Source organism: Coleofasciculus sp. FACHB-542 (assembly GCF_014695825.1).
Taxonomy (GTDB): Bacteria; Cyanobacteriota; Cyanobacteriia; order Cyanobacteriales; family FACHB-T130; genus FACHB-T130.
The window spans coordinates 1-57,671 of the sequence record NZ_JACJPB010000012.1 but is presented as its reverse complement, the minus strand read 5'-3'; the positions used below and the strand labels follow the sequence as shown (position 1 = coordinate 57,671).

The window sequence follows — 57,671 nt, the reverse complement described above, 5'->3', positions numbered from 1 at the left end:
GATTTTTTATAGTTGCTGATGGCATGGGAGGACATGCAGGAGGCCAGGAGGCAAGCCAAATCGCCACTCAGGCTATCTACACCTATCTAGATGAGCATTGGCATTCCGACGAGACTTGCCCAGCGTTATTAGAAAAAGCCTTCTTGGATGCAAATCAGGCGATTTTACAAGATCAAGCGAATCATCCAGAACGCTCAGATATGGGCACGACAGGCGTTGTAGTGATGTTTCGCCAACAGCAGCCTTGGGTCGCTCATGTGGGGGACTCTCGCCTTTATCGAATGCGAGGGGCAACTCTAGAGCAAATCACTGAGGATCATACTTGGGTGGCACGGGCGATGAAAGCCGGGGAGCTGACTTCCGAACAAGCTAAAATGCACCCGTGGCGTCACGTATTGTCTCAGTGTCTGGGTCGTAAAGATTTGCGTTTGATTGAGATCCAACCGCTGGATGTGCAAGCAGGCGACAGGCTGCTGCTGTGTAGCGATGGACTCACAGAAGAACTCTCGGATCAGTTGATTGCAACTCACCTCAAGGTTACTTCCTTGGAAAAGGCAGCCGACGCCCTTGTCGAGTCCGCTAAAGATAAAGGGGGCAGAGACAATATTACAGTGGTGCTGGTAGCGATTGAGGGGGGCGACTGAGAAGGAATAGCGGTGAGGTGATTCCCCGCGATAAAAAAACCCACACTACCATCGCCTGCGGCTCCCTGCCCCTAGTCCCCGTTCATGGGGATTAGTTGTCTCATTCCGTTGACCGCTGATGGCTCGCAGAAAGGGAATAAGATCCTCCTGGGTTTTTCAGATTTTTCCTGAATTAAACGAAATCCCTCTAGGTTAGACAAAACGTTAAGGGAATCAGATTCACAACTGAGCGATCGCATTTTAGACTTTAGACTTTAAACAGTCCTAGTAGCAATTCTTTAGAGTCCCTTGAGACGTCTTCTTTTTCTCACGGAACGATTTCCCCCAGATATTGGCGGGTTAGCGAGTAGCGCCGGACGCATCGCCGCCGCCCTCTGCCAGTTGGGCATTGAAGTAGACGTTGTGGCGTGGAGTCGTTACTTGCAACCGGGAGAAGTCCAGAGTTCAGACGTAGCTAGCAAGGCAACTAGGCACGCCGAAAGTCAAAATTTCCAAACTATCAAACATCTCAAAGTCTATCGGGTGGGGCTATATCGCCACTGGGATATGACGATGCCCCATACGCTCAATGTCCTCGACTGGCTGCATCAGTGCCGTGGGTACGATGCTGTTTGGGGGCACTATGTCTTCCCCAGTGGGTTCTTAGCGACTTGGTTTGCAGCGACAAATGGCCTTCCCAGCACGGTAAGCGCCCGTGGGAATGATATCGATCGAGCCATGTTTCCACCGGGGGATTTTGCGCGACTGCAATGGACGCTGTTAAACACCGGGTTGATTACAGCGGTAAGTGCTGATATGGCGCGAAAGATTCAGCTACTCGCCCAGCGGGATAATGTAATGGTTTTGAAAAATGGCGTCAACGAGCGGGTATTTTCGCCCCCCATTATTGGCGCAACTCATGAATCATCCCTTCTGAGAGCATCTTTAGGCATTGCTCCTGATGAAGCGGTACTGGGATTTTCCGGAGAATTACGAGAAAAGAAAGGGCAGCAGTTTCTGCTGAATGCCTTAACAATAGTCCGCGCTCAGCGTCCTGCCTGTTTGTTAATTATCGGGGAAGTGCGGGCGTCTCAAGAAGCAGCACTACAACTGTATGCGACTCAGCATCCAGAAGACGCCAAGCGGGTGATTATTACCGGACATTTAGCGAGTCCTGCGGCGGTAGCGGGGCATCTGCGGCTGTGTGATGTCTATCTGCAACCTTCTGTATGGGAGGGGATGCCGAATGCGTTGCTAGAAGCGATCGCTTGTGGTTGTTGCTGTATTGCCAGCGATGCCGGTGGAATTCCAGAGGTGATTGAGCATGGGAAAAGTGGATTTTTGCTTCCTCGTTCCCAGTTACATCGACTGGGTGAGGCGGTGCTGGAGTGTTTAGATTTAGAGCCAAGTGCTAGGCGTCAGATTGGGATGGCAGGGCGCGATCGCATTCTCGCTGAATTTTCTCTAAAACATGAAAATCAGCGGCTTCAAACTGTTATCGATCGTTTAATTCCAAGTTCCTCATAAGCTGCCACCAAAGCATCACCCGCGTGTTTCCAAGTGTAAGCATTTTCGATCTGCTGACGGGCATTCCTCGCCAAATTTATTGCCAATTCCGGTTCTGTTTTTAACCGCAGTAAAGCATCTTTAATTGCCTTTGCAGAACCCGGTTTCACGAGCAGAAAATGCACCCCATCCTCACCCAATTCTCTCGCTACTGGTAAATCGCTAGCAATCACCGGCGTACCTGTCGCCATTCCTTCCAAAATCTTTAAAGGACAACAACCCTGAACCAGATTTCGGTCATTGGGCGTCAACGGAGCCAAAATTACATCAGATGCATGAATTTTTTGGACGAGTTCGGCTTGCGATACAGGGTCTAGAATCGTGAGAGACTCTGCTACCCCTAATTTTGAAGCTAGCTGTTTTAAGGCTAAAATCTGAAATTCACGAGCTTGTCCAATGACTGTTAATTGAGTAGGAAAATCCCGGTCAGCAAGTGCCAGCGCTTCAACCGCAAGATTAATCCCTTGCCAAGGGGAAAATGTCCCAAAATATAACACCTGAAATCGACGCTGAGTCTTTATTGCATCATTTTCAATCTGTAGGGGTGGCATTTCCTTGTCCTGATAGGGAAGATTTGGATACTCGGCATCCCTAAATTTTGAAGGACGATAAGTAAATATATCTAAATCAACTCCATTGGGAATGACGCGGATTTTTGAGCCGGGAACCCCTCTTGTTTGGAGATAGTCTCTGGTTACGGAACTAGGCGTTAAAATTAAATCTGATGCTTCTAAACAAATTTTTTCTTGCGCCTTTAATTTGTGCAATAATTCCCGATCTTCTGCCACTGCTGGATAGCGATATTTGAGTTCAATGGATGGCAATCCATTAACTTCAAAAATTAAATACTTACATGATTTTTCTTTGCTCAGGGCAATGGGAAATCCTTCATAAATAGAACGGATATGCACTGTCTCAAACCACTGATTCTGCCACCAATTGCCCAGCATCGCGCGAAAATAAAGCACTCGATTAATTAACGTATCTCCTAGCGCAGGCAACATGGATTGGATAACATGGGGTGATTCCCTCTGATTTACTGCGTAGGCTGTCGGCGAAACTGTCACTAGCTGAATGTCACCAAAAGCATCTGCCAAAGCTTGAGTAAAAGCGGCAATATGAATTGCCGCTCCCTTGGGCGCTGGTACGGTATCAAAAGAAATGTAAGCTATTCTAGAATCGTTCATCAACTAGACTATGGCTCAATTTTGCCCTAAAATTCTAACTTTTTGTAACAATAATTACCACTTTTGAGAAAGTATCTGTTATCAAAGCGTTTGGGTGCGATTTCATGTAAGCGATCGCTACCTTACGTAATCCCATATTCATTGATATTGAACTTTTATTACAAATGTTAATAAATTTAGAAACCTTACGCAAATCTCCGACTTATTCTGTGACGGCTGCTGTTTCTGATATTGTCAAAGACTTAAGGGAATTGGCAACCCTGGATAGAGCCTCAGAGGCAAAGCAAACAGAGTTTGGAAATTTGGTTACCAAATGTGTTGTTGGCGCAATTACTTCAATTGTTATAGCGTTCATTTTAATGATAGTTGTGGGAGAAATGGGAGATGGGTTTCAATTATTTGGAAATATTTTAACAGTTTTATTATTGTGTGTTGGAGTAGGATGTACAATCGTAGCGATTTATGCAGGAATAAGAGAGAGTAAATATAGCCGATTCAATTTCCCCAATCATCGCTATGCATTAACAGAAAAAATTTTGGAAATGCTGGAACGAGATATGGATAAGGAAGCTAAAGTCAGTGTTGATTTAGTTCTTAGCCCAGCTAATCAAGACTCCAAGCGAATTAAAACAGTTAAACATCCCTTAAAGTCAGGGTTTAAAATAGATTTTTTCCAAGATGATTGGCTAAAAATGGAAGGACAATTTTTAGATAAAACTCGTTTTGTCTTAACAACTTCTGAGCTAAATCAAACCGCTTACGGATGGAAGACTTCTAGAAGCGGCAAATCAAAATACAAAACAAAATCGAAAGCCAAGCGATTAGATATCAGTCTGAATTTAACCTATCCACAACGACGGTACGGGGCAATTAAAGTTTTAAACAATGAAGCCGTGCATGCATTAAAAATTCCAAAACTGACTAACGTAAAACGGATGAGAGTGACGGATAAGGGAATAAACTTAGTCGTGAAAATGCCACCTTCGATGCCTTGGAACGAAGAAACATTATATCAAACTATCACGATGATGTTTCTCAGCCTGTATCAAGTTCTAAATTTAGCTCGGATGTTATCTAAGGCAAAGTAAGTAAAAGTAAAAACATATTTAGTTTGTTTGCAAAAATCCGGAACATTAATTATGCAAACTGTTACTAAATAAAGAAAGGATTTTGGTGGAAACTTGAACAATGAATAACATGAACAGAACATTTTTCTCCGGCTTAGCTTTGGCAGCGGTAATACTGCTAGCTTCTTGTAGTAATTCTGTTAAGCAGGCACCAGAAGTATCTACAACATCTAACCCGCAAACATCTCCAATTGCTCAAAATAATTCGTCAGCGGTGACGACTAATACAGAGAAGATAAAATTTAAACAAGAGGGGGGTGCGGAAGATTTTGCCCTGAAACCAGAGGCGGATGGGGCTAAATTGCTTGATGGAAAGGACAAAGAATTAGCTCGATTTAATGTTGATGGTGGGGGGAAAGTAAAAATCAAGAATCCTGCCGATCAAGTTTTAGGCTACGTTGTAAAAAGAGAGGGTTACTGGAAGATTGAGAATGCAGATCAAACAAAAGAATTGTATGTTTTGCGAAGACAGAATGATGGAGATTACAAATTAGAAGATGCGACAGATAAAGAAATTTACAGAATTAAAGCGCGAGATTACGGTTTTGAGGTTGAGTCACCGGATAAACAGTCGCTTTACAAGGTGAAAGTAAAGAATGGTAAAACTTCTCTGATCAATGCAGCCGACAAACCAGTTTTTTCTACAAAATCTCAGGTAAGCGCAATTGCGATCGCTAGCTTCGGGTTCGACGTTTTAAGCAAAGAACAAAAAGCCGCTTTAGCTTACGCAGTTAATCGTTCGGGAGGGAAATAATCCTTGCAAATTCAACTGAGTTGGATAGATCCAGCCACCGGCGAAAGACGAGAACCCATGTTAGAAACGCCTGTCGCCTTGGGCCGAGAATTTGCCTCAATGCCCCAAGAAATTGATGGCAATCGGGTTGCTAGAATTGTGTTAGCCAACGAGCAAGTGGCTGAATATCATGCTCTAATTGATGTAGCGAATGGCGAGTTAATCGTAGTCGATCAAAATAGCAGTACTGGCACCTTAATTAACAGCGTCCGGTTGCCCAGTAGTACGCTAATAGATGGCGATCGCTTGCAAATTGGCCCCTACGAAATTCAACTCAATCCCAGCAGCAGTCAGGCTACCAGTTCATCGGGGATGGCTGCAAGTGAAGAATGCGATCGCATGGTGGGATTTCTCTTCAAACGTCGCTGCGGACGCACTACAAACATTGGCTGTCCTTATTGTAGTTACCCAGATAATAACCCCTATTACTACGATTATTCCTATTACTCTGGATATGGTAACTACAATCGCGGTTATTGGGGCAGCAACTACTATGACAACCGCGATCGCTATGATTATGACCCGGAAACTGGCAATGTCGATTTCACCGAAGCAGACAATATGAGTCTAGAAGGGGAAATGGATGCCGATTTTGAGATGGATATGGGGGCAAGTTAAATTTTTAACGCAGAGGGACGCCAAAGATAACGCAGAGGCACACCAAGAAAAAACGATTCCTTAACGTACCTTTGCGTTTACCTTTGTGTTCTTTGCGTTGAAAACTCCAAAATGTCAATTTGGTTAATTTATGCTTTGGGAGGCGGTTGGGGACATCTTACCCGTAGCTTATCTCTCGGACGAATGGCTACCCGTTACCATCACGTCAAAATTCTTACGAATACCCCTTATGCAACTTACTTGGGCGGTGAGGGTTGCGATGTGCAAATCATTGCACCTGACGTTGGTTTTGCGGCGACTTGCGAACAAGTACGGGATGTTTTATTAAACACCCGGTACGACTGTTTAATTGTCGATACTTTTCCTCGCGGGTTGGGTGGTGAATTGGCAGATATTTTGCCCCAGTTAAAGCACATTCCCCGAATTTTAGTTCACCGCGATATCACCCCAGCTTATATTCACCGTTTTGAGTTGCGTTCTTTTGTTAAAGAAAACTTTGATGCGGTTATTGTGCCGGGAGATGGAGAAGATTCGCCGCTAGCAGATTTACCAATTGTCTATTACACCAGTCCCTGGTTAATTCGCAATGCTGAGGAACTGCCAGATAGAAAAAAGGCGCGATCGCTACTGGGTCTGAATGCACTTGGTCTGGATTGCGATCGCCCAAGCGGATCTAATTTGCGGCTACGCCAACGCCCCTTCAAGAAGAAGGGGGGCAGAAGTTGCTTCGCTTTTATTCAACAAACCCCACCGGCGGGAGTTAGAAAAAAGATTATCCTTGTCTGTGCCGCCGGACAAGCTTCCGAATTATCTTTCTTTGGTAAGTTATCAACTCACCTAGATGCAGCGTTTCCAGAGGCAACGGTGCGTGTCTTAGCACCCGTCTGTCCAGAGGGATGTCCGCCGCAGTTCTGGGTGTCATACTCGCCAGGAATTGAATGCCTCCCAGCGGCTGATGTCGTTGTCGGCGGCGCTGGTTATAACACAGTTTATGAATGTGCTGCGGTGGGCGTCCCGTTAGTCGCTTTTGCCTTTAAGCGACTATATGACCGTCAAAAAGTTAGGGCTTTACGATGCGCCTACTGTATTGAAGAGATTGAGGACGCGATCGCGACTGTGGCAATGCTGCAAAATCAGGTATCCAATCGCCCTGCGGATTATCCTAATGGTGCTGTAGAGGCAGTACGGCTAATTGAGAAACAATTTACCTGAACGCACAGATTTCCATTATAAAAATATACTATCAAAAAATCATTTGTACAAGCTGCTTTAGGTAATTTAAAGCCTAAAAAAGCCTTAGCAAAAGATTGTTAAATTCAATTCTTAAGCAACCAGTTCTGCTTGTTAGACAACTGAGTATAAAGCTATTAAGTATCGCTGTATACATTTATTTGATAATTCTTAAGTTAGATGAAGTTTCTGGCAGTTGTAGCAAACTGGGTACTAAATAACCATAAACCATTAACAACCATGAAAACTAACGAAGCAACCAATCGTGGGGCTACCACTGAGCAAGGTGAAAGTAAACAGGAGCTTAATCAAAAAACCTCTAAGCAATTTCTTATCAGCACGACAATCGGAGTATTAACAATTCTCGTAGTTGCTGCAAGTTATTATTTCGGACTCATGGGATCTTAATGCTACTGAGGAAGGTGGATCAAATCACTTACACTCATTCCCATTCTGTAGGGGATGGCGCTGCCATCCCCTACAGAATGGGAGGTTAATTAAATCCCCGTTCCTTATTCAATGGAAGCGCTTGTTGCTTCTCGTTCCAAGCTCAGCTTGGGAACGAGCAATTTAGCCGCAGCTTTCCAACTCGCTAAATCGGCAAAAGAGCGATCGCGATAAACTCCATATCGCTCCTGCTTATTGCGAATCCGAGTCGGCAGTTCCGGCAAAATTCCGAAATTAGGCGGCATTGGTTGAAAATGCTTTGATGACGCCGAACTAATAAATTCAAACAACGCCCCCATCATCGTCGTTCCCGGTAGCGTTAGCGGATCTTTGCCCAAAGCTAGCCGCGCCGCATTCGTCCCAGCCAGCCAGCCACCCGCCGCCGCTGCCGTATAGCCCTCAGTCCCCACCAACTGTCCCGCCGCAAGCAACGTGGCGCGTTTGTGGAATTGCAAAGAAGGTGTTAACAGTTGGGGCGCATTAATAAACGTGTTGCGGTGCATCACGCCCAGCCGCACAAACTCAGCATTTTCCAACCCTGGAATCAGCTGAAACACTCTCTTTTGTTCGCCCCAGCGCAAATTCGTCTGAAATCCTACCAGATTCCACAACTGCCCCGCCTTATCTTCTTGACGCAACTGCACCACCGCATAAGGACGTTGCGACTGATTTTCTGGAGCGCGGAAATCGCCTTTACGGGCATCAAACAATCCCACCGGCTTCAACGGGCCATAACGCATCGTATCTTCCCCCCGCTGCGCCAGTTCTTCAATCGGCAGACAAGCTTCAAAAAACTTAGCCGTTTCCCGCTCAAAGTCTTTCAGTTCCGTTTGTTCAGCCTTACAAAGTTCCTGCCTAAAGTGGAGATATTGCTCCCGATTCATTGGGCAATTGAGATAAGCCGCGTCTCCCTTGTCGTAACGAGAAGCCAAGAAAGCTACATCCCGGTTAATCGATTCTCCCACCACAATCGGGCTGGCGGCATCGAAAAAGCTCATGTATTCCATGCCCGTGAACTGCTGCAAATCTTCAGCCAGATCGGGACTGGTTAGCGGGCCACTGGTGAGGACGACAATGCCTTCTGTGGGGATTTGGCGCAATTCACCGCGTCGTAACTCAATCAGGGGATGATTCGCGAGGATTTCTGTCAATTCGCGGCTAAATACGCCCCTATCCACCGCCAAGGCACCCCCAGCGGGAACCGCGTGTTCGTCGGCTTTACTAATAATCATTGAGCCGAGACGACGTAATTCTTCATGCAAAAGACCGGCTGCGCGATCGCTCGACATTGCCCCAAAGGAATTACTGCACACCAATTCTGCCAAGTGTTCGGAGTGATGGGCAGGGCTAAACCGCAGCGGTCGCATTTCGTGCAGCACTACTGACACACCCGCATTCGCAATTTGCCACGCCGCTTCCGTCCCCGCTAAACCACCACCTATCACCTGAATCGGCTGTTTTTCCATTGTTCTTATTCCTTTGCTAATGGCTAATTAGAGTGATGAGTTACAAGAAAATTCTTGAATTCACAACTCATAACTCAGACACGATTAATCGCGTCTCCCTTAAAACTTTTTACCAATTACCAATTACCTTTTACTCAATTATCTGAATCAAACCTTCAACAACTGCGCGAGATTTCCTGGCACTGGCAATAGAATGCTCACTAAAAGCGCCAAAACTAACAATCCCCAGAGATCGCGCTTGTTGTCAAGTTCGCTCACATCATTCAGCGCCGGTTCATCAGAAACTGGCATCAAGAATAAGAATATTGCCCAAATAAACAAATCTGGCTGAACAAGAGACAATCCCAGCATCAGCAGTCTGCTAATTTGACCAATCATCGCCCCATTTCGTTGTCCAAACATGGCATGGACAATGTGACCGCCATCCAGATGTCCTACCGGCATCAACTTAAACGCTGTCCAGATAAAACCGATATAAGCCGCCACTCCCACTGGGTGAAGCTTGATTGCCATGTTTGCTGTCAGTTCAGATCCCAGCGCCCATTTACTTAGCAAAGTTAATAACAGGGAAAACCGGGGATTCAAAGAAGTGAAGTTTAAGATACTCGACTGCTCCGACACAGCAACCACATCTGAGTGTGCCAATCCCCAAAACAACAGCGGTAAAGTTACTGCAAAACCAGCGAGGGAACTAGCAATGCCCAAATCGAATAACGCTTTGCGACTGGGTACGGGCGATCGCCGCCCAATGAACGCTCCAAATGTGCCCAAGAAAAAAGGAACGGGGATAAAGTAAGGCAGCGTGGTGCGAATTTTGTAATATTGGGCACTCAGGTAATGACCGAGTTCGTGGATGCCTAAGATAGCTACCAATGCCAAAGCATAGGGTAGTCCTTTTAACAGCAAAGCAGGATTAGATTGCAGTGCGGCGTTAGAAACTTCTGAAATTTCCACCCCAACTAAAGTAGTGGTAAACAAAGTTACAAGCAGCAGCCCTATGGCTAAAGCCGGTCGTTTTAAAGGTTCGGTTTGCTGCTGTGCCTGCGAGTGAGCTTGGGGATTGGGAACCAGTGCGAAGAACGGACTCCCATTCAAACCTTCTTGAAAGACAACAAAGAAGCGATCGCCAAATAATTTCTCAATATTCTCCCGAACTGTCTGGTACGCCACCTCCGGATTCGTTCGCAACTTGCCGCGACAAATTACCGCTTGGGGTCGGTAATCGATGTTCTGGAGGTAATAGATAGACCAGGGAAAGCAATTGCGAAGATTCGTTTCTTCCGTTTTATCAATCGGACGGACAGTACTTCCTGCGTCGCTAGCAGAAACAGGCTGTACCTCAGATGGATTGTGAGCTTGTTCTGCCACCATTTCTTGCGGTTTTGGCGGCGGGGTAAAATCTCGACGCCCCCACTGAATTAGCAGCCAGTACAATATCGGGCAAATGATAAACGGGGCAATCTCCAAAGCTGGCGGCATTCGCTTATCTTCACCGTAGACCAAAATCCAGGCACTCCAAATGAATGCCGGTGTCATCATCACCATCCACAAAAGCCAGATTGGGGTTCGGGTGATGCTGGCAACACTGCGCTTCACGATGAAGTAAGTAAACAGTCCTAGTAACAGTAGGAGCAACCAGAGTTCCATGATCTAAATCTGAATTGGTCTACAGGAGAATTAACTGGCTAGCAATTAGCCATTCCAGATTGGCAATTAACGTGCCAGCCAATTGCTTAAAAGAGCAAAGTGCAAGCAGATTCTCCAGAATACAGCGCCACCATCCCGACTTATAACCCCTCGAAGGAACAGCCGCATCCAGCACGTAAAACTTCAACTGGCTGTCCTTGACACCATCCTTAACACCATTTGTGCATCTCCACCCAATCGGGACACATCGGATGGAACACCCCATTCCATTGTAGAAAACCCAGGGGATATCCCGACCGATTGTTTTGAAGGTTTGCCGAAAACAAAGTCGAGAGTCGCTAGATGTCGCTAGATTTTATTTATTCTTTGCGACCGATTCTCTCTCACCCCTTCACTTTGGATTTTGGGCTAGAAGATAAACCACGAATACCGTTCCCGCATCTACCTCTGAATGGAAGCTAATCGTGCCGCCATGCATCTCCACCAACTGGCGAGTTAAAGCCAATCCCAACCCAGTCCCTTCGTGCTGCCGATGCAGAGAGCTATCAATTTGTTGAAACGCCTCAAACAAAAGATGCTGTTTCTCCATCGGAATCCCAATTCCCGTGTCTGCCACCTCAATCATCGCCTGGTTACTTTCACACTGCATCCGCAGCCATACCTCACCCCCTGGTGGTGTGAACTTTACCGCATTCGAGAGTAGATTCAGCAAGATTTGCCGCACGCGCCGTTCATCCCCCCAAAATTCATCGGCTGGAGGCAACTCAGCGAAATCCCCTGTTAGCTTCACCTGTTGGACTTGAGCCTTTTCTTGCAGCAGTTCCAAACTTTCAATCCCTACCTGACGCAGAGAAAACTGACTGAGGGTTAAAGACGCCTTACCGGATTCAATCTTAGATAAATCGAGAATATCGTTAATCAGCTGCAACAGGTGCTGTCCGCTATTGTGAATAATCTTGAGATATTCTTTCTGTTTTCCGCTCAGTTCGCCAAAATACGGTTGCATTAAAGCGGAGGACATCCCAATCACAGATGTGAGCGGTGTCCGCAATTCATGACTCATGGTTGCTAGAAACTCAGTTTTCGCCTGAGAAGCTGCATTCGCAGCAGTCAAGGCATCTTGCAACTGCTCGGTTCTCAGAGATAGCGCCTGCTTCGTCTCCACTAGCTCCGTAATTTCACGGAAAGTCCCCAAGCAAGCATAAACCTCACCATTAGAGTGCTTCAACGGCACTCTGGAAGTGTCGAAGTGGTGAATCCCATCTGGGAAAACTAGGGTTTCCTGTTCGTGTAGCGTTTCTCCCGATTCAAAAACCCGCAAATTTTGTTTGGCAAACGACTTAGCAATCAGAGGCGGGAAGCATTCTAGAATCGACCGATCCTGAACGGCATATCGGTTGTCAAACCCCATCCTTTGAGCAAAAGCATGATTGCAAAAGCGCAGACGCAGATTCTCGCGCTCGACCACAAAAATGTAGTCTGGGTGAGCATCAAAGAAACTTTCCAGCTCAGCGGTGCGTTCTCGTACCAAGGCTTCTAGGGTTTGGTTTTGCGCCTGAATTTGTTGGTAAAGGGTTGCTTGGTAGATAGCGATCGCTAGTTGGTCGGCAACGGTCGTGATAAATCTTAACTCCGACTCGTGCCAGTAACGGGGAAATTGATCCTGAGCGAAGGTTAAGCAGCCCCAAATCTTTTGCTGTCGGTGAATTGGCACCATCAACCAAGCGCCCGGATATTTTGCCGCCAAAGAGCGATTCATCGGGTCATCCACTAAGCGCGTATCGCTCACCTGGACAACCTGTAGATTTCGCAGCGTTCTGGAACAACAGTTTTTTTGATCGGGAACGATCAAGTTCATGGCTGTGAGGATATCAGCATGAGCGCGATACTCAGTCAGCGGCTTCCAACACTGCTGTTCCTCTAAATACTGAAAAATCAAACATCGATCTGCTACCAAAAGATGACCCAGTTCCAGCGTCACCGTTTCAAAGATATGGGACAGTTCTAAAGAAGCCCGGATTTGGGCAACCAGCCGATTTAATAGCGCCGCATGAGTAATTCGTTCCTCCGCTTGCTGGTAAAGCGTCGCCAGGTTGTGTCCTCGCTCTACCAATTGCAGCGCCAGATGCAGTAATTGCCGCTCTCCCGGTTGCCACTCCCGCTTCTCATCCCATTGCTCAAGCACTAGCAAACCAACCAGTCCAGACGCACCGTGTAGAGATGCCATCTCTCGCGGCTCGATTTTCTGCGGGTGTGTATGCAACCAGGTCAAAAAGATAGATTCGGCAGCCCTTGAGCCAATGTTTCGCTCAGTTGCCCAAGGATTGCCCTGATGATGTTTGAGAAGGCACTGTTCGATGTTTGCCCATTCAGGATCGTGAGTTTGCCGAGCCGAAAGGGGGATAGATGAATCGTGGGCGATCGCACTCCACAAGGTACGCTCATCTTTGGCGCTATAGAACGCAATTAAACACCGACTAACCCCAAAAGTCTCTTGAATCAACACCGCCGAACGCTGCAAAATTACCTGCGCTCCCTGGCTTGACCAGCTAATTCGTAGCAGTTCTTGGAGTAACTTTTCTGGCTGTTGCCAACTCGGCACTACAGCCTGGGGAATGGGGGGTTGGACAAGGTGCGCCTGGATTCCCGGCTCCCTCAACAAGGCGGTTTTAATCTGAATGTCGGTTGTAGGGTTGCCGATTAAACTCGCCCCAGCACTGCTACAAGCATTTGTATCTGCTTTTTCTGGAGTCTGAGTGCTAATTTGACTGGTTAAGATAGCACTCACCAGCGTTGATGTGAATTCGCTCTGCAAAGCTGGGAGATTGGGTTGAGGGCACCAATCGGCAATGGCTCGCTCGAAAAGAGGGGAGATTTCTGGGGTTAAGTGCAACCCGCGAGAAATTTCGGCGCAAATACTGCCCACAATCGCCGGATCGAAGCCAAAACACAGCTCGTAAGGATTGGCGTTTAGTTCAGAATTCTCAGTGGTTTTGTAGCTGTGCAACATCACATTGAAGCGATCGCCCAGTCCCAAAATTACCAACGAGGGCACCTTGCTTTGAGTCTCTGGAGTTGAGCTAAGGGTTCGAGTTAACTTCCGCAGCTTCAACGAACAAGGCAACCATCTGTGTTGATTCTCACATTTATTCTCGCAATGGGTTGCTGATGGCTTTCCCATTGCCAGATTCAAAAAACAGTTGGGCGGGGTCAGCAGCTCCGGCAAGCCCAAAGCACCTGCTTCTGGGGATGCATACCCGCACCGCGCTCCTTTTGATTGTCTCTCCGGGCACAGGTCGCTCGGAGTAAAGTCAGACTTACCCCCGGCGATGAGTACCACTCTGGAATCTGGTTGTGAAGCTAAAAACTTCAGCAATGAGTGGGCAACAGATAAAACTGTTGACCGACTGATAGAGTATCTAAGATCGTTTGCCAGGAAAACCATGAGCGCGATCGCTATATTTAGGGGTAAAAACTCTCACCAGTGGTAGGCGTGCCTTAAAAATTAAGCAATCGCATGGGCCCGTGCGATCGCAGTTAAAACCCACTCAGCCTCAGATTTTTCTAGAATCTATTTCCACTCAAGCCGAGCATTGCTTGATTCCCAATTTACACTGCTCTTTCATTGTGGAATCAAACTTACTGCACTCGCTTCGGTAAATGCACTATTAAGTTTTATCTAGATTTTCTTTTTTTGCGATTTTGGTATTACTCACAACAGAAATAAAAAAACTGAAGGCTGTTATTATCAGCCGTTAGGCGATATCCGTTAATGTTTATAGTCGTTGTGTTCGGTGCCAAGCACGGACCAAGCACTAAGCAAGAATTCTCTCAATCCATCTGCCCCTGAAGCACCTGTGCCTCTTCAGTTCCTCAGTCCTAACTCCTAACTCCTCAGCCCTCAGCCCTAACTCCTCAGCCCTCAGCCCTCAGTCCTAACTCCTCAGCCCTCAGTCCTCAGTCCTCACTCTTCAGTCCTGACTCCTGAATCAAGCCGCATCCGCAACGACCGCATTAGCGGTTAACACCTCCAACGCCGTTTTGTATTGCTGGTCTGCTTCCGTACCCACCTGGTCAAGCGTAATTGGCTCCAGAGGCACTTCCCGATCTGGCGTAATGCCAAGCTTGTTGATATCGTGATGGTTTGGCGTTTCGTACTTGGCAACCGTTACTGCCAATCCTGACCCATCTGAGAGGTCAAACAAAGATTGAATTAGGCCTTTGCCAAAAGTTCGAGCGCCTACCAATTGGGCACGACCATTGTCTTGAAGTGCCCCAGCCAGAATCTCGCTAGCACTGGCGCTTCCCTGATTCACTAAAACAACGAGAGGAGCGTGGGTAAGAGCTGGTGCAGACGCCTCAAAACTGCCCAGAATGCCTTGTCGGTTGACCGTATAGACAATCGTGCCTTCATCCAACCACATCCGCGCAATCTCAATGCCTGCCTGCAAAAGCCCTCCTGGATTATTTCTCAAATCGAGCAGATAAGCTTGTGCCCCTTGTTTCTCCAACTTGGTGACGGCATTCGCCAGCTCAGTTGGGGCATTGGCACTAAACTGACTCAGGCGAATGTAACCCACCGGGAGGCGAGAACTGCTGGAATCTAAGACTGCATAAACGGGGTTGAGGGCAATTCGCGATCGCACTAGCGTAATTTCTTCAGGCGTTTTTGTCTCCCGTTGCATCAGGAGCCTCACCTCTGTGCCCGCAGCGCCCCGCATCCTTGCGGCGGCTTCATCGAGGGTCAGTTGGGCACTCTGGATGCCATCAATTTCCAGGATGCGATCGCGCGATCGGATTCCCGCCTTCGCAGCAGGCGAACCGTCAATCGGTGCCACCACTTGCAACTCGCCCGTCTCGGCATCAAGAGCAATTTGCAGTCCCACCCCTTGAAGCTCTCCGGAAGTATTCACCTGTAAACTTCGGTACTGGTCGGGTTTTAAAAACCGCGTGAACGGATCTTCCAGAGTTTTGAGCATATTTTGAATTGCCGTGTAAGTCGCCTCACGATTAGACAGAGGCTGCTTGATCGCCTTCTGACGAGCCATCCACCAGTTTTGTTGATTGAAACTGTCATCCACGTAAGCATAGTTGACAATTCGCCATGCTTCCGATAAAAGCTGCTGTTCCTCCGTTAAAGCGATCGCTGGCGAAGTCCACCAACTTAACGTAAAGATAGTTTGTATGATTAGTACGAATACAACCCTTAACACTCGTTTGTGCATGACACAGAATCCCCCTTTCGGGCTATGTTACATTTTTTGTAGAGGCTACGCCTAGACTTCTCTCTATCGCGGTGTCTACCGATCCCCATTGCAGCTTCATGCCCCCGAAAAGAGCGGAAAACTGTCTCATGGGGTTGGCTCGTGTCAAAAACAGCAATAAATTTTTAGGAACTCTGGGTTCATGTTTTCTAAGCAGGTAACTGATTCAAAAGCCTACAACTGGTTTGAGGAGCGTCTGGAGATTCAGGCGCTTGCCGATGACGTCAGCAGCAAGTATGTGCCTCCCCACGTAAATATCTTCTACTGCCTGGGTGGAATTACACTGACTTGCTTTTTGATCCAGTTTGCCACTGGATTCGCCATGACGTTTTACTACAAGCCGACCGTCACCGAGGCTTTTTCCTCCATCCAGTACCTGATGACGGACGTCAACTTCGGTTGGCTGATTCGCTCCATCCACCGCTGGTCTGCCAGCATGATGGTGCTGATGATGATTTTGCACACCTTTCGGGTTTACCTCACCGGCGGTTTCAAAAAGCCCCGCGAGTTGACCTGGGTAACGGGTGTCACTCTGGCTGTGATCACCGTTTCTTTCGGCGTCACCGGCTATTCACTTCCTTGGGATCAGGTTGGTTACTGGGCCGTTAAGATTGTCTCTGGCGTCCCTGCTGCGATTCCCTTGGTCGGCGATCAAATCGTCGAGCTGATGCGCGGGAGTTCCAGCGTTGGACAAGCCACTCTGACACGCTTCTACAGCCTGCATACCTTTGTGCTGCCCTGGCTGATTGCCGTCTTCATGTTGCTACACTTCTTGATGATTCGCAAGCAAGGCATCTCTGGCCCATTGTAAAGAGTACTGAGTGCTGTAGAGACGGGATATCTCCGTCCCTACAGCAGGGCAGGAGATATCCAGCCCCTGTCCAACGCCCAATGGGGAGAGGAGAGAAAGTGGGAAAGTCATTTTTCTTCCCTGCATTATCTATCTCTCTATTACCCCCTGACCACTTTGCCTCTTGCTTAGCTCAAAGCTTTCAAAACGCATAGGAGAACACATAGAACAATGGGAACCCAAAAAAAGCCGGATCTAACCGATCCGCAGTTACGTGAAAAACTTGCCAAAGGCATGGGTCATAACTACTATGGCGAACCCGCTTGGCCCAACGACCTACTCTACATTTTCCCTGTAGTAATTATGGGGACGATTGCACTGTGTACGGGTCTGGCTGTGCTTGACCCAGCGATGATTGGCGAACCGGCAAACCCCTTTGCCACTCCTCTGGAAATTCTCCCAGAATGGTACTTCTGGCCTGTTTTCCAAATTCTGCGGATTCTACCCAATAAACTGCTGGGTATCGCCTGCATGGCAGGGATTCCTTTGGGCTTGATTCTCGTTCCCTTCATTGAGAACGTCAACAAATTCCAAAATCCCTTCCGTCGCCCAGTCGCCACGGCGGTTTTCCTGTTTGGAACCTTCTTTACCCTCTGGTTGGGTATTGGTGCCACCTTCCCCATTGACAAATCTCTGACATTGGGTCTGTTTTAAGACAATCATTTGTTATCCTTGACGCCTGTGGGTTTCAAAAGCAGTGCTTTTGTGCTGCTTTTGAAGCATCTACGGGCGTTAAGTATTATCTGGTCGCTTCCGAGAAAGCAAAGTATAAAAGAACAGAGGATGTAGCTGCCTGAACCCAACTCCAGCCCCAATGCAACATTAAGTGGTTAAACTCGACTCATGGCAAAGACAGCGCTAATTACAGGAATCACTGGGCAAGACGGCTACTATCTCAGCCGTTTACTTTTGGAACGGGGTTATCGGGTGGCTGGGTTGGTACCGCTGCACCGCCAATCCAGTCTGGCTAAACTGGGTTCCCTCGCCAGCCAGATTGAGGTTTGTGCGGTTGACATGAGGGATAGCGCGACTCTGTTGGAAGTAGTGGAACAACTACAGCCTCAAGAAATTTATAATTTAGCCGCTCCCAGTTTCGTCCCAGATTCGTGGCAAGACCCGCTGGGAACGCTGGACTTGGTAACGGGTACGGCGACCAGGCTGTTAGATGCAGTGCGTCTGGCTGGATTGAACACGCGGTTTTATCAAGCCAGCAGTTCCGAGATGTTTGGGCAGGTGGATCGGTCGCCTCAAGATGAGAATACACCTTTTCGCCCGATGAACCCTTACGCAGCGGCAAAGTTGCACGCTCATTGGACGATGGTACATCACCGACAGCGCTACGGTTGGTTTGCCTGTAGCGGTATTTTATACAACCACGAGTCATCGAGACGACCTCCAAATTTTGTCACGCGGAAGGTGTCTTTAGCGGCAGCATCGATTAAATTGGGGTTAAGCGATCGCCTGGAAATGGGCAACCTGGACGCCAAACGCGACTGGGGTTATGCTGGCGATCATGTGGAAGCAATGTGGCGGATGTTGCAGGCAGATGAACCAGAAGACTACGTGATTGGGACGGGTCAGTTACACAGCGTTCGGGAATTGGTGGCGACTGCTTTTGAGTGTGTGGGGCTAGATTGGACTCGTTATGTCGTTGTCGATCCCAAGTTTCTGCGATCGGATGAACATTTCCATCTGGTGGCAAATCCAGAAAAAGCCAAGCGCCAACTCAACTGGGAACCGCAAGTTAGCTTCGAGGGTCTTTTGGAAAAAATGGTGTTGAAGGACTTGGAACGTTTACAAAGTGCTGAGGTGCCGTCCATCGCCCAGATGGAACAAAACTCCTAAAATTCAGGGATTATTGAAGTGGGAGAAAAGATAGATTATTTAGAGCCGACTGTTAAACCAGTCGCAAACCATATATTTATTTTTCTGGAAGTTTTTGGATGCGAAGGGGGCATCCAATCCTACGTTAAGGATATTTTGCAGTCTTATACCTCATTGGGAAATCAAGCCAAAGGCGAGGTATTTTTGCTACGGGATGGCGTTGGCTGCCCAAATCCCTTTGAGGGAAAAAACCTCAAATTTCATTATCTCAAAAACCAAAATCCCCAAAAGGGACGCTTAAGGCTAGCAACTTCACTGCTAGCTTGTCTGTTACAACGCCGTCCCCACCATGTTTTTTGTGGTCATATTAATCTGTCACCGTTGGTAAGGCTGCTGTGTCAGCCGCTGGGGATTCCCTATACGGTGCTGACTTACGGAAAAGAATTTTGGGAACCCTTAGCCAATCAAGAACGAAGGGCACTCAAGCAGGCGGAGGGAATTTGGACAATTAGTCGCTATAGCCGCGATCGCGCCTGCGCGGTGAATGACCTAGACCCCAAGAAAGTGCAAATGCTACCCTGTGCGGTGGATGGGAATTACTTTACTCCAGGCCCGAAGCCACCCGCATTGATCGAACGGTATAATCTTGGCGGTGCCAAAGTTTTGATGACTGTAGCGCGGCTGTGGTCGGGCGATATCTACAAAGGCGTAGACGTTACCATTCGAGCCATCCCTGCGATCGCTCAAGTATTCCCAGAAGTCAAATATTTGGTGATCGGTCGCGGCGACGATCAACCCCGACTAGCACAGCTTGCCCAAGATTTAGGAGTTGCCGACCGGGTTATCTTTGCTGGGTTCGTTCCCACCGAAGACCTGGTAGACCATTACCGCGTCGCTGATGCTTACATCATGCCTTCCCAAGAAGGCTTTGGCATTGTCTATTTAGAGGCAATGGCTTGTGGCATCCCCGTCCTATCCGGTAACGATGATGGCTCTGCTGACCCCCTTCAGGATGGACGTTTAGGCTGGCGCGTCCCCCATCGCAATCCAGAAGCCGTGGCAAATGCCTGTATTGAAATCCTCAAAGGGGACGACCAGCGCTGCGACCCTCAGTGGTTGCGAGAACAAAGCCTCGCTTTGTTTGGAAAAGATGCCCTTGCCCAGCAATTAAAACAGCTGCTTGTTTGAATTGAATGCGATTAGGCACGTTTGAAAATCAATACTGAACGGCCTCTGTTCTCAGAGAGAATCGATTCTGATTTAGGATGGAAGTAGTCCATACTACCTTGCTTTTGTTGGAGACTGCCGTGAACCAGAACAGCCCCAATTCCTTTCAATTCAAGCTTTCTGGCGTCGGCTCTTGGCTTACCCTGGTGCTAATCATTTGGTTGCTAGGGTCGATTGGGCTTGGCTGGTTGGTGAAATCTTTTCTGATTCTGATAGGTTTAATCCTCGTTGCACCAGTCCTTGCTTTCCTAGGCTTTCGCTGGTGGTTGCAACGCAACCTCATTGCCGACCAATGTCCCGTCTGTAGCTATGAATTTACAGCTTTGAATCGAACCGAGTGCCAGTGCCCCAATTGTGGCGAGTCGCTCAAAATCGAACAGGGACACTTTAACCGTTTGACGCCTCCCGGAACGATTGACGTTGAAGCCGTTGAGGTATCCGCCCGCTCTCTGGAAGACTAGAAAAAAATCAAGTGATTCGTCACTCGTTTTTGATTAATTACGACTGACGAATGACCGATTATTTATTCTGTCCAGTAATCGATAGAGTATAAGGATGGGTGCCACCCGCGCGATCGCCGACATAAACGTTATAATCCCCCCGAAGCCAAACTCCTGAAATCTCCGGCTTATCTCCAGAAACACTATCTGCCAACACGCAGAATCGTCCTCCTGGGCCATCAACCAGAAGCGTAGGCTCGCCACTGCTTTGGATACTCAACCGCAAGTAATCGATCCGATCTGCCGTTACCCGAACAACTTGATTCGGGGTTTGGGAGATATAACCGCAATTACTACTTGTTTGACCGCCAGAAGCCCCGTTGAGGACGACCGGATCGTTCGACAACTTCGACGACAGTTCTAACACTGGGGCATCACTACGAGCCGCCCCAGCGCCTGTTAAGATTAACGCCAAGGTTGTGGGAATAACTATCCATTTGCGAAGCATCTTCATTTCGTCATCCCCTTGCCTTTTTAAGGAAGTCTTACTATAAGTGTCCTACAGAAGTAAATAAAGGTGTTTCGAGTGTGTTCCTTTTCTTAAAGTGTCACGTATCTGAGAGGGCGCTAAAATTTCTTCTTTTTTAAGTCATGGTGTTGCTAAAACAAACTTTTGTTTAAATCACCAAGACAATACATGCTTGACTGTCAGTTTTTCATTTGTAACCGTCATTTTCGTCACTCACTATAAAAACAAAAGATGAATCCTCAAGAAAATCAAGACTGGGAGCGTAAACTCCAAGAACTAGATGCTCAAATCAATCAGAGCAACCCTCCCGCGCCAATGATAGAAACCGAACCGGGGAAACCTCTCCAGGTTCAACCTAAAGAATCTCAATCAATTCAGTCTCTGTTCAACAAAATTGCTAACTGGTTTCAAGGGCTTCCTGGTGCTGGTAAAGTTGCTGTTGTCGCCGTCGCGGCTTTGGTTGGTTTTGGGCTAATCAGAAGCGTTTTGTATCTAGTTGCATCCCTGATTAGTCTCGGCATCTTGGCAGGGTTAGTGTATTTGGCGTACAAACTGTTTATTGCCCCCAAGTCCCCCGATTAGCAAGTCTTAATTTTTTGGGTAGCAATGAGGACTATGGACTCCGGACGAGTATATTCGTCTAAGGACGTAGGGCAGGTTGATTAAATTGAGCGGATTACCAGCAAAATAAGGGTTGCCTGCCCGGACAAAATTTGCTGGAAGCGAACAGCTAACTGCTATTTGTGGAATGCTCGAATGGCTACCCAAAGCGTGAAAAAAAGCTCGAATCGCAAAAGCCCGTCTTGGCGGATACAGATGCACCGACTACCACTGGGTACCCGACGGGGTGCTGCCACGATTGTGGAAGTCTCGCTAGTGGTTGCGAGTGCTTTAGTTCCCTATAGCATCGGTCTTGCCGCCAAGTTTTGTACGAATGCTGGCGCGTGTGTCTCTCAGGAAACCGTTCCTCTCAACCCAGTGCTAGCAACCACCGAGGATGCGATCGCTCAAACGTTGGCAATTCCCCGACGCGCAAGCAACCAACGAGTTGCTCCACTTACCAATTTGTTTTGGTGCGGGGCGCTGGTGGCTCCTGTCCTGATCGTAGGCTGGCAACTGTATAAAGTGGGCAAAACCGGACAAACCTCGCCCAAGGGCTGGCTAGGCGTCCAAGTAGTACAAGAATCAGGCGACCCGCCGGGATTGATTCGCGCGATTTGGAGAGAGGGAGTCGGCAGGTGGGGATTGCCGCTTTCGATGGCTTATCTGATATGGCGCTACAGCGGTGCTTTTCCAGATTTGGGGATTTTGCTGGGATTGTCTGCTTTGATGTGGCTGGGGGAAAATGCGATCGCGCTGTTCAATCCCGAACGTCGCACCTTGCACGATAGAATCGCTGGAACCTTTGTCATCGATGGAGCCAGGGCTTTTGTACCCGATCGGTCGCGGAATGCTCCTCAGTTAAACCAATTGCCGGGAACCGAACAGCCAGCGAAGCGAGCAAGGGAAACCATCACAAGCATTGCCCTGACTTCTCAATCTTCCAAACCCTCTTCCAAGCGATCGCTGCATCTTTGGGATTGGATGCGCCAAAACCCCAGTCTGACGCTGATAATTGTCGGCTTTTCTTGCATGAGTGCTGTCTTGGGAACCTTCGTCGGCACTCAAATGTACATTCAAAGTCAGGCAAATTGGCGCTCGTCCAAGCAACAGAATAACAAAGTGTTTTTGGCGCTGGTCGAGCGGTTAAGTCAATCTTCCCCTAACCAATTAGAAGAACGACGGAGTGCTATTCTGGCGCTGGCAAGGTTGGACGACTCGCGGGCGATTCCCTTCTTAGTAGATTTGCTGGGTCAAGAAAGGGTACCTGCTTTGATGGAGACAATTGGGCAAACCTTAGTCAGTACGGGTCCGGAAGCTTTACCCTACTTGCAGCGCTTAAATCTTTCCCTGCAAAAGGACGAAGCGCTGCTGCAAGGAAGTGGATTCGTAGAGCGACAGTTGATTGCAAGGCGGCTCGTGGGCACTCAACGCGCGATCGCTAAAATTCTCAGCATCTACCCCACTCAAGTCCACAAGGTCGATCTCAGTCGCACCGACCTCGCACAGGTACGCCAAGAGCCTGCTCCATTTACTCTGGTTCTAGACAAAGCTGACCTTTCTGGGATTCTCTTCAAAGGAGCCTCCCTCACAGGTGCCAGTTTACGGAATAGCCGCTTCTTGGGTGCCGGTGAGGATGGGCGTCTGGGCACCTTTGACGATTGGATTACCGACTTCAATGGAGCCGATCTTAAAGAAGCGAACCTCAGTGGCGCTCTTTTGAGCCGTGTCCCCCTGAATCGCACCAACCTAATCCGTGCCACCTTGAATCGGGCTAATTTGTCCCAGGCTCAACTCGTGGGTGCAAATCTCAGTAGTGCCAAGCTAATTGGTGCAGATTTGCGTCAAGCCGTCTTAGAAAATGCCAGCCTGACGGGTGCAGATTTAGCCAATGCCAACTTTACCCAGTCCAATCTCTCTAGCGCCCGTCTCGGACAAGTTAGCGCTGTCGGGGCTAAGTTTCCCTTTGCGCTGCTGACGAACTCCAACTGGCAAGGAGCAGACCTTTCGGAAGCAGATTTTTGGAACGCCAATCTCCAAAAAGCCGATCTCAGCGCCACCAGGCTGGTTGGTGCTAATCTCGCTCAGGCTCAGCTGCAAAATGCCAATTTACAAAACACAAATCTGAGTGCGGCAGACCTGCGTGGGGCGAATCTCGCAGGAGCTAATTTGAAGGGGGCAACCTTTGCCGCCCCAAAACCCGTGCAGTCGGATCAATTCATTCAAGAGGCACCCAATGCCGCATCCTTGGCTCGTGTTAAGGGCGTCGATTTTTCTCAAGCCAAGAATTTAGATGCCAAGCAAATTGACTTAATTTGCGACCAAGGAGGGCGTCATCCTCGCTGTCAGTAAATCAGGCAGAAGGGCACCTAGAAACCGCAAGATCCAGCGAGCAGGAAAGTGCTCTAGGGTAGATTGGGCATATGAACCAATTCCAGTTTGATCCCATCGGGATCGGCAAAGAAGACAGCGTAGTAGCCCGGTGCATACTGGTTGTATTCGGCTGGCGGATCGAGGACTGTAGCGCCTAGTTCAAGAATCAGGTTGTATAAGTTATCTACCTGTTCGCGGCTGTCGGCGTTAAAGGCAAGATGGTGTAGTCCTGGCGAGTATCGATCGTGTAGTTTGTTCGGGGAATCTGGATTCGCGGCATAAATCAAAATTGCCCCGACATCCTTTGACCACCACATAATAAACTCATCATTTTTCTCCACCTGCTGGTAGCCCATGAATTCCAAAATTGCGTTATAAAACGGTTCCGATTTTGAGCGATCGCTAACCGTCAAGCTTAGGTGATTCAAGGTACCAAGGGTCATACAAGTCTACCCTGTTTCGGAAGAACAAATGTATTATAAACTCCCGTTTTGCAAGTTGGTTCAGAGCAGGAAATCCAATTTTTAGCCAGGAGCCGAAATTTTGTATGCTGTTACACATCAAAAATATATAAGTTTTGATCCCTATCTACCGAAGGGCAGGCAAAAAAAGAATTCTTTTTTTACTGTTTAATTAGCTTTATGCGATCGCATTTAAAATAACCACGAGTCCCTTAAGCCAGTTCATGGTGTCCAATGAAGCTAAGCTTCTGCATGATTGTTAAAAACGAAGAATCGTCTTTACCACAATGCTTGAATAGTGTCAAAGATGTGGTAGATGAAATGGTGGTGCTGGATACCGGCTCCACTGACAAAACCGTTGAAATTGCCAGAGAATTTGGGGCGAAGGTTTATCACTTTGAATGGTGCAATGACTTTTCAGCAGCGCGGAATGAGTCGTTGAAGTACGTTCAGGGAGATTGGGTGCTGGTGCTGGATGCGGATGAAGTGCTGACACCGGAAATTGTGCCGCAGATGAAGCAAGCGATGGAAAGCGATCTCAACCTCGTTATCAACCTAATTCGGCAAGAAGTCGGAGCATCCCAATCGCCCTATTCCCTGGTTTCTCGTCTATTTCGCAATCACCCAGACGTGCGCTTTTCTCGTCCTTACCATTCCCTAGTGGATGATAGCGTTGCCCAACTGTTGCAGAGAGAACCCCAGTGGCAGATCGTTTCTCTGTCGGATGTCGCAATTTTGCACTATGGCTATCAACCGGGAGCGATCGCATCTTTAAACAAATTCGATAGGGCACAGGCGGCGATGGAAGGCTATCTGGCAAGCCATCCCAACGATCCCTATGATTGTTGTAAATTGGGGGCGCTTTATATAGAAACCGGGAAAATTAGTAAGGGAATCGGAATCCTAAAGCGCGGCTTAAAATCGACACAGATCGATGCTTCTATTTTATACGAGCTGCACTACCATCTGGGCAATGCCTATACTCGTGTGAACGATCTTGCACAAGCAGCAACACACTATCAAGTCGCCATTCAACAACCAATTCTGCCCAAACTTAAACTAGGGGCTTATAACAATTTAGGCAACTTGTTGATAGCATCTGGGGATTTTACTAATGCTCAAAAAGCTTATGAAACGACCTTACAAATTGACCCTAGTTTTGCGGTCGGAAAGTACAATCTAGGCATGGCATTAAAAGCAATCGGGCGTTTGCCGGATGCGATCGCTGCTTACCGCCAAGCGATTCAACTGAACCCAGACTATGCAGAGGCGTATCAAAATCTGGGAGTTGCCCTGTTGAAAATGGGGAACGTAATCGAAAGTTTAGAAGCATTTGGGAAAGCGATCGCGCTTCACGAGCAACACAACCCAGAGGAAGCCGCTAGACTCCGCCAAGGATTGCAAGAAATGGGGTTCCAGCTTTAAGCTCATCTCTAACCCGACTGAATACCATCGTGGATAACGCTCTGCCTGCGAGTCTGATAAACCCTTATCGGTCGGTCAATCCCTTTGAAACGGTACTCTCCCATCGGAGACAAATCTTTCGGTTGACTTAGCAAAGAATAGCTGGCTTCACTCACGACACATTCACCAGGGGGACAAATCCCTTCCATCCGCGAGGCAAGATTAATCGTAGCGCCTAAGACGGTATAGTCTACCCTCTGAGAGCTGCCCACATCTCCAACTACTGCTTTACCGCTGTTAATCGCTATCCGCAATTGCAGCGGTTGTTGGAAGAACTTACGAGCATTCAGCCGCTCCAAACGCTCTAGCATTCCCCAAGCGGCAGCAAAAGCCCGGTCGGCATGATCCGGCTGGGGTTCTGGAGCGCCAAAAAATGCCATAATGCAATCTCCAATAAATTTATCTAGCGTTCCTCTGGCGGCAAAAACTTCTTTGAGCATCTCCTCAAAGAAACTATTGAGCAAATCGGCAATTTCTGTCGGAGTTAAGCGTTCCGAAAGCGCAGTAAAGCCAACAATATCGGCAAAGAGAATGCTGATTTCGCCTTCTGTGGGGGTAAGACGACCGCCTTCTAATCCCCCTACATTCATAATATGCTGCACAACTGAAGGAGAGTGATAGCGTTCTAGTCGGTGTCGAATGTTGGCTTCGCTTCTGAGTTTCTCTGCTAACAGCCAGCGTTGCACCGCCGACGCCACCAAATTCGCTAAAGCTGAAAAAAAGCTGAGGTCTTCATCGCCTCCTTTGTTCCAATGGGTAAAAGAAAGATGGGCATCGGCATAAAGAACGCCGACTACCTGATTTTCATCCCACAGAGGAACCGCTAGAGCGCTGCGAATGCCCTTGGCTAAAATACTATGTTCGCCTTCAAACCGTTCATCCATCTGGGCATCAGCAGTTTTAATGGCGACTTTATCCGTAAATACTTTTTGACAAATGGTGCGGCTAATCCAACTGCCATCTGCGGCGAGATTTTCCTGCTGAGAAATATCTCTCGCTGCTGCTTGAAGTAATTCAAGTTCCCCCGAACAATCGACATCAATCAACAATGCCAACCGATCGATACTAATGAGATCGCGGAAAACAATTTCTTGTATCTGCTGAAAAATTGCTTCGATCGATTCGGCAGAATTCAGACATCTGGCGATATCAACCAAGTCTTTCAGCCGAGCGATCGCTTTGTGGGGATTCGCAATATTACTCCCTTCATCATCCGCTTGTATCCATTGCTGTTGCAGTTCTTTGGCATTGCGAAGAATAGTCACTTCTTCGGGGATCGGATCTGCATTGATGGGATTGAGTTGAGTCTTTTGTTGAGGAGAACTGGCTAAAAGAACGTGGATGAAAACATGACCCATCTGAATAACATCCCCATGATTCACTCTTTGGGGCGCTGCTAGCAGACGGTCATTTAACCGCGTTCCGTTTGTGCTATGCATATCTTCGACTACCCACACGCCATCCGGTGTATTTAACAACCGGGCATGACAGCGGGAAATTTCAAAATAAGGCAAGTACAGATCGCATTCTGGCAAACGACCAATAATAAATTCCTCTTTATCCACCGTGACGGTGCTTTCAGCATTTTCCTCAACTTGTAGGCGCAGCTTGAGTTCAGCCATGACTCTAAACCTCCTTGAACCAAGGCGAACAAGGCTTGCTAAAACTCCTGGACAAAGCAATAGTCAAAGAAAGCACCCACAAATATATGCGTTTTCCCGGCAATTACTGCCACCATCTTAACTCTGACGAAATCCTTCGACAGATGATACGCTGTGTTGCCATAGGTCGCAACGACCGGGAAATCGCACCCAGCTCCTTTTCGGTTAACCTTCTGCTCAACCTCTTTCCACCTCTGGCTAACCCACCCCGATACGGGGAAGGTGAGGAATAAATTTTTTGGGCTGGTGAGGAGAAGCGATAAACTCCTCGATTTCGTCGTTGAGAAAGGGTTTGGCTTGGTCTTAGCCGAAAACTCGAAATCCGCCCTTTCGCTCCACTAAAACTCAGAGGGGAGCCAGCACTTTAATGCCGCTTGGTTTGATAAACTCTGACAGGTCGGTCTATGCCTTTGAAATGGTGTTCTCCTACCGTCTGCAAGTCTTGGGATCGCTTCAGCAAAGAATGCGTGGCTTCACTGACGACACATTCACCGGGGGGGCAGATTCCTTCCATGCGGGAGGCTAAATTAATCGTTGCTCCTAAAGCGGTATAGTCTACTCTTTGAGAGCTACCGACATCTCCAATCACGGCTCTGCCACTATTGATAGCAACCCGAATTTGCAGCGGTTCGCGCCAGACTCGAGCGGCATTTAATTTCTCTAGACGAGTCAGCATTCCCTTGGCGGCGGCGAAAGCTCGGTCGGCATGATCCAGTTGAGGTTCCGGAGCGCCAAAAAATGCCATGATGCAGTCTCCAATATACTTGTCTAACGTTCCTCCAGCGGTAAAAACCTCCTGTAGCATTTCCTCGAAGAAATCATTGAGTAATTGGGCAATTTCTGTAGGACTCAACCGTTCCGAAAGGGCAGTGAAGCCAACAATATCGGCAAAGAGAATGCTGATATCAACCTCCGCAGGCGTGAGACGACCATCCTCTAATGCCCCCAGGGTCATAATATGCTGTACAACGGCAGGGGAGTGATAGCGCTCTAGCCGAGTCCGAATGGTTTCTTCGTTTCTCAGTTTCCGCGTTAACAGCCAACGTTGGACTGCGGATGCGACCAGATTTGCTAAAGCCGAAAAAAAGCTGAGGTCTTCCTCGCCTCCTTTCGTCCAATGGCTAGAGGAAAGATGAGCATCGGCATAAAGAACACCGACTACTTTATTTTCATCCCAAAGCGGGACGGCGATCGCGCTCTTGATCCCTTTGACTAAAATGCTCTGTTGCCCCTCAAACCTTTTATCCATCTGGGCATCAGCGGTTTGAATTGCGACTTTCTCGGCAAATACCTTTTGACAAATGGTGCGGCTAATCCAAGTGCCATTTGCCGTTAGATTCTGCTGTTCCAAAATATCTCTAGTGGCGGCATTCAGCAATTCTAGTTTGCCGGAACCCTCTACATCAATTAACAATGCCAAGCGCTCAATGCTTTGAAGTTCGCGGAAAACGACTTCCTGCACCTGGTAGAAAATTGCTTCGATCGATTCAGCTGCGCTCAAATTCTTGGCGATATTCACTAAATCTTTGAGCCGAGCGATCGCTTTTTCCTTATTGCTAACTACGTCTAGCGTCCCTTCCGCTTGTATCCACTGCTGTTGCAGCTCTTGAACATTGCGAAAGATGGTGGTTCCTTGAGCCACGGGTTCCACCAGCTGTGTTAGATGGGGTTGAGCAGGATGGCTCAAAAGAATATTCAGGCTAATATCTCCCAGCCAAAGAATATCGCCGTGATTTACCTGTTGAGGCGAGATGACAGGGCGTTCATTCAATCGCGTTCCGTTTTTGCTGCCCATATCCTCAATTGTCCACGCCCCAGAAGGCGTTTTCAAAAAGCGGGCATGACACCGGGAAATTCCCTCGAAAGGCAAATGCAAGTTGCATTCTGGCAAACGACCGATCGTAAATTCATCCCGATTCACCGTAATCGTTCTTTCTGTATCTCCCTCTCGTAGACGCAGATTGAGTTCAGCCATGACTCCTATCCCTTTTTGAAGCGAAGCGAACGAGGCGTGCAAAAACTCAGCAAAGTAAGGGGCTTTTGATTGGTTTCCCTCACTTCCCCTCAAGGTTATGGCATTCTCAAAGGCATTTATGCAACCCTGCCCAAGCTACACGCTTAGGGCAGCTTAATCGGCAAATCGTTTGAGTTTTAGCGTTAATGCCTCTGCGCCCTTCAGCCTTACCTTATATAAATGGGGGGTCATACCCCTCATTCCTTGAACAACAGTATCATAGTATTCGCTGGTTCCCGATGTCAGGTCGAGGTTTTAGCGAGACCGTCGAAGCCTTGACAACTGGGCACCAGAGAAGACGCGAAAGTGCGGTTTTCATACGCAGTCAATCAAGAGTGCGGCGGGAGAGAGCGATTCCCTGAAAGGGGGTAGCTCTTTCATCAGATATGCAATCCGTGCATATCTGATGAAACATCCGGAAAACACTGCTTCCTTTTTGGAAAAACTCAATTATGTTAAACGGTTTACCTCAGCTCAGGGCAGCGACACCATGATAGGCATATTACTAGACCAGCGCTACCAGGTGATCCAGGCGCTAGGCCAAGGTGGATTTGGTCATACTTACATTGCCCAAGACACTCGCCGACCTGGGAACCCTACCTGCGTTGTTAAACACCTCAAACCCGCGACTAGCAATCCCGAATTTTTACAAACAGCGAGACGCCTGTTTAATAGCGAAGCCGAAACTCTGGAAAAGTTGGGGAACCACGACCAAATTCCCCGGCTGTTAGCTTACTTTGAGGAGCAGGAAGAGTTTTACTTAGTGCAGGAATTTATCGACGGACAGCCTCTAAGTGTAGAACTGCCACCAGGACAGCAGTGGAGCGAAAGTCAGGTGATTCAACTGCTGTCTGAAGTATTATCTATTCTGGAATTTGTACACGAGAACGGGGTGATTCATCGGGATCTCAAACCGGATAATTTAATTCGCCGTTCTTGCGATAAGAAGTTAGTTTTGGTAGATTTTGGTGCCGTCAAACAGGTGCAGATGCAATCCGTCATCGCTCAAGAAGGGATGAATGAGACGGTTGCGATTGGTACCCCAGGCTATATGCCTAGCGAACAGGGACAAGGCAGACCCCGCCCCAGCAGCGATCTTTACGCCCTCGGCATGATTGGTATCCAAGCCTTGACCGGGCTGAATCCCAGGCAATTAGCAGAAGATCCTGACAGCGGGGAGATTCTCTGGCGGCACTTGGCTCAAGTTAGCGATGGGTTAGCCGCTGTCCTGAGTCAAATGGTACGCCACTACTTCAAATTCCGCTACCAGTCAGCAACCGAGGCATTGCGATCGCTTGCTTCCCTAACCAATCCGAATTCCCCGGCAGCGATCGCCGCAGTCTTGGGACAGAAGGTGCGCGGTTACTGGAAAGACGGTTCTGTGTCGGCAAATAAGGCACTGCGCTCGCTTCAAGAACGCACCAATCCCCACGTCTCGCCCAATAACGCCCCTGCTCCTATTTCCACCCCGGCGATCGCGCCCCCTACGGACAATACCGTAACCATAGCTACAGGCAATTCATCCGAAAAGCCGGTGGATTCTCCGGCTAGCGCCGTTGATGAAGCAACGCCACCAACCGCTCCCCCCACGCAGAACACGGTGACAATTGCGCCTGGAAATCCAGCCCAAGCGCCGATTAGTTCGCCGTCTAGCCTGAATTCTGTATTTAAATCCCCCAAGAATTTGCCACTGCTAATTGGGGCAGGTACGGCTACCTTTGTCATTGCAATCGGGGTGATTTTTGCAAGTCGTCAAATACCATCCTCGCCTGAAACTGTTAAAAATCAAATTACCAAGCCAGCTAAAAATGAAGTAAAAAACAGTTGTGTTGTTGTTCTTAGTTCATCCAATGTACGCTCTGTGGATGGACGAAAGAAAACAGGGGATGTTGTGAAAGCAGGAACCAAAGTCTCTGTCACTGGAAAAGAAGAAGGTGGCTGGATAGAAATTAATTCTCCAGTCTCCGGTTGGATTTGGAAGGGTCGGACAAAAAATACCTGTCCTTCTAAATAGGAATAGTTCTTACTCCAAGACATTTAATTGTCCGGAGCTTTTGCTATTCAGACTGGCGGCAATTCTAGGGGAATCGCACCTAATAAACCCGTGCGAAAATCATTTAATAGCTGTCGTGCTGTGCGCTCTACATCGCCTTTATGACGTTCATCTGCCACAGCTTGTAGATATTCGTCGCCTGCGAACGAAGTGGGATCTACTCCGTAGCGAGACTGTAAAGACTTCAATAGAAATAAATCGGCATCGGGGGCGTTGAGCGTTTTGAGCAAATCGACTAACGCAGATGCCACTCGTTGATTGTCGTAAGACGCTTCACCAATATCATCACAAATCGCCAACTTGAAGGCAGCAGGCTGATTTTCTAATTTGGAAGGCAAAACGCCAGGGGCATCTAAAAGTTCAATCTCATCGGAAATGCGTATCCAGCGCAGCTGGCGCGTTACACCAGCACGACGTGCGCTTTCTACCACCCGCTTTCCTAATAAACGATTAATGAGCGCCGATTTACCGACATTGGGAAACCCAATCGCAACGGCACGAACTGGACGAGGAAGCATCCCGCGATCGCTTCTTCGTTGATTCATCTCTACACCCGCTGCCTGCGCCGCCTGTGCCACTGCTGCAACACCCTTCCCATGCTGGGCATCTGTGAAGTATGGCGTTTCCCCCCGATCCCTAAACCACTCAGTCCACAGTTGGCGGACTGCGGGAGAAATCATATCCGTGCGGTTAAGTACCAATACCTTTGCCTTGCCGCCTATCCACTCTGGCACGCGGGGATGGTGCGTAGAGATGGGAATTCGGGCGTCTCGCACTTCCAACACCACATCCACACGCTTGAGCTGTTCTTTAAGCGCTTTCTCAGCCTTGGCAATGTGTCCGGGATACCACTGAATTGAAGGAGTCGTCATAAGATTTTAGATTTTAGATTTTAGATTTTAGATTTTAGATTGAATCTAAAATCCAAAATCCAAAATCTAAACTTTGACTAAGGAACAATCAATACCGGACAAGGAGATAAATTAATTACCCGGTTCGTGACGCTGTCAGTCATGCCTTCTTCAGTCAAACCCAGCCCTCGACAGCCCATCACAATTAAATCGGCGTCAATTTCGTCAGCAACATCGCAGATGGTAAAAGCTGGTTTGCCTTGACGCTCAATCGTTTGAGACTGGATGCCTTGATCGGCAAATAGATTTTGAGCTGTTTTGAGCAGTTCGGCGACTGCTTCTGGCGATGTCATTGCAGCATCTGAATTGAGCGGCGACACCTCTGGCTCTGGGCTGGGTTCTTCTACCACCGAAAGCAAAATTAATTTACTACCATACTTTTGCACAACATTCACAACGACATCAGCCGCTTCGCGCGCTTCTCGACTTTGATCGACAGGAAACAGAACAGTCTTGAACATGGCACGCTCCTGTAGAAACCCCAACTCTTGTAAAATGTGGACGGCTAGAGAGCTAGAAATAACCTTACCCCTGCATTTGGTTTGGTCTATCTAGCTTTTGAGGGAAAAGGGCAAACGACCAGTGACACGCGGTTGCTAGTGAAGAGTATAAAAAGACGCAATTAGGAGGTTTACGCTGTGTCCAAGAAAACTGTAGCAAATTTATCGGCATCCGATTTATCCGGCAAAAGGGTACTGGTACGGGCGGATTTTAATGTACCGCTGGACAATGGCAACATTACTGACGATACTCGCATTCGGGCAGCTCTGCCGACAATTCAGGATTTAACTTCCAAAGGCGCTAAGGTAATTCTGTCAAGCCACTTTGGGCGTCCTAAAGGTGTCGATGATAAATACCGCCTGACGCCGGTGGCAAAGCGCTTGTCTGAATTGCTGGGTAAAGAAGTTGTCAAGACTGACGACTGTATCGGTGATGATGTCGCTGCCAAGGTGGGGGCGATGCAAAATGGCGACGTGCTGCTGCTGGAAAATGTCCGCTTCTACCCGGAAGAAGAGAAGAATGACCCAGAATTCGCTAAAAAACTGGCTTCAGTTGCCGATTTATATGTGAATGATGCGTTTGGAACAGCTCACCGCGCTCATGCTTCTACAGAAGGTGTAACCAAGTATCTCAGCCCATCGGTGGCGGGGTACTTGATTGAAAAGGAACTCCAGTATCTGCAAAGCGCGATTGAAAATCCTCAGCGTCCTTTGGCGGCAATTATCGGGGGTTCCAAGGTTTCCAGCAAGATTGGTGTCATCGAAACGCTGCTGGATAAGTGCGATAAGCTGATCCTGGGCGGCGGCATGATTTTTACCTTCTACAAGGCTCGTGGGCTAAGTGTCGGGAAGTCGCTGGTGGAAGAAGATAAGTTAGAACTGGCGAAGTCTTTGGAAGCGAAGGCGAAAGAGCGTGGTGTTCAACTGCTATTGCCGACAGATGTCATCCTTGCAGATAATTTTGCGGCTGATGCCAATGCTCAAACGGTTAGCATTGACGCCATTCCCGATGGTTGGATGGGTTTGGATATTGGTCCTGACTCGGTGAAATTCTTCCAGGAATCGCTTGCTGATTGCAAGACGGTAATCTGGAATGGTCCGATGGGAGTATTCGAGTTTCCGCAATTTGCCAAGGGAACGGAAGCGATCGCGCGGACTCTTGCCGATCTCACTAAGAGCGGGACGACTACCATTATCGGCGGTGGCGACTCGGTGGCAGCCGTGGAACAGTTGAACTTGGGCGAACAAATGAGCCACATCTCGACTGGCGGTGGCGCTAGTCTGGAGTTGCTGGAAGGGAAGGAACTTCCTGGTATTGCGGCGTTGAATGATGCCTAAGTTCTAAGAGTAAACAAATAAAATTCTTGTAGAGACGCGATTAATCGCGTCTCTACGCTTTTTGGGGTATATTGCTTCGCTGTCGTCGTCAACAGAGCGATCGCGTTTGTTGGGAAAGAGAGGGCGATCGCTTGTATTCAGTATTAAGTGAAATAGAGTGGACACCTGACGGGGTGGTAGCGAAACGGTAGCGCTTAGAGCGATCGCTAGCTAAATTGGAGTACATACGGCGCTAAGGAACCAAGGGCGAGATGCTGCAAGCACAGCAGGTATTGCAAGGGCGTTATCAACTTCAAGAAAAATTAGGACAAAATGCTGGGCGTCAAACCTGGCTAGCAACTGACATTGAGGCATCACCGCCACAACAAGTCATCGTCAAACTGCTAGCCTTCAGCCCCCAGATGCAGTGGGACGAATTCAAGCTATTTGAGCGCGAAGCGCAAGTTCTGAAAAATCTCGATTACCCCAAAATTCCCCAATATCGAGATTATTTTTCTCTCGATAAGCAGATTGGCGCTGGTTTGTGCTGGTTTGGATTGGTGCAAGAATACATTCCCGGTGCCTCCCTGCAAGAATTATTGAAACAGGGCAAACGCTTTACCGAAGCCCAGGTGCGGCAGATTGCCACCGAGGTGCTGAATATTCTTATCTATCTGCACGAGTTAAGCCCGCCGTTGCTGCACCGCGACATCAAGCCTAGCAACTTGATTTGGGGAGAAGATGAACAAATTTATCTGGTGGATTTCGGCGCAGTTCAAGATTCTGCTGTGGCGGAGGGAGTCACCTTCACTGTGGTGGGAACGACTGGCTATGCGCCGCTAGAGCAATTTTGGGGAAAGGCAGTTCCAGCATCCGACTTATATGCGCTGGGGGCGACTTTGATCCATTTGTTAACCGGCATCGCCCCGGCAGAGTTGCCTCAAAAGAATTTACGGATTCACTTTAGCGACAAGGTTAGCCTTAACTCCAATTTTGTCCGGTGGATTGAAGCGATCGCAGAACCCGATTTAGAGCAACGATATCGCACCGCCCGTCAAGCACTGGAGGATCTCAAAGCCAATCGTTCTCTCAACGCCCTCCTGCAACAAATCCGTCAGCCTGCTGGCAGTCGCGTTCAGCTTTGGAAGTCTTCTACTCAGTTAAAAATTAAAATTCCTGGGCGGGGAATCTTGCTAGTTAAAGACATTCTCGCCTTTACAGGGAAATTGATGCTAGTAGCGACCTCCATAATCGCTCTATTTTTGCTGGGTTTGGTGCTGTTATCGCTGGCTTTCTCAATATTTTATATGCTCCTCTCCCTGTTGTCATCGCTTCCTACGATGTTTTTGTTCATCTTCTCCATTCTATTAACACTTATTTTGGGTCGGCTATGGATGAGCCTACACAATGAATTGTGGAAAATTCCCGCCGATTTGAAATGGCCCATACTCAACTATTGGGGAGATTATTGCATCGAATTCTATCAAGATAACTTTGTAATTAAAAGGGAATTGTTTGGGTTGAAATATCTTAGCCATCGGGGGAAAATTTCCAGCATCAAAAATGTTGAAGCAATTCCTTTAGAAGGAGTCGCTCTCGAAACTGGATTGCTGAAATACTGTTTCGCTCAGAACCTGACTGAACCTGAATGTAACTGGATAGCTCGACAGATCCAAGACTGGCTGAGATAGGAGCGAATGACCAAGGACCATCCCAAACTAGGTATTCGTAATCCTTCAATCTTTCAATTAGTAACTAACTAAGTAAAATTATCATGCTGCAAGCAGAAAAGATATTACAGGGGCGTTATCACCTCACACAACAACTGGGACAAAATGCAGGGCGTCAAACCTGGCTGGCAGAAGATTTAGAAGCAGAACCCAGCGAATCGGTAATTGTCAAATTGCTAGCTTTCAGCCCTCAAATGCAGTGGGAGGAACTCAAGCTGTTTGAACGGGAAGCTCAAGTTTTGAAAAACTTAAACCATCCCAGAATTCCGACCTATCAAGATTATTTTTCTCTCGGTGAACAGGCAGGCGGCGGCTTACCTTGGTTTGGATTAGTGCAAGATTACATTCCCGGCAATTCCCTGCGTCAGCTATTAGATCAAGGCAAAAAATTTACACCAGAGCAGGTACGCTATGTTGCCACGGACATCCTAGAAATTCTAATTTATCTGCACGAATTAAGTCCACCTGTATTACATCGAGACATTAAACCTAGCAACATAATTTTGGGGGAAGATCGGCAGTTTTATTTGGTTGATTTTGGTGCGGTTCAAGACCGTGCAAAGGCAGAAGGTGTCACCTTTACTGTGGTGGGAACCAGTGGCTATGCGCCACCAGAACAGTTGTGGGGACGTGCAGTTCCATCATCCGACCTTTACGCACTAGGAGCCACCCTAATCCACTTGTTAACTGGAACGCCGCCTTCTGAGTTACCGCAGCATCAGATGCGGATTCAATTTACCGATAAAGTTCGCCTCAATCCTCATTTCAGCAGTTGGATTGAGAAGCTTATAGAGCCAGCTCCAGAAAAACGATTTACCACGGCGCGCGAGGCACTTGAAGCTCTGCAACAAGTGGAAAATTTTAAAAGCTCCAATAGCGAAACAGAGGCTCCGTCAAAGGGCAATTCGGTTCGTTATGGTCGTTTAGTTCTTTTAACTGTGCTGCCATTATTTACTTTTATGGCTCTCATTGCGGCTATTGCTCTGCCAAGTTTTTTTGCCAAGCGGGCCAAAATTGAAAACTCAGAAGCGAAACAATCTGTTGGGGCGATGAATCGGGGTCAGCAAGCTTATTTTATAGAAAACAATGACTTTTCTGATTCGGTTGAAAAACTAGGGGTTGGCATTAAAACACAAAAAGGAAAATACGACTACTATGCAACTCCTGTGCTGGCGAGTAAAGCTGCATTTAACTACGCAATACCCCGGAATCCTAAAAACAAAAAAAGCTATGTTGGAGGTGTGTTTATAGTTCCTGCAAAATCCTCAGATGCTGTTAAGGGCAAAATGACAACGATAGCAATTTTGTGTGAATCTAAGGCTGTTGGTAGTGCCAAACTGCCAGAGCCAATTTATAACAATGGCAAACCAGCCTGTGCTGCGGGCACAATAGAGATACCAAAAGAGCAGATAGGAAGGTAGATAAGGGCGCTGTGACAAGATGAAAAACCGAATTATCGGTAGACGTCAAGGCAAATACTAAGTTTCTAAATCCCCCATCTCAGCTTTATACGGAAAATAACTAATAATGTTGCAAGCCGAACAAATATTACAGGGGCGTTATCAACTGAAACACAGATTGGGGCAAAATGCTGGGCGACAAACCTGGTTGGCAGATGATTTGGAAACCCAACCTAGCAAGTCGGTAGTTGTCAAACTCCTTGCATTTGGTGGAGAGGTACAGTGGGACGATCTCAAACTGTTTGAGCGAGAAGCACAAATACTTAAGCAGTTGAATCATCCCCGAATTCCTAAATATGGGGATGATTTTTGTATCGATGAGCGATCGCTCTGGTTCGGGTTAGTCCAAGAACACATCCCCGGTACCTCTCTGAAGGAATTACTCTTACAAGGGAAAAAGTTCACTGAAAAGGAAGTCCGTAAGATTGCCTCGGAAATTCTGAATATTCTGATTTATCTACACGAGCTGAGTCCCCCAGTCCTACACCGAGACATCAAACCGAGCAATTTAATTTGGGGTGATGACGACAAGGTATATTTGGTTGATTTTGGAGCGGTGCAAGATAAAGCCGCGAAAGAGGGAGCTACCTTTACTGTCGTCGGAACTTACGGCTATGCGCCGATGGAACAATTTGGCGGAAGGTCTGTTCCAGCTTCAGACTTGTATTCCCTGGGAGCCACTTTAATTCATTTGTTGACAGGTACGGCACCGGCAGATTTGCCTTCTCGGAACTTGCGGATTCAATTTTCTGAGCAGGTGAGCATCAGTCCCCCATTCATTAGCTGGATTCAAAAGTTAACAGAACCAGCTCCAGAGGAACGGTTCGCGGGTGCAAAATCTGCCCTGAAAGCGCTTAAAGAAGGAACAAGGATTAAAACTTCAACGGGTATCCAACCTTCAAAGCAACCAACCCTGGTCAATAATTCTGGGCAAGGCGGTTTATTGGATGAGACAGTACCAGTACCCGATGAAATCAAAGGTTGGAATTGGGGCGCATTTCTGATGCCTTATCTATGGCCTTTGAGCAATCATGTTTGGATTGGACTTTTAGCCTGGATACCGAGTGTCGGCTGGTTGATGGGGTTCGCCCTCGGTTCTAAGGGCAATGAATGGGCTTGGAAAAGTAAAAAATGGCGGAGTATTGAACAATTCAAAGCCCATCAAAGAGGCTGGGCGATCGCGGGATTATTTATCGGGATACCGATGGCTTGGGCATATATCTGGATACTCACCCTTTTTCTCCATGCCCTCTAAAAACCTCGCCAAGATCGCGTGGTTAGCTGAGTGCATAATCAGGGTTCAAAGGAATTGAAGCATTGACTAAGGACAATAACGGGCCACTTTGCTCCTGTCCATTGGTCGCCAAATCGCTATGGCACAGATAAATTCGCTCCCCCACTCGCCCCAGTAAATCCAGCAAAATCCGCCGCAGTCTTTGCTCATCTGCTTCTTGGGTATCTTCTTCGGTTAGCGCCTCTCCCGACCAATCCTTGAGAAACAAAGGGGCACCGTAGAGAGTGGCAGCACCGCCTTTTGACCAGAGGTGCGAACCGGCATCCAGCCAAAATTGCCATCGGTGGAACCGACGAGCCGCCCGATATTGGAAGATGGTTGCCAAAGTCACGGCGTGACGGTCAAGACCGAGGGGGCGCACAGGGTAAGGGTTCGCGGTGACAGTACCGCGACGCAACAAGCAGATAAACCGATCGATCGTGGTGTAATCTGGGGTTTCACTGCGATCGCTCTGCCGCAACCGTCCATCAACTTCCCAGTAGTGTTGGGCGGTTTCCATCAGTTCGCGTAAGGCGGCTAGCTGGTCGTAGGGGAGATTGCTGCCTTTCCACAAAAACTGCTGAATTGCCCGGTCAAGCAGGGCGACGCAGTTGGGAATCAGACGCTGTTCCAGCTGACCTCGTTGCACTTCTAGCCACTGCAAAATCTCTTCATAAGCAGCACAGGCTGAGTGCCCTAGCCGATCCCAGCGGGGGAAATAGGTCACCGGCAGCAACCGGGGTTGCTCTGGATCGGGGGAATAGCAGTAATCGGCTAATAAACCCGCCCTGACTGGGTCAATCTTGAAGGATGAAGGATGAACGATCGGGGATGAATGGGTGCTACCTCCTGACTCCGGACTCCTGAATCCGGACTCCTGACTCAGTACCACCAGCATTTCCGCCACGGCATCCCGGTCTACCAGTCGCCCCAAGCCTGGATAAACGAGCGCCAGCAGCGTCAGCAGTGCCCGGCTCGTGGGGGAAGCATTCAGGGGGCGCTGTTCGCTCAAGGTTTGGACGGGGATATCCTGGCTGCTGAGGATTTCGATTAAGGTATAGCGGGCGATCGCATCCAAACCAGGGGCAATCACTGCCACTTCCTGAGGTTGCACCTGCCCGCTGTGTATCGCCTTTGCGATCGCTAAAGCGGTTTCTCGCAACAACTGAGCGCGGGATGTGGTTTGAATCAACTGTACCGACTCTGGTAAGGTCAACAGAAACATGGGATCGCTCACCGCTTCCACCACCGGCTTTCCGTAAAGTGCCGCCATACTGCTCGGTTCCTGGCTCAAAGTTTCTACCTGACAGCGCCACTCCAGACTGGCTAGATAATTTGGATCGGCGTTCAAACCGAGTCGCACTGCCCCATCCGGATTATAGGTAAAGGCTCCGGCTGCTCCTTTATCTAAAAGGAAGTTGAATAGATCGCAGGCGATCGCTGGATAATCATCCACATTATCCGCCAGTACTCCCTGATACCGGCGAATCAAGTGCTGCTGATAAGCTTCGTCTGGCAGTAGATAACGCCAATAAAGTTCGCAAATAATCCCATAGGTCAGCAATCCCCGGTCTAAACACCATTGCCGCCAATCAATCAGCAATTTTCCGATTTTCTCCCAGTCCGGGCGCTCCACCACCGGATCGTCGTCCCTGGCAAACCCTTGTTGATCTGCAAAACCTTGTTCGAGAAGACTGGGAATTTCTTCAAGGGGTCGTCCTGCGATCGCGCACAGCTGCAACAAGTCCAGAATGCGACGCACCGAACGAGACTCGCTCACCCCCAAAAACTGAAGGCTACCATTATCCAACTCCGGACGCCACAACCGGGTGGCTAACTCCTGCTCAGTTTCTGGGCGCAGTCTAACTGGAAATTGTGCCCTAAGATTCAACCGCTGAATCAATAAAGGCCAAAATAAGATCGCCTCGTCCTGAAAGAAACCCAAAGGCGTTTTAGATTGAATCGGATACCGCCCCTGTGTTGCTGTAGCCAAGCGGTCAGCTAATTCGCTCCGATTATCATCATTAGCAGCAAAGACTAAAATTGTCGGTGCCTGCTCCCGCCTTCCCGCCTTCCGACGCGAACCTCGCGGTTGAGATCCCCGTTCAACCCACTGGCAAAACAGGTTTACAAGGCGAGTTGTCTTTCCACTGCGAGTCGGCCCGACGATCCAGATGGTCTGCGATTGCGTTAACATTGCTAAACGCTGAGTGATACTTGTGTAATCGTTCGGTTTCTATTATGAAACTATCTTTCTTGTCACAGCTCCAATCTTACTTAGGAACTGCCAACCAGTGGTTCTCAGAAACTCCTGAGAGAGCCTTGGATCGCGCATATAAGGCAGCCTTAATGATTAAGGCTTTGGAAGATGAACATTTTGACGGTAAAAAAATCTCCCCCGATGGTCAAAAATACCGTGAAAATGCCATGTCTTTTTTTGAAACGAAACTTAAAAAATATTTAAAAACGGCTAAATTTGGGCTAGCAGAGTTTCAGGCCAGCACTTCAGTAGTGACTCGTTCTAATCCAGATGTAACAAGAAAAACAAGGACGACTGGAGCGGCAAATTTTAGAACAGAAGATTTTGAACCTCAAGATAAACAATCCATAACTTTAGAAAAGCTTAAATTTATTGATGATGTTTTATCTAAATACAAGCCTGAAAAAAATCGTTCCTCATCAGCCTTAGTCCCTGTTCCTAAATCTAAATCTGTAGAAGTAAATTTGAGGAAGGTTGACCGGATTGAAGCGAAGAATCTAGTCAATCAGCCAACTTTGTTTTCTACAGACGACCGAGTGGCTGATGAGGCAGAAACAATGACTGACACAACCAGTTTTGTGCCTCGCTCAATCTTGAGTACGCTAGATCGACTCAAGAGAAACTTTGACCCGAATTCAGAAGAAGAAGTTGTTCAAAGTTTTCGTACTTCTCAAACGAAAACCATTGTTTCTATTCGGTTTATTTTAGTTTTAATCTTAGTTCCTTTATTAACTCAACAAGTAAGTAAAACTTTCTTTGTCGGACCTCTTGTAGATCGCTTCCGGGAGCCAAACAGAACTGAAATTTTCCTGAATGTCGATCTAGAAGAAGAAGCTTTTCAGGAATTGCAAAGATTTGAAGAATTACTAAAATTCAAAAGCTTAATCGGTGTAGCTCCTCAATTATCTAAGGAGGAAATGGAAGAAGAAGTTAAAGAGAAGGCATTAAAAATTGGGGAAGAATATAGTTACAGAAGTGCCAACGCTATCAAAAATGTTTTTGCCGATCTAATTGCAGCGGGATCTCTTTACCTTTTGCTGCTTAACAGCCAAAGAGAAATTGCAGTTTTCAAAGCTTTTATAGATGACGTAGTTTATGGTCTCAGTGACAGTGCTAAAGCTTTTATTATTATCTTGTTCACTGACATATTTGTGGGATTTCACTCTCCTCACGGCTGGGAAGTAATTCTGGAAGGAACGGCAAGGCATTTAGGCTTACCCGAAAACAGGGATTTTAACTTTCTATTTATTGCTACCTTTCCCGTCATTTTGGACACGATATTTAAGTATTGGATTTTCCGCTACTTAAACCGAATCTCTCCGTCAGCCGTTGCTACTTATCGGAATATGAATGAATAATTAAAAAGGCAAAATTAAAAATTAACGAAAAGGTATTCTTTACCCATTTTTAATTTCTCGAGGGTAGTGGGGACGGCAAGGACTGCCCCAGCAAACTTGCTGGGGTGGAATGTTGCCGAAAACGCTGCTACGTGCCCCAATCACAGAATTTGCTCCGATTTCAACCCCAGGCGCAATAAAGCAATCTGTGGCAATCCAGACGCCGTTGCCAATCGTGATACTGGCTGTCATTAACTTGAAAGCTGGGTCTTGGATGTCATGACTGCCGGTACAGAGGTAGCTTTTTTGGGAAATGACGCAGTGCTGACCGATCTGAATGCGGTCAAGGCTGTATAAAACGACATCATCCCCAATCCAGCTATAATCTCCGATTTCGATTTTCCAGGGATAAGTAAAGCGGGCGGTTGGTCGGATGACTAAGCCGCTGCCGATTTTTGCCCCAAATAGGCGCAAAAGCCAGCAACGGATACCGCTAAAGGGATGGGGAGTTAAGGGAAAGGCGATCGCTTGTACCAACCACCACAGCAAGACAAACCAACCCGGTCGTCCTCTGTCAAACCAGGATTGGTCGTAACGGCGTAAATCAACAAGAGATTCCGACGCGATCGCTGGCGGTTGTTCGCCTGGTTCCAACACCCTACACGCTTCCTTTTAATGAATCTGGCTGGGGTACGGACTGGGGAGGCGCGGAGGAGGAAGCCGCTACGTTCAACTGACCGCCAAACTCCATTAATTCATAAAGTTTGACACCAATTTGATACTCGTATTGACTCATCAACCGTGCATAGATGTATCCAGGTTTCCCATCCAAAAACCCTCGCTGAATAATGTAAATCAAAATAAACCGAATCAACGGTTTGAATGGAAGGCGCACCCAAGTTTTTTTGAGATACCGCTTGCGCTGTACCGCATCCCCAAACAAATTAGCGCCAATCGTACCGCTTTCGTCTTTGCCAGTCAGGATATTTAAATAAACGCGGGCTTCCCAGTTCGAGTAGCGGTTATGTCGTTCCAACCAGTGGAACACGTCCCGAAAGTCAATGTGCAGCATATCGTTTTTCAGATAGCCTGCTTTGCCTTGCAAAATGACGTGTTCGTGAACTTCGTTGTCGCCTGTGTTGCGAATTTCTTCGGTTCCCAAGTTTTCGTAGCGACCTGTTTTGTGCTTAAACAAACGCAGGTTCCAGTCGGGATACCTACCGCCATGTTGAATCCATTTGCCGAGGAAAAATACTTTGCGGTTCAGGTAGTAGCCTTCGTATTCTGGATTCTGAATGGCAGTTGCAATTTCATCCCAGAGTTCGGGGGTAATGCGCTCATCACAATCAACAATTAGCACCCATTCGTTACTAAAAGGTAGATTGTCTAAAGCCCAGTTTTTCTTTTTAGGCCAGCGACCGTTGAAGTGAAATTGGACAACTTTTGCGCCGTAACTTTCGGAAATTTCAATCGAGCGATCGCTACTTTGGGAATCTACGACAAACACTTCATCAGCCCTGGCTACACTCTCCAGGCAAGCCGCCAGATTTGCTTGTTCATTTTTAGCGGGAATCAGAACCGAAACAGGAAGTTTGGAGGGTGTGGAGGTCATGACCGTGAAGGATGAAAGAACAATTAGAAATTAGCAATTAAGAATTAAAAATTAAGAATTTTCTTTTTCAATTTTTAATTCCGGCTCTGGATTTTGCACTTTGAAAGGAGCAGATAACATCCCTTGAATTGCTGCACTCAAATAACCCACCTGACCGTAGGCATACACGAGATTGTCGAACCGTTGGGCAGCATCACCAAAATATTTAACAGATTTGTAGAGACCTCGCACGAGTCGTTCGCCTCCTAACAATAGCTGGCGCGGTCCTGCCTTACCGGCGATTTGTTCGCGGTAACATTCACTGATGCCCTGCCACCAGCCTCGGCTCAAAAACCAAGCTTGTTCAAGGCGTTCGGGAGATACATTATGGGCAACCAAGGCGTCAGGCAGATAGGCAACTTGCCAACCTAATTTGAGTGCCCGTTCTGTCATGTGTAATTCTTCATTTGATAACAAATTTTTTCCGACTCGACCCAGATTAACATCGAACCCCTCAATTTGCTCTAAAAAGGTACGTCTGAGCGAGTAATTCAAGCCTCTGGGGGTCATACCAGGTTGTTTGATATAGACGATGGAATCTCCTAAATCGTATGCTCCCAAGCACCCAGATAGTCCAGGGGAAAGCCACAGAGGAGGCGTGATGCCATCGGGCCAGATTAAGGTAACTTTGCCACCCGCGATCGCTAGTTTTTCATTGCTTTGATAAGCATCATAGAGTGCCGACAGCCAAGACGGGCTAGCAACGGCATCATCATCTAAATAGGCGAGAATTTCACTTTTGGCTTCCTTGGCACCCGTGTTGCGGGCGACAGATAGACCCATAACGCCTTCGTAGACGTATCTTACCCCTGGTCGTGCTTTGACGATGTCGGATGTGCGATCGCTGGAGGCATTATCCACTACCACGACTTCAAAATCCGGAAAATCTTGATTCAGCAAACTATCAATGGCAGCACCTAAATACTGCTCTCGATTGTGAGTACAGATAATCGCAGAAACTTTAGGCTCTGTCATAAATTTGGGATTGGGGACACCTTAATTAAAAGTGCAAAATTACAAATTAAAAATCGCAGAAATTACTGATTTTCAATTTTGAATTTTGCATTTTTAATTCTCACTTAGATGACTATGTAGAACAACGAGTGTTTCCGCTAGTTGACTGAGGCGGGTTTCCAGATCCTCTTTGCGATTCAGCAGCAGGCGCAGCTTTTGATAACGAGCGATCGCGACACTCACACTCGGAATCTGTTCGGGTGGACAGGGACGCGACCAAAATTGACCATTCTCATCCATTCCTACCAGGCGGTATCCAGCCCGTGGAGATTCACAAGTCACCTTTTCATCGGGTTGATTGCACAGTTCTTCTACATAGTCCATCAGCTGGTGTACGGACTTGGCATGACCCTTGTCTACCACCTGACGCAGCGCCTCAACCCCAACCTCTGGTTCGCGGGAATGAGACTCTAACCAACCATCAACAATCGGCCCTTCTAGATAAATATCTTGAATTTGGCGTAAGGTTTGATGAAGTTCTTTCTGCCAACCTCCAACAATCGCTTCAATTTCTTGCAACAGGGTCATCGCCAAGGCAGGATTTGCAGCGTTCCGATGGTTGGTGAAACTGGGGGCTTTTAATTTTGGCAGGACGGGTGTCTTGCCAGATTGCTTTTGGTCAGAGAAAGCCTGTACGGTCATTGAAATTGAGCGATTGGCATCTGATGATGCCTCTGAACCCCACCCCTTCGGATCGGGCTGATCTTCCCAAGGGGACGGATTTTCTATGACAGGACTTTGATCAGCCAATCGATCCAGTGTTGTCTCAATCCGTTTTAATTCTGGTTTCATAGTTATCTGACGCCACTCCTGCAAATCAAACCTGTTAACTAACTGCCGCTAGAATCTCTAAAAGGTTGGGATTGGTGCTTTTCCTGGTATTTTTACTTGCTTTGTGTTTCTATGCTTTGTGTTTCTATTTTATTTGTTTATTTGTCTGGTAGGATTAACGGTCTCAATGCACAAAACGAAAATTTATGGGAAGCCTGACCGCTAGAATAACCCGGACACTGTACAGGTGGGTAAGATACAAATCCTGCCACTGTTGAATTTAACTTTAATGCACAACTCGCCGGAAACGGATAAAAAAGTTCTTTGCGATCGCATCTGAATGACTTCTGTTAAGCATTTAATCTTAGTGACTGGTCCAGCCCGTTCCGGGAAAAGTGAGTGGGCGGAGACTCTGGCAATGCGTTCGGGTAAGCCGGTTATCTATGTGGCAACGGCTCACGTTGACCCCAACGATCTAGAATGGCTGGCTCGAATTGAACAACATCAACAACGACGCCCTAGGGAATGGACAACGCTGCAAGTGCCGCTAACACTGGCGGCAACGATTCGGGCATCTCAGAATTCTAGTTGTCTCCTCGTTGATTCTTTGGGAACTTGGGTGGCGAATTTTTTAGACCAAGACGATGAATCTTGGGAAAGGACGTGCCAGGAGTTGCTGGAAAGTTTGGAAAGTAGCGTCAGTGATGCGATCTTAGTGGCAGAGGAAACGGGGTGGGGCGTTGTTCCCGCCTATCCCCTCGGTCGAATGTTCCGCGATCGCTTGGGAAGGCTGGTGCGTCGAGTGGGCGCGATCGCTAACCCAGTCTACTTAGTTACTGCCGGTCACGTTCTCAACCTGAGCCACCTGGGAACGCCGTTACCAAAATTATCATAGGCGCTAGCATAGAAAGACTTAAAGGCAAACTGGCAATTGCGAATGACTCATTGCTAATTGAGAAAAAGCGAGTTGTTCATTACCCTATACCTATTACCATTCACTCTTTTGCTATGGCATCTCAACACCAAGTCAAACAGTATCTTGCTTATTGGTTTCAGTTAGGCAAAAAAGTTTTGATTCGGAATGGTCAAGAAGCGCTGCTGCCGCAACCCGTGATTCGGGGCGATCGCTACTCGCAAGAATTTGAAAACTGCTGGCAGCAAATCCTCTCGCCAGAGTCGGGGGACTGCTACTTAGAGGGTACCGCAGAACCAATTGCCCAGTTGCTGACACCAGCATGGGATGTGTCACCCTGTTCTCGTTGCACCATGCCCGTCCCCGTCCGGACTGTGGGAATGCCGCCTTTAGCGTGTCCCTGTAACGATCTCAGCGGCTGGCCCAACACAGAAGTTCCGCTACCGCGATCGCCCGTCAGCAGTCAAAACCGTCTCGTTGAAATACGCGACCGGCTGCGGAACGCCAGCGGTCTGTAAACAGTAACAATGCACAATTAAAAATTAAAAATTCTCTTTTTTAATTTTTAATTTTTAATTCCTCTTCCCGCCGCCGAGGCACCTCATAATTTAGAAAATCATAAGCCAATTCCGTACTCGGAAAAATGGCACGCGCTTCCGTAAGCAGGTCATCCAGCACAATGGCATTACCGGGGGCATAGCGGGGACTGAAATGAGTCATGATCAAGTGCTTAACACCAGCAGTATGAGCAACTTGAGCCGCCATCGTTGAAGTGGAGTGCAAGCGATCAAAAGCTAGCTGGGCGTCTTGGTGGGCAAAGGTCGCTTCGTGAATTAACACATCCGCATCCTGCGAAAGTTCCACCGCCTCGTCACAATAAACTGTGTCGGTACAGTAAACAATTTTGCGACCGATTTCTGTCGGGCCACACAGATCTGCCCCATGAATTTGCCGCCCATCTAGCAGCGTCACAGTTTCGCCACGTTTGAGTTGTCCATAGACCCGACCCGGAGGAATTGACAGGGCTGCGGCTTTTTCCACGTCGAAGCGCCCCGGACGGTCTTTTTCAGTGACTCGGTAGCCAAAAGCAGTGACGCGATGCTTCAGGGGGCCACAGGTGACGATAAATTCTTCATCTTCATACACCACTCCAGGCTGTACGATGTGAACCTGAACCGGGTAGGAAAAATGGGTTGAAGAGTATTGTCTGCAAGCACGCAGGTATTCATTGAGACCGGGGGGACCGTAGAGGTCAATGCGTTGAACATTGCCAGCCAAACCACAGGTTGCCAAAAGACCCATTAAGCCGAATATATGGTCTCCGTGCATATGGGTGATAAAAATACGGTTCAGTTGACCGATTTTCAGGTCACTCCGTAATAGCTGGTGTTGGGTACCTTCACCACAGTCAAACAGCCAGAGTTCTCCTCGTTGAGGTAGCCGTAAAGCCACGCTGGACACATTGCGCGATCGCGTCGGTACACCAGAGCTTGTCCCTAAAAAAGTAATTTGCATTTTGGCAAGAAAACGGTCACAAAGTCTAGGAATTGCCTTCCGTAACTATCCTGACACAGCATCTGGGGAACACGCAGTTCCGCTGAAGACTCAGGATAAAAGTTCACAAGGTTTATGAGTAGCACTCCGGCAGCAAACATGGTAAATATATCCACGATAAGAAAAGTCAGTGGGTTGTGCCAATTTATAAGCGGATCAGCTCTCAAGGGTCTTGAACTAAGGAACGTGGATTAAATAACTGACACTCATTCATCTTCATGTAAGGGCTTTTTCTGTGCCATACCCATACGCTTTTGAATTGGGACTTAATAAATCCACCTTCCTAAGAGAAGTTCAAGGACGGGATTCTTGCTCTCATGCTCAATTTAAGTGGAATTTAATAATGACTATCCCTAGCACTCTATTTGGCATCGTGTGAGGAGATTTTAATAGATGGTAACTAAACAGCTCCTAGGCAAACAGAAATCCTTCATGCTTCAGACTTCTTGCTTCATCTTAGGCTTCGGGAAGGCGTCCTCCGGGCGGCTACATCCTTCTAAATGGTGGCTGACTTTTTTGTTGTGGCTTATGCTGGTTGCTCCCGCTAAAGCGATGGAACTGCGCGTAGCGATTCAAGAAGGCGTCAGCAAGATTACCGTGGGCAGTTCCACCAAAGCCGTAATCCGCGATAGTGCCGGTCGAGTGGTAGGGCAAATGGCGGCAATGGATGGCATGGAAGCCCGTCCTACAAGCGGTGGCGTGGCGCTGGGCGGAGAGCAAAGCACGCAGCTGATAGTGGAACCGACGGCTGGCGGTTATGTTTGGATCGGCGATCGCTGGTATCGGGGACGCACTCGATTGGTTCGCACCGGCAAAGGACTCACCGCCGTCAACCAAGTTGATTTAGAACAATATCTTTACAGCGTCTTAGGCTCGGAAATGAGTGCTAATTGGCCTCTGGAAGCCTTGAAGGCGCAAGCTGTCGCCGCTCGTTCCTACGCCCTGTATAAGCGTCAAACTGCTGGCAATAGCGTTTTTGATGTCGGCGATACCCAGACTTGGCAAGTTTACAAAGGTCTGGAAACCGAAGCCGAGTCAACGCAAATGGCTGTGAATGCCACGGCTGGGCAAGTTTTAACCTACAACGGTCAAATTATTCTTGCTGTCTTCCACTCCGCTTCTGGAGGACACACGGAAAATGTGGAAAATGTTTGGTCGGAACCCCTGGCTTACCTGCGCGGCGTTCCAGACTACGACCAAGGGACACCAGGCTACCAGTGGCAGAAAAGCTTCTCCCGCAACGAACTTAGTCGGCTTCTGGGTGTAAGCAATGTTAAATCTTTGATACCGGAACGCACCACTCCTAGCGGACGGATTATGACGATGAAAGTCGTTGGAAGTGGTAGCACGCGGCGGATGACTGGAAGTCAGCTGCGTCAAGCACTGAAGCTTAGGAGTACGTTGTTCACGGTTAGCTCCACAGGAACGGGTTTTCAGCTCAACGGTCGTGGTTTCGGTCACGGTCTTGGTTTAAGCCAGTGGGGGGCTTACAATTTAGCTCAGCAGGGGACAAACTACCAGCAAATTTTGGGGCATTATTACCAGCGCACCGCGATCGCTAGCATGAAAGTGCAGTAGAGGCGGGGCTGTTACCTCCCCAAAGTCGGGATGAGCGAAGCGATGTCACTTGGTGGCTACCGCTTCGCTCATCCCGGAGCGATCGCTCCTTGCTTTTCAGCTGACTTAATTAAACGCCAGAAGGATTGCTGTGAAAAAGTGGGAGTACCGCTTTGTTCGGTTTGACTACTTTGCAGGCGATCTCCGACCCAAAAGTGTCAACGAAAAAGACTTTCGAGATAAACAAGACATCCCACCTCTCCATGAATTATCCAATCAACTAGGACAGGAAGGCTGGGAATTAACCGGCGTAAATTCCCATCCGGGTTATGGTTATGGTTTCTTGATTTTTAAACGCCCCAAAGAATCTTTATGAACCACTTTGGTTGAGGCGACGCTGCCATTCTGCATCAATCTTATCGGCTTGCTCGATCTCCTGTTCTATCAGCTCGGTTTCGGTCGTGTAGGCTAAATCCTCGCGACCGATGACTGTTTTCGCAGCAAATTGTTGAGCATAAGCAATTTTCTTCTGCAAAGCAGAATTCGCTTGATTCAACAAGATGGCTCGTTCTTGTCGTTGTTGATTTCGGGCTTCAATTCGCTGATTTCTCCACTGAATCCAGAAATAGCGGATTAGGGGAATTGACAAAAAGGCGATGCCGTAACTCAGTAAAATCCAGTAAATTGACTGCACGAAGGCGATGAGTCCGCCAGATTGTGCTAATTGAACTCCTATCTCACCCCGTAACAGGGAATTAAGAACTAAAGCACCGATAATATTCACGGCACCTAATCCAGCAGAGAGCATAATTTGTCCGCTATCGGCTTGGCTAAAGCGCCAAGGACGCTCTCGAAGATAAGCAGCCACCGGCTGCGAATTTCGCTCTTGCGCTGTAGTTTGTAATTCTGGGAAGTGATAGACGATTTCTCCGTCTGGGCTGACTTCTGGTTGCCCATTAAAACGAGTGAGGACGGGCAGCATATAATCTTCGTATTTTTTGCCCCAGCCTTTACCCATGTCATCGAGATAAGGGGCGATTTGTTCGGCTGTCACCGCACCCTGATTATTGCGAATGACAGTGGCAATTTCTTGCCAGCGGCGTTCTTCTAAATCGGCATTAGGATTCCCATCGCCAAATAGAAAGGAGAAGACGGCTTCTAGGAAGTTCATCTCTCTCTTGCCTTGAGGGGATGAGACACGACGCTGCTGGTAGCGATCGCTATAGTCTGGATAGAAAAACCACCAGATGTCAGGGCCAAACCAGAAGCGGGGCATAAAAACCATACCGCCGCCACCGTGATGACCGCCGCCGGAATCATCGCTGTCGCGGCTGCTATTGACGGCGATTAGAATAACTGCGATCGCGACAAAAATTAGGACAATGGAAGCAATCAGGATAATCCCGAAGGAAATCCGGATCAGGTAAAACAAAACTTTCCAAATTTTTTCCCACCATTCCTTCAGTCGCAACCGCAAGAACTTATTGCGGAGAACTGTCCGGAAATTCTTAGGGAAAAGGTAGACTATCTCGCCGGTTTCTGCTACCTGCAAGTGTCCACCGGCGTCGGATGCCAGAGCGAGTAATCCAGCCTGAGCCATGTTGACATTTAACCCAGCTTGGGTCGCCACATCGCCAACCGTGACACGGTAGCCCAGGTGTTCAACTGCTTGCATGAGGGTGGGATTGGGAGCCATGTGCTTTCCTCAAGGACGGAGGCTACTATCACCAGTATAAAATTTTGGCAAATTCCAGCAGGCAGATTATGAAACCCAGAACTCGCGCGATCGCTCTTAACCTATTCGCTCTTAGCGTATGCCACCCTAAACCGAAGCGCCGCTTGGCAACGCTAACGTGGCTGTTCGCTCTCCTATTCTCACTTTTGGGATTAACCACACCACTCAAAGCAGCCAATCTGGAACACGTTCAACATTTGCTAAAAACTAAACAATGTCCTCAGTGTGACTTGAGGGGTGCTGAGTTGAGAGATGCGGACTTAAGGGCGGCTGACTTGAGGCGTGCTGATCTCGCCGGTGCCAATCTCAGTGCTGCCGATTTAAGGGGTGCCAATTTAGGGGGGGCGAATCTAGGCGGTGCCAGCTTGATTAATAGCGACCTTAGCGGTGCCAACTTGAGCGGCGTTAATTTGAATTTAGCGGCGTTGATTAAAGCCAATCTCACAGGCGCTAACCTTGCCGGTTCTGAGTTGACGATGGCGAAGTTACCGGGCGCTGACCTCACCAAGGCTGATTTGCGGCAAACGAATCTGATCGGTGCTGACTTGAGCAACGCCATTCTCCGAGAAACAGACTTGCGAGGGGCGGATTTGCGAAATGCTGATTTTGAGAATGCGCTTCTCGAAGGCGTCCAGCTCAATAGTGCAATTCTCCCAGATGGCACTTTGCATTATTAACCCCAACCATAGTCAAGGGTGCATTAGCCTTACATCTGAGCGATCGCCAAGCTTTAATTCCGTATATATAAGCGCACAGATTTCCATTCTCTAAATATACACAAGGACTAGTATTTGTTTTGTATAAAATAATACGTCTGCGAAAAAAAATACTGAGAAACTCGGTTGATTGAGGAAAGAACAACAAATGCGCGATCGCATTTGTTAATCTCAATCCAGTTGACTCCCAGAGCGCGTTAAATTAGCTTAAAGAGCATCACTGAGCGATAAACTGACCAGTCTACACTCTCCTAATTAGCGCAGCATTACAGAGCCGGATATGCCAAGAACGCAAAAAAACGATAACTTCATTGACAAGAGCTTCACGGTAATGGCGGATATAATCCTGAAAATCCTGCCTGCCAACAAGAAAGCAAAAGAAGCCTTCATCTACTACCGCGATGGTATGTCAGCGCAGGCAGATGGTGAATACGCCGAAGCTCTAGACAATTACAGGGAAGCCCTAACGCTAGAGGAAGACACTTACGACCGCAGTTATATCCTCTACAATATGGGGCTGATATACGCCAGCAATGGTGACCACGAGCAGGCTTTGGAATACTACCACCAAGCCCTTGACTGCAATCCCCGCCTGCCTCAAGCGTTGAATAATATTGCCGTCATTTACCACTTCCAGGGTGAAAAGATCAAGGAAGATGGAGATCCCGAAGCTGCTGAAGCTTTGTTTGACAAAGCCGGAGAATATTGGAAACAAGCGATTAGTATGGCTCCGAATAACTACATCGAAGCCCAAAACTGGCTCAAAACGACTGGGCGATCTACGATGGATATCTTCTTTTAGGTAACAGGTAATAGGTAATCAACAAAAGAGAAAAAATTACCTACTATCTACTATCAAATGACCAATTACCAATAAGCCATTACCACTGTTATGATTGACCGCGAACAAGTTCGCAAAGTTGCCCATCTGGCTCGCCTAGAACTGACCCCCGAAGAAGAAGCCCAATTTACGACCCAACTAGGCAGTATTTTGGAGTATTTTGAACAATTAAGCGAACTTGATGTCAGTGATGTGCAACCCACAACAAGGGCAATTGATGTCAGCAATGTGACACGCCCTGATGAACTGCAACCCTTTCCCAACCGGGAAGCTATTCTCACAGGTGCCCCAGATCAAGAGGGTGACTTTTTCAAAGTGCCAAAAATCCTCAGCGCTGAGTAAGGTACTCGCCCTATTTTGCACCTAAGACCGATGAATTTTAGGTGAGAACCTGAACCAATAAGTGTGGGGCAATCTTCCTGGGGTTGCCCTTCATACTCTCAAAGGAGAACGTTATGGGTTTAGGTCTTTTGATTGATGGAAAGTGGGTTAGCGAACGAGAACAAGAAGACTCCCAAGGAAAATTTATTCGTCCATCAACAACCTTCCGCAACAAAATTACAGCTGATGGTTCTAGTGGCTTTAAGGCTGAACCAGGTCGCTATCATCTCTATATTTCCTGGGCTTGTCCTTGGGCGCAACGAACCGCAATTATGCGCCAATTGAAGGGATTAGAAGATGTTATCAGTCTCTCAGTCGTGGCACCCGAAATTGAGCAAAATAGTTGGGAATTCTCAGAAGAACCAGGTTCTATCCCCGATACGGTAAATAAGACTCGCTATTTGTGGGAAGTTTATCTTAAAGCGGATTCTAATTACAATGGGCGGGTGACTGTCCCAGTTCTTTGGGATAAAGAAACTACCACGATTGTGAATAATGAATCCCGCGAGATCATTCGGATGTTTGATACAGAATTCGATGATTTCGCCAAGTCTGAGATGAATTTTTATCCAACAGAATTGCAGGAGGCGGTTGATAAGACGATCGATGCAATTTACCAACCGATTAATAATGGCGTTTATCGAGCAGGATTTGCGACTAGCCAAGCCGCCTACGATGAAGCGGTGACGGAACTATTCGATGCTCTCGATCGTTGGGAAAAAGTGTTAGCGGAGCAACGCTATCTGTGTGGAGAAAGCCTCACCGAGGCAGATTGGTGTATGTTTACCACTCTCTTGCGCTTTGATGCCGTTTACTATGTCCACTTCAAGTGCAATTCACGCCGGATTGTGGATTACCCCAATCTCTGGAATTACCTGAAAGACCTCTACCAGGTGCCGGGGGTAAAGGAAACCTGCAACCTCGACCATATCAAACGCCATTACTATAAAAGCCACCCAAAAGTTAATCCCACCAGAATTGTTCCGAAAGGGCCGTTAATTGATTTTGAGGAACCTCATAACCGCGAACAATTATCGCCTAAAACCAAGGCGATCGCTGTGTGATTCTTCATTTAAAAAGCAAAGTGGATACTACCCACCTTGCTTTTTTTTTAACTAGGGTGAAAACGCAAATGCTGTAAGCATCTGAGCTTAAATATCACTTGATAATCCCGATTAAGGATTGAAAGAAGTCAGGGTAAGAAATAGCCGCGGCTTCCGCACGCCCAATTGTGGTAGTGCCTTCTGCATTAAGGGCAGCAATTGCTAAACTCATGGCAATTCGATGGTCGGTATGACTATCAACATCAGTGCCGATGAGAGGAGTGCCCCCCGTAATTTCTAACCCATCGGGTCTTTCTGTAACCTTGGCACCCATGCGGTTGAGCTGAGATGCCATAACGGCAATGCGATCGCTTTCTTTGACCCGCAACTCTGCTGCATCTCGAATTACAGTAGTTCCTTGGGCAAACACTGCCGCTACAGCCAAAATCGGAATCTCATCTATCAGGCGAGGAATTAGATTGCCAGCAATTTCACATGCTTTAAGGGCACTGGAACGTACCCGCAAATCTGCTACTGGCTCACCCGCGACAATCCGCTGATTTTCCATCTGAATGTCAGCGCCCATCCTCTCCAGAGCTTCCAGAATGCCGGTGCGGGTGGGATTGACCCCTACATTTTCCACGCACAACTCCGAACCCGGTACAATCGCCCCAGCAACCAGCCAAAAGGCAGCTGAGCTGATATCCCCAGGCACAACCACCGGCTGCCCTTGCAGCTTGGCTGAGCCAGTAATGGTGACGCTATTGGTTTCTGGATCGATGCTGAGTTCTGCCCCGAAAGCTTTGAGCATCCGTTCGCTATGGTCGCGGGAGAGGGCGGGTTCGGTAACGGTAGTTTGTCCTTCCACCATCAATCCAGCTAGGAGGATACAAGATTTGACTTGTGCTGAAGCAATCGGAGAGTGATAGTGAATCGGTCGCAGTTGTTGTCCTTGAATTGCTAGAGGCGCTAAAGAGTCGTTCTGACGTCCCCAAATTTGAGCGCCCATCTCTTGTAACGGTTTAACAACGCGAGACATTGGGCGCGAGCGCAGCGAGCTATCCCCCGTCACAGCAAAAAAACGTCCCGGATGAGAGGCGAGAAGCCCCAGCATCAGCCGCAAGGTAGTACCTGAGTTACCGGCGTCCAAGACTGAGGTTGGTTCTTGTAGGTAGCCGAGTCCGATGCCCTGAATTCGCACCATTTCCGTATTCAGTTCCGAAATTTTGGCACCCATCGCCCGAAAACAGCTAGCAGTGCTGCGGGGATCTTCTCCCAAGAGGAGTCCCTGAATGGTGGTTTCTCCTTGGGCGATCGCTCCCAACATCAAAGCCCGGTGGGAGATAGATTTATCCCCTGGTACCCGAATACGTCCCTGCAAGAATAGCCCTGCTGCGGGATTCTGAATGATTAAACGATCCTGATTTTCAGTGTTTTTTAGCGTGACAACTGCGGCTGGCATGAAGAGGGACTGGGATGAAGTTGCAAATAGTGATTCTACCAATTGCTGACACTGAAGATAGCACTGGAGTTATAGCAGTTCTCGATTGGGTTGCGATACATCTGTAGGGGCATGGCAATCAAAAAGCCCCTACCAAACCTTAGAACCCCAATACATTCCATCCAACTGAGAAGTGCTACAGTAACCACTTCAGCCCCAATCGCTACTTTTGAAAGCCTATTCCTATCTTCTTTTTACTCTTGCCCTTAGATTTTGATTTATTAACATCTGCCAGCGCTTCCTGAAATAAATCATGTAAATGCACTGGCACACTGGCAATCTCCGGTAAATCAGGCTCTAACGCCTTGTTATATTCTTGGAGTAAAGCGTCTAAATCGCGGTCAATTTTCAATTCTGGACGCTGTAACACTGTTTTCAACAGCTTTTCCATTTGGGCTGGATAAGTTTCGGCTAAGCGATGCCAAATGAAGGCATTAATCGTCGAGTCTTCTAGATACTGACGAACCAGCTTCTCAGTGTTTTCAATGTTGTTCTGCCAGTCTTCTGCTTCTAGCATTGCCTTGAACCGGCTGTATGTAGGCAGAAATATTTGACCCCAACGAGGATGGGTGAGGGCTGTTAGCTGTTCGGCTTTCTTGAGATTTGCAGGCAACTCAACTTTAGGTGTCACCATCTTAGTTGGGTTTTTGCTGTCAAACATCTGAGCGATCGCTTTTGAATCGGCACCTGATTCTTCTGCGGCTGCTTTCATTTCCTCTTCTGTAACCCCAGCTTCTGCGGCTATTTCCGAGAGCGATTTATTTTCATCAATGCCTGCCGCTGCTAAGCGTTTCTTAGTTAGTAATTCCTGAAATTCTTCTATCTTCTTATTCATCTGGTACCCAGGCATTACGACTTCGTCGCTACCAAAAAAGCCCAGAAAATCTTGGTGATATTGTTCTACTGATTGCCACGCCAGTTCTAGAAGTTCTGGGGCATCGCTATAAAGCGACTTGTTGTAATTTTCCTTAAAATTTCCGATTGCCACCGCCAGCTTGGGTTTTCCTAATCTCCCCATTGGGATACAAGGGCCAGAAAACATCCAGACGCTCTCGGTTACAGGTGCAATGCGAGTGAGTAAAATTTCTCCCTCTTTAAACCGGCTCATCTCCTGCCACGTTAGAAGCGTGTTTGGCTTGACGATGTAGCGCTTAGCAGTCAGCCAGTTCATCAACTCAAAGCCATCTGGTAAGACTTGGAGCGTAGCAAACAAGCCAATGAAGCTACACCGCCAGCTACCGACTAAGTTGCGATCGTTTTCGGACAATTCTGGCTGGCTCTCCAGAAACAAATCCAAAACGTCTTTATCCCCATCCCCTACTTTTCCTTCAGTCAAGAAGGTATCAATAATTAGGTCTCTTTGTGCAATATCCTGACGCTCTCGGTGTGGCTGAGCAGCGGCATAAGCTTCTAGCGATTGCGCCAGCTCTCCTTCCGCCTCCAAGACAAACTCAATTAAAGCTTGTTTTAATTCATGCGATCGCTCTAATATGGCATCCACAGCTCAATCTCTCGTTCAACAATTCTAGGTTAAAGGTTATTCAAGAAATTAAGCAAAAGTATTTATCCCCCAATACAAAAAGCAAAAAAGCTCTCTTGCATCATTATTCGGCAAGAGAGCTTTTTGATAATCAACCTGGCACTGAGCTATTTTCCCAGGCAGTCACCCACCGAGTATCTTCGCCGCAGTTGCGTTTCACCTCCGAGTTCGGGATGGAGTCGGTGTGGTTCCACAACGCTAG

Annotated in this window: 50 protein-coding genes and 1 rRNA gene (1 of these 51 running past the window's edge); 28 read left to right on the top strand and 23 right to left on the bottom strand. The window is 47.8% G+C overall.

Annotated features, from left to right (window positions below; genetic code table 11):
* Together H6F52_RS02400 and H6F52_RS02395 are read left to right on the top strand one after the other, a co-directional pair.
* Positions 1–644 carry the 3' portion of a PP2C family serine/threonine-protein phosphatase gene (locus H6F52_RS02400; protein ID WP_190414405.1) on the top strand. The gene continues 85 nt to the left of window position 1, outside the view, so the window shows 644 of its 729 coding nt (coding positions 86–729); the start codon falls outside the window, past its left edge; its stop codon occupies positions 642–644.
* Between the two features lie 288 nt (positions 645–932).
* On the top strand, positions 933–2,150 hold the full coding sequence (locus tag H6F52_RS02395) for a glycosyltransferase (protein ID WP_190531694.1): 1,218 nt from the start codon (positions 933–935) through the stop codon (positions 2,148–2,150).
* Here the strand turns inward: H6F52_RS02395 and H6F52_RS02390 are convergent.
* Positions 2,111–3,376 carry a glycosyltransferase family 4 protein gene (locus H6F52_RS02390; RefSeq protein ID WP_190531692.1) on the bottom strand — a complete coding sequence of 422 codons (1,266 nt, stop codon included), beginning with the start codon at positions 3,374–3,376 and terminating at the stop codon, positions 2,111–2,113. The two genes, H6F52_RS02395 and H6F52_RS02390, sit on opposite strands and share 40 nt — an antisense overlap.
* Before the next feature lie 164 nt (positions 3,377–3,540).
* On the opposite strand from H6F52_RS02390, the gene H6F52_RS02385 reads away from it, so the two are divergent.
* From H6F52_RS02385 to H6F52_RS02370, 4 genes are all read left to right on the top strand, one after another.
* Positions 3,541–4,464, top strand: a complete 924-nt coding sequence (locus H6F52_RS02385) for a hypothetical protein (RefSeq protein WP_190531690.1) — start codon at positions 3,541–3,543, stop codon at positions 4,462–4,464.
* 109 nt (positions 4,465–4,573) lie between these two features.
* Positions 4,574–5,257 (top strand): hypothetical protein, encoded by a 684-nt coding sequence (locus H6F52_RS02380; protein WP_199300328.1) that lies wholly within the window; start codon positions 4,574–4,576, stop codon positions 5,255–5,257.
* A 3-nt stretch (positions 5,258–5,260) separates the two neighbouring features.
* A complete protein-coding gene (locus H6F52_RS02375) occupies positions 5,261–5,914 on the top strand; it encodes an FHA domain-containing protein (RefSeq protein WP_190531688.1) in 654 nt (217 codons plus the stop codon).
* Between the two features lie 111 nt (positions 5,915–6,025).
* Positions 6,026–7,126: a UDP-N-acetylglucosamine--LPS N-acetylglucosamine transferase gene (locus H6F52_RS02370; RefSeq protein WP_190531686.1), complete on the top strand. Its 1,101-nt coding sequence runs from the start codon at positions 6,026–6,028 to the stop codon at positions 7,124–7,126.
* Between the two features lie 530 nt (positions 7,127–7,656).
* On the opposite strand, the gene trmFO is transcribed toward H6F52_RS02370, so the two are convergent.
* From trmFO to ctpA, 5 genes are all read right to left on the bottom strand, one after another.
* The gene (gene trmFO / locus H6F52_RS02365) at positions 7,657–9,057 is read right to left on the bottom strand and encodes an FADH(2)-oxidizing methylenetetrahydrofolate--tRNA-(uracil(54)-C(5))-methyltransferase TrmFO (protein WP_190531684.1); all 1,401 of its coding nucleotides are present in this window, start codon (positions 9,055–9,057) and stop codon (positions 7,657–7,659) included.
* Positions 9,058–9,204: 147 nt separating this feature from the next.
* Positions 9,205–10,704 carry a site-2 protease family protein gene (locus H6F52_RS02360; RefSeq protein WP_190531682.1) on the bottom strand — a complete coding sequence of 500 codons (1,500 nt, stop codon included), beginning with the start codon at positions 10,702–10,704 and terminating at the stop codon, positions 9,205–9,207.
* Between the two features lie 19 nt (positions 10,705–10,723).
* Entirely contained in the window at positions 10,724–10,969 is a 246-nt protein-coding gene (locus tag H6F52_RS02355) for a hypothetical protein (RefSeq protein ID WP_190414396.1), read from the bottom strand.
* A gap of 126 nt (positions 10,970–11,095) precedes the next feature.
* Complete coding sequence (locus H6F52_RS26300) at positions 11,096–14,044, bottom strand: ATP-binding protein (protein WP_190531680.1); 2,949 nt, start codon at positions 14,042–14,044, stop codon at positions 11,096–11,098.
* 649 nt (positions 14,045–14,693) lie between these two features.
* A complete protein-coding gene (gene ctpA, locus H6F52_RS02345) occupies positions 14,694–15,929 on the bottom strand; it encodes a carboxyl-terminal processing protease CtpA (RefSeq protein ID WP_190414394.1) in 1,236 nt (411 codons plus the stop codon).
* Positions 15,930–16,110: 181 nt separating this feature from the next.
* On the opposite strand from ctpA, the gene petB reads away from it, so the two are divergent.
* The 5 genes from petB (at position 16,111) to H6F52_RS02320 (ending at position 20,330) form a co-directional block, all read left to right on the top strand.
* Positions 16,111–16,779, top strand: a complete 669-nt coding sequence (gene petB / locus H6F52_RS02340) for a cytochrome b6 (protein WP_190430667.1) — start codon at positions 16,111–16,113, stop codon at positions 16,777–16,779.
* A gap of 210 nt (positions 16,780–16,989) precedes the next feature.
* On the top strand, positions 16,990–17,472 hold the full coding sequence (gene petD / locus H6F52_RS02335; RefSeq protein WP_190414392.1) for a cytochrome b6-f complex subunit IV: 483 nt from the start codon (positions 16,990–16,992) through the stop codon (positions 17,470–17,472).
* Positions 17,473–17,661: 189 nt separating this feature from the next.
* Positions 17,662–18,663 (top strand): GDP-mannose 4,6-dehydratase, encoded by a 1,002-nt coding sequence (locus H6F52_RS02330; RefSeq protein ID WP_190526307.1) that lies wholly within the window; start codon positions 17,662–17,664, stop codon positions 18,661–18,663.
* Between the two features lie 18 nt (positions 18,664–18,681).
* A complete protein-coding gene (locus tag H6F52_RS02325) occupies positions 18,682–19,830 on the top strand; it encodes a glycosyltransferase (RefSeq protein ID WP_190526310.1) in 1,149 nt (382 codons plus the stop codon).
* A gap of 119 nt (positions 19,831–19,949) precedes the next feature.
* Positions 19,950–20,330 (top strand): hypothetical protein, encoded by a 381-nt coding sequence (locus H6F52_RS02320; RefSeq protein WP_190433320.1) that lies wholly within the window; start codon positions 19,950–19,952, stop codon positions 20,328–20,330.
* Between the two features lie 58 nt (positions 20,331–20,388).
* Here the strand turns inward: H6F52_RS02320 and H6F52_RS02315 are convergent, their stop codons facing one another.
* Positions 20,389–20,823: a hypothetical protein gene (locus tag H6F52_RS02315; RefSeq protein ID WP_190433318.1), complete on the bottom strand. Its 435-nt coding sequence runs from the start codon at positions 20,821–20,823 to the stop codon at positions 20,389–20,391.
* 246 nt (positions 20,824–21,069) lie between these two features.
* Between H6F52_RS02315 and H6F52_RS02310 the strand changes: the two genes are divergently transcribed.
* The gene (locus H6F52_RS02310) at positions 21,070–21,420 is read left to right on the top strand and encodes a hypothetical protein (protein WP_190414387.1); all 351 of its coding nucleotides are present in this window, start codon (positions 21,070–21,072) and stop codon (positions 21,418–21,420) included.
* Positions 21,421–21,594: 174 nt separating this feature from the next.
* On the top strand, positions 21,595–23,790 hold the full coding sequence (locus H6F52_RS02305; RefSeq protein WP_190531678.1) for a pentapeptide repeat-containing protein: 2,196 nt from the start codon (positions 21,595–21,597) through the stop codon (positions 23,788–23,790).
* Between the two features lie 53 nt (positions 23,791–23,843).
* Here H6F52_RS02305 and H6F52_RS02300 read toward each other — a convergent pair whose 3' ends face one another.
* Positions 23,844–24,254 (bottom strand): VOC family protein, encoded by a 411-nt coding sequence (locus H6F52_RS02300; RefSeq protein WP_190414385.1) that lies wholly within the window; start codon positions 24,252–24,254, stop codon positions 23,844–23,846.
* Positions 24,255–24,524: 270 nt separating this feature from the next.
* Between H6F52_RS02300 and H6F52_RS02295 the strand changes: the two genes are divergently transcribed.
* Complete coding sequence (locus H6F52_RS02295) at positions 24,525–25,697, top strand: tetratricopeptide repeat protein (RefSeq protein ID WP_190531676.1); 1,173 nt, start codon at positions 24,525–24,527, stop codon at positions 25,695–25,697.
* Positions 25,698–25,705: 8 nt separating this feature from the next.
* On the opposite strand, the gene H6F52_RS02290 is transcribed toward H6F52_RS02295, so the two are convergent.
* A complete protein-coding gene (locus H6F52_RS02290; RefSeq protein ID WP_190531674.1) occupies positions 25,706–27,358 on the bottom strand; it encodes an adenylate/guanylate cyclase domain-containing protein in 1,653 nt (550 codons plus the stop codon).
* A 403-nt stretch (positions 27,359–27,761) separates the two neighbouring features.
* Positions 27,762–29,372 carry an adenylate/guanylate cyclase domain-containing protein gene (locus H6F52_RS02285; protein WP_190531672.1) on the bottom strand — a complete coding sequence of 537 codons (1,611 nt, stop codon included), beginning with the start codon at positions 29,370–29,372 and terminating at the stop codon, positions 27,762–27,764.
* Between the two features lie 529 nt (positions 29,373–29,901).
* On the opposite strand from H6F52_RS02285, the gene H6F52_RS02280 reads away from it, so the two are divergent.
* Entirely contained in the window at positions 29,902–31,425 is a 1,524-nt protein-coding gene (locus H6F52_RS02280) for a serine/threonine protein kinase (protein ID WP_190531762.1), read from the top strand.
* Between the two features lie 47 nt (positions 31,426–31,472).
* Here the strand turns inward: H6F52_RS02280 and ylqF are convergent, their stop codons facing one another.
* Positions 31,473–32,336 carry a ribosome biogenesis GTPase YlqF gene (ylqF, locus tag H6F52_RS02275; RefSeq protein WP_190433307.1) on the bottom strand — a complete coding sequence of 288 codons (864 nt, stop codon included), beginning with the start codon at positions 32,334–32,336 and terminating at the stop codon, positions 31,473–31,475.
* Positions 32,337–32,413: 77 nt separating this feature from the next.
* Entirely contained in the window at positions 32,414–32,836 is a 423-nt protein-coding gene (locus H6F52_RS02270; protein WP_190414380.1) for a universal stress protein, read from the bottom strand.
* Positions 32,837–33,013: 177 nt separating this feature from the next.
* Between H6F52_RS02270 and H6F52_RS02265 the strand changes: the two genes are divergently transcribed.
* Entirely contained in the window at positions 33,014–34,213 is a 1,200-nt protein-coding gene (locus H6F52_RS02265) for a phosphoglycerate kinase (protein ID WP_190526327.1), read from the top strand.
* Between the two features lie 88 nt (positions 34,214–34,301).
* Here H6F52_RS02265 and H6F52_RS02260 read toward each other — a convergent pair whose 3' ends face one another.
* Positions 34,302–34,439, bottom strand: a complete 138-nt coding sequence (locus tag H6F52_RS02260) for a hypothetical protein (RefSeq protein ID WP_190414378.1) — start codon at positions 34,437–34,439, stop codon at positions 34,302–34,304.
* Between the two features lie 25 nt (positions 34,440–34,464).
* Between H6F52_RS02260 and H6F52_RS02255 the strand changes: the two genes are divergently transcribed.
* From H6F52_RS02255 to H6F52_RS02245, 3 genes are all read left to right on the top strand, one after another.
* Positions 34,465–35,883: a serine/threonine-protein kinase gene (locus H6F52_RS02255; RefSeq protein WP_190531670.1), complete on the top strand. Its 1,419-nt coding sequence runs from the start codon at positions 34,465–34,467 to the stop codon at positions 35,881–35,883.
* Between the two features lie 83 nt (positions 35,884–35,966).
* Complete coding sequence (locus H6F52_RS02250) at positions 35,967–37,343, top strand: type IV pilin-like G/H family protein (protein ID WP_190531668.1); 1,377 nt, start codon at positions 35,967–35,969, stop codon at positions 37,341–37,343.
* A gap of 106 nt (positions 37,344–37,449) precedes the next feature.
* Positions 37,450–38,637: a serine/threonine-protein kinase gene (locus H6F52_RS02245; RefSeq protein ID WP_190531666.1), complete on the top strand. Its 1,188-nt coding sequence runs from the start codon at positions 37,450–37,452 to the stop codon at positions 38,635–38,637.
* A gap of 22 nt (positions 38,638–38,659) precedes the next feature.
* Here the strand turns inward: H6F52_RS02245 and H6F52_RS02240 are convergent, their stop codons facing one another.
* Positions 38,660–40,852, bottom strand: a complete 2,193-nt coding sequence (locus tag H6F52_RS02240; RefSeq protein WP_190531664.1) for a recombinase family protein — start codon at positions 40,850–40,852, stop codon at positions 38,660–38,662.
* A gap of 44 nt (positions 40,853–40,896) precedes the next feature.
* On the opposite strand from H6F52_RS02240, the gene H6F52_RS02235 reads away from it, so the two are divergent.
* Positions 40,897–42,273, top strand: coding sequence for a proton extrusion protein PcxA (locus H6F52_RS02235; protein WP_190531662.1), 1,377 nt, complete (start codon positions 40,897–40,899; stop codon positions 42,271–42,273).
* A gap of 39 nt (positions 42,274–42,312) precedes the next feature.
* Here H6F52_RS02235 and hpsU read toward each other — a convergent pair whose 3' ends face one another.
* The 4 genes from hpsU to H6F52_RS02215 all read right to left on the bottom strand — a co-directional run bounded on the left by hpsU (position 42,313) and on the right by H6F52_RS02215 (position 45,709).
* On the bottom strand, positions 42,313–42,879 hold the full coding sequence (gene hpsU, locus H6F52_RS02230) for a hormogonium polysaccharide biosynthesis acetyltransferase HpsU (RefSeq protein WP_190531760.1): 567 nt from the start codon (positions 42,877–42,879) through the stop codon (positions 42,313–42,315).
* A gap of 31 nt (positions 42,880–42,910) precedes the next feature.
* Complete coding sequence (locus tag H6F52_RS02225) at positions 42,911–43,864, bottom strand: glycosyltransferase family 2 protein (protein WP_190531660.1); 954 nt, start codon at positions 43,862–43,864, stop codon at positions 42,911–42,913.
* A gap of 51 nt (positions 43,865–43,915) precedes the next feature.
* Entirely contained in the window at positions 43,916–44,878 is a 963-nt protein-coding gene (locus tag H6F52_RS02220; RefSeq protein ID WP_190531658.1) for a glycosyltransferase family 2 protein, read from the bottom strand.
* A 93-nt stretch (positions 44,879–44,971) separates the two neighbouring features.
* On the bottom strand, positions 44,972–45,709 hold the full coding sequence (locus tag H6F52_RS02215) for a hypothetical protein (RefSeq protein ID WP_190430415.1): 738 nt from the start codon (positions 45,707–45,709) through the stop codon (positions 44,972–44,974).
* A gap of 319 nt (positions 45,710–46,028) precedes the next feature.
* Here H6F52_RS02215 and cobU point away from each other — a divergent pair, with 319 nt between their 5' ends.
* Positions 46,029–46,583 (top strand): bifunctional adenosylcobinamide kinase/adenosylcobinamide-phosphate guanylyltransferase, encoded by a 555-nt coding sequence (cobU, locus tag H6F52_RS02210; protein WP_190414368.1) that lies wholly within the window; start codon positions 46,029–46,031, stop codon positions 46,581–46,583.
* 113 nt (positions 46,584–46,696) lie between these two features.
* A complete protein-coding gene (locus tag H6F52_RS02205; protein ID WP_190531656.1) occupies positions 46,697–47,119 on the top strand; it encodes a hypothetical protein in 423 nt (140 codons plus the stop codon).
* Between the two features lie 40 nt (positions 47,120–47,159).
* On the opposite strand, the gene H6F52_RS02200 is transcribed toward H6F52_RS02205, so the two are convergent.
* Entirely contained in the window at positions 47,160–48,116 is a 957-nt protein-coding gene (locus tag H6F52_RS02200; RefSeq protein ID WP_190526345.1) for a ribonuclease Z, read from the bottom strand.
* Positions 48,117–48,548: 432 nt separating this feature from the next.
* Between H6F52_RS02200 and H6F52_RS02195 the strand changes: the two genes are divergently transcribed.
* Together H6F52_RS02195 and H6F52_RS02190 are read left to right on the top strand one after the other, a co-directional pair.
* Positions 48,549–49,733 carry a SpoIID/LytB domain-containing protein gene (locus tag H6F52_RS02195; protein ID WP_242033823.1) on the top strand — a complete coding sequence of 395 codons (1,185 nt, stop codon included), beginning with the start codon at positions 48,549–48,551 and terminating at the stop codon, positions 49,731–49,733.
* A gap of 130 nt (positions 49,734–49,863) precedes the next feature.
* The gene (locus tag H6F52_RS02190; protein ID WP_190531654.1) at positions 49,864–50,088 is read left to right on the top strand and encodes a hypothetical protein; all 225 of its coding nucleotides are present in this window, start codon (positions 49,864–49,866) and stop codon (positions 50,086–50,088) included.
* Here H6F52_RS02190 and H6F52_RS02185 read toward each other — a convergent pair.
* Positions 50,083–51,408 carry a hypothetical protein gene (locus H6F52_RS02185; RefSeq protein ID WP_190531652.1) on the bottom strand — a complete coding sequence of 442 codons (1,326 nt, stop codon included), beginning with the start codon at positions 51,406–51,408 and terminating at the stop codon, positions 50,083–50,085. The genes H6F52_RS02190 and H6F52_RS02185 overlap by 6 nt on opposite strands.
* A gap of 68 nt (positions 51,409–51,476) precedes the next feature.
* Here H6F52_RS02185 and H6F52_RS02180 point away from each other — a divergent pair, with 68 nt between their 5' ends.
* The 4 genes from H6F52_RS02180 to H6F52_RS02165 all read left to right on the top strand — a co-directional run bounded on the left by H6F52_RS02180 (position 51,477) and on the right by H6F52_RS02165 (position 54,449).
* Positions 51,477–52,124 (top strand): pentapeptide repeat-containing protein, encoded by a 648-nt coding sequence (locus H6F52_RS02180; protein WP_190531650.1) that lies wholly within the window; start codon positions 51,477–51,479, stop codon positions 52,122–52,124.
* A gap of 319 nt (positions 52,125–52,443) precedes the next feature.
* Positions 52,444–52,965, top strand: a complete 522-nt coding sequence (locus H6F52_RS02175; RefSeq protein ID WP_190430410.1) for a photosystem I assembly protein Ycf3 — start codon at positions 52,444–52,446, stop codon at positions 52,963–52,965.
* Positions 52,966–53,055: 90 nt separating this feature from the next.
* On the top strand, positions 53,056–53,346 hold the full coding sequence (gene gatC / locus H6F52_RS02170) for an Asp-tRNA(Asn)/Glu-tRNA(Gln) amidotransferase subunit GatC (RefSeq protein WP_190414356.1): 291 nt from the start codon (positions 53,056–53,058) through the stop codon (positions 53,344–53,346).
* Positions 53,347–53,459: 113 nt separating this feature from the next.
* Positions 53,460–54,449: a glutathione S-transferase family protein gene (locus H6F52_RS02165; protein WP_190531648.1), complete on the top strand. Its 990-nt coding sequence runs from the start codon at positions 53,460–53,462 to the stop codon at positions 54,447–54,449.
* A gap of 94 nt (positions 54,450–54,543) precedes the next feature.
* On the opposite strand, the gene aroA is transcribed toward H6F52_RS02165, so the two are convergent.
* The 3 genes from aroA to rrf all read right to left on the bottom strand — a co-directional run.
* Positions 54,544–55,890, bottom strand: coding sequence for a 3-phosphoshikimate 1-carboxyvinyltransferase (aroA, locus tag H6F52_RS02160; protein WP_190531646.1), 1,347 nt, complete (start codon positions 55,888–55,890; stop codon positions 54,544–54,546).
* Positions 55,891–56,092: 202 nt separating this feature from the next.
* Positions 56,093–57,430 (bottom strand): hypothetical protein, encoded by a 1,338-nt coding sequence (locus tag H6F52_RS02155; protein ID WP_190531644.1) that lies wholly within the window; start codon positions 57,428–57,430, stop codon positions 56,093–56,095.
* A gap of 133 nt (positions 57,431–57,563) precedes the next feature.
* Positions 57,564–57,671, bottom strand: a 5S ribosomal RNA gene (gene rrf / locus H6F52_RS02150); the annotation flags it as partial.

What these genes read in the sequence shown, in the direction of transcription:
- H6F52_RS02390 (WP_190531692.1), bottom strand. Translation starts at nt 3,376, where the DNA reads ATGAACGATTCTAGAATAGCTTACATTTCTTTTGATACCGTACCAGCG.
- H6F52_RS02385 (WP_190531690.1), top strand. Translation starts at nt 3,541, where the DNA reads ATGTTAATAAATTTAGAAACCTTACGCAAATCTCCGACTTATTCTGTG.
- H6F52_RS02380 (WP_199300328.1), top strand. Translation starts at nt 4,574, where the DNA reads ATGAACAGAACATTTTTCTCCGGCTTAGCTTTGGCAGCGGTAATACTG.
- H6F52_RS02370 (WP_190531686.1), top strand. Translation starts at nt 6,026, where the DNA reads ATGTCAATTTGGTTAATTTATGCTTTGGGAGGCGGTTGGGGACATCTT.
- trmFO (WP_190531684.1), bottom strand. Translation starts at nt 9,057, where the DNA reads ATGGAAAAACAGCCGATTCAGGTGATAGGTGGTGGTTTAGCGGGGACG.
- H6F52_RS02360 (WP_190531682.1), bottom strand. Translation starts at nt 10,704, where the DNA reads ATGGAACTCTGGTTGCTCCTACTGTTACTAGGACTGTTTACTTACTTC.
- H6F52_RS02355 (WP_190414396.1), bottom strand. Translation starts at nt 10,969, where the DNA reads ATGGGGTGTTCCATCCGATGTGTCCCGATTGGGTGGAGATGCACAAAT.
- ctpA (WP_190414394.1), bottom strand. Translation starts at nt 15,929, where the DNA reads ATGCACAAACGAGTGTTAAGGGTTGTATTCGTACTAATCATACAAACT.
- petB (WP_190430667.1), top strand. Translation starts at nt 16,111, where the DNA reads ATGTTTTCTAAGCAGGTAACTGATTCAAAAGCCTACAACTGGTTTGAG.
- petD (WP_190414392.1), top strand. Translation starts at nt 16,990, where the DNA reads ATGGGAACCCAAAAAAAGCCGGATCTAACCGATCCGCAGTTACGTGAA.
- H6F52_RS02330 (WP_190526307.1), top strand. Translation starts at nt 17,662, where the DNA reads ATGGCAAAGACAGCGCTAATTACAGGAATCACTGGGCAAGACGGCTAC.
- H6F52_RS02315 (WP_190433318.1), bottom strand. Translation starts at nt 20,823, where the DNA reads ATGAAGATGCTTCGCAAATGGATAGTTATTCCCACAACCTTGGCGTTA.
- H6F52_RS02310 (WP_190414387.1), top strand. Translation starts at nt 21,070, where the DNA reads ATGAATCCTCAAGAAAATCAAGACTGGGAGCGTAAACTCCAAGAACTA.
- H6F52_RS02305 (WP_190531678.1), top strand. Translation starts at nt 21,595, where the DNA reads ATGGCTACCCAAAGCGTGAAAAAAAGCTCGAATCGCAAAAGCCCGTCT.
- H6F52_RS02300 (WP_190414385.1), bottom strand. Translation starts at nt 24,254, where the DNA reads ATGACCCTTGGTACCTTGAATCACCTAAGCTTGACGGTTAGCGATCGC.
- H6F52_RS02295 (WP_190531676.1), top strand. Translation starts at nt 24,525, where the DNA reads ATGATTGTTAAAAACGAAGAATCGTCTTTACCACAATGCTTGAATAGT.
- H6F52_RS02290 (WP_190531674.1), bottom strand. Translation starts at nt 27,358, where the DNA reads ATGGCTGAACTCAAGCTGCGCCTACAAGTTGAGGAAAATGCTGAAAGC.
- H6F52_RS02285 (WP_190531672.1), bottom strand. Translation starts at nt 29,372, where the DNA reads ATGGCTGAACTCAATCTGCGTCTACGAGAGGGAGATACAGAAAGAACG.
- H6F52_RS02280 (WP_190531762.1), top strand. Translation starts at nt 29,902, where the DNA reads ATGATAGGCATATTACTAGACCAGCGCTACCAGGTGATCCAGGCGCTA.
- ylqF (WP_190433307.1), bottom strand. Translation starts at nt 32,336, where the DNA reads ATGACGACTCCTTCAATTCAGTGGTATCCCGGACACATTGCCAAGGCT.
- H6F52_RS02270 (WP_190414380.1), bottom strand. Translation starts at nt 32,836, where the DNA reads ATGTTCAAGACTGTTCTGTTTCCTGTCGATCAAAGTCGAGAAGCGCGC.
- H6F52_RS02260 (WP_190414378.1), bottom strand. Translation starts at nt 34,439, where the DNA reads ATGTACTCCAATTTAGCTAGCGATCGCTCTAAGCGCTACCGTTTCGCT.
- H6F52_RS02255 (WP_190531670.1), top strand. Translation starts at nt 34,465, where the DNA reads ATGCTGCAAGCACAGCAGGTATTGCAAGGGCGTTATCAACTTCAAGAA.
- H6F52_RS02250 (WP_190531668.1), top strand. Translation starts at nt 35,967, where the DNA reads ATGCTGCAAGCAGAAAAGATATTACAGGGGCGTTATCACCTCACACAA.
- H6F52_RS02245 (WP_190531666.1), top strand. Translation starts at nt 37,450, where the DNA reads ATGTTGCAAGCCGAACAAATATTACAGGGGCGTTATCAACTGAAACAC.
- H6F52_RS02240 (WP_190531664.1), bottom strand. Translation starts at nt 40,852, where the DNA reads ATGTTAACGCAATCGCAGACCATCTGGATCGTCGGGCCGACTCGCAGT.
- H6F52_RS02235 (WP_190531662.1), top strand. Translation starts at nt 40,897, where the DNA reads ATGAAACTATCTTTCTTGTCACAGCTCCAATCTTACTTAGGAACTGCC.
- H6F52_RS02225 (WP_190531660.1), bottom strand. Translation starts at nt 43,864, where the DNA reads ATGACCTCCACACCCTCCAAACTTCCTGTTTCGGTTCTGATTCCCGCT.
- H6F52_RS02220 (WP_190531658.1), bottom strand. Translation starts at nt 44,878, where the DNA reads ATGACAGAGCCTAAAGTTTCTGCGATTATCTGTACTCACAATCGAGAG.
- H6F52_RS02215 (WP_190430415.1), bottom strand. Translation starts at nt 45,709, where the DNA reads ATGAAACCAGAATTAAAACGGATTGAGACAACACTGGATCGATTGGCT.
- cobU (WP_190414368.1), top strand. Translation starts at nt 46,029, where the DNA reads ATGACTTCTGTTAAGCATTTAATCTTAGTGACTGGTCCAGCCCGTTCC.
- H6F52_RS02205 (WP_190531656.1), top strand. Translation starts at nt 46,697, where the DNA reads ATGGCATCTCAACACCAAGTCAAACAGTATCTTGCTTATTGGTTTCAG.
- H6F52_RS02200 (WP_190526345.1), bottom strand. Translation starts at nt 48,116, where the DNA reads ATGCAAATTACTTTTTTAGGGACAAGCTCTGGTGTACCGACGCGATCG.
- H6F52_RS02195 (WP_242033823.1), top strand. Translation starts at nt 48,549, where the DNA reads ATGGTAACTAAACAGCTCCTAGGCAAACAGAAATCCTTCATGCTTCAG.
- H6F52_RS02185 (WP_190531652.1), bottom strand. Translation starts at nt 51,408, where the DNA reads ATGGCTCCCAATCCCACCCTCATGCAAGCAGTTGAACACCTGGGCTAC.
- H6F52_RS02180 (WP_190531650.1), top strand. Translation starts at nt 51,477, where the DNA reads ATGAAACCCAGAACTCGCGCGATCGCTCTTAACCTATTCGCTCTTAGC.
- H6F52_RS02175 (WP_190430410.1), top strand. Translation starts at nt 52,444, where the DNA reads ATGCCAAGAACGCAAAAAAACGATAACTTCATTGACAAGAGCTTCACG.
- gatC (WP_190414356.1), top strand. Translation starts at nt 53,056, where the DNA reads ATGATTGACCGCGAACAAGTTCGCAAAGTTGCCCATCTGGCTCGCCTA.
- H6F52_RS02165 (WP_190531648.1), top strand. Translation starts at nt 53,460, where the DNA reads ATGGGTTTAGGTCTTTTGATTGATGGAAAGTGGGTTAGCGAACGAGAA.
- aroA (WP_190531646.1), bottom strand. Translation starts at nt 55,890, where the DNA reads ATGCCAGCCGCAGTTGTCACGCTAAAAAACACTGAAAATCAGGATCGT.